The following is a 57,671-nucleotide window of genomic DNA, read 5'->3' as shown; positions in this document are numbered from 1 at the left end:
AGCTGGAAGACGGCACGCTGGTGTACGGCAAAGTGTCGCGCGGCTTCCGCTCGGGCGGCTTCCAGCCCGCCGGCGCCACCAGCGCCTTCGGCTATGCCCCGTTCGACAAGGAACAGGCGCTGTCGTACGAGGCGGGCGCGAAGATGGAACTGCTGGGACGCAGGCTGCGCCTGAACCTGGCGACGTACGTGACCAAGTACAAGGCTATCCAGCAGATCGCGCCGCAGTTCCCGCCCGGCAGCACGACCACCATCAGCTCGGTCGTGAACGCGGGCGACGCCACCATCAAGGGGCTGGAAGCGGACGCCCTGCTGCGCCTGGCCGACCTGACCCTCAGCGCCGGCATCGGCCTGACGGATCCCGAGTTCGACAATGGACCGTTCAAGGGCCTGTCCTTCGTGACGACCGCGAAGACCACGGTCGCGCTGGGCGCAGATTACCCGCTCGCCACGCCGCTCGGCCCGCTCGACCTGCATCTCGACTACGACTGGCGCTCGAAGGTGGCCTACTTCCAGCCTGTGAATACCAACACCCTGCCCTTCCAGCCCCTGACGGCCGGGCAAGTCGCGTCGAACACCCAGCCGGCCTTCGGCCTGCTGAACGCCATGGCCACGCTCAAACTGCGCGGCGACCGCACGCGACTCAGCCTGTGGAGCAAGAACCTGGCGGGCAAATACTACTGGGCGCGCTCGAACTCCTTCTACATCCAGGGCTACAACAACCAGACGCCGGGCGATCCGCGTACCTTCGGCATCAACCTCGAGCGCCGCTTCTAGCGCCATCCTGGAAACCCACTATGCAAATCCTTCCGCGCCAACGGCTGGCGGCCCCTTATCCCAGCCTGGGCTACGCCGCCTGGGTGATCGGCGTGCTGTTCCTCGTCACCCTGTTTTCCCAGCTCGACCGCCAGTTGCCGGCCTTGCTGGTGCGTCCGATCCGGGCCGAATTCCAGATCTCGGACACGGCGTTCAGCCTTCTGCAGGGGTACGCCTTCTCGATCTGCTACACCCTGATGGGCCTGCCGCTCGGCCGCCTGGTCGACCGCGCGGTGCGGCGCAACCTGATCGTCTGGGGCCTGCTGTTCTGGACCGTGATGACGGCGGTGTCCGGGTTCGCCGGCTCGTACGCCGTCCTGTTCCTCGCGCGCATGGGCGTGGGCGTCGGCGAGGCCGTTCTCGCGCCGGCCGCGTACTCGATCATCGCCGACTATGTCGCCCTGGAGCGGCGCGGGCGCGCACTGGCCTTTTACTATACGTCGCTGGCCGTCGGGTCCGGAGCATCGATGCTGCTGGGCGGCTGGCTGCTGGGCGCGATCCCCAAGGCGGGCATGGCGCTGCCGCTGCTGGGCACGCTGCCCGCCTGGCGCATCTGCTTCCTGGCCGCGGCCGCGCCGGGCATCGTGCTCGGCCTGCTCCTGCTCACCGTGCGTGAGCCGCTGCGGCGCGAACAGGGCGCGGAAGCGCGGCACAGCACGGTCGCCGAGTTCACCGCCTTCCTCAAGCAGCACCGCGCCACTTTCGCACGCCTGCTGACATACCCCGCGCTGCTCGCGATGATCGGCTACGGCATGCTGTCGTGGGCGCCGGCCCTCTTCGACCGGCGCTTCCACATGCCCGCCAGCCGCGCCGGCATCGTACTCGGCGCCATCATCGCCGCGGCCGGCCTGGGCGGCACCCTGCTCGGCGGCTACCTCAGCGACCGCTGGCTGCGCAAGCGGGTGCGCGCCGCGCGCTTCAAGGTCGCGCTGGTCGGCACGCTCGTGTGCGCCCCGCTGGCGGCACTGTGGCCGCTGGCGAACGAGGCCACGACCGCCTTCGCGCTGCTCGGCTGCTCGGTGCTGGGCCTGAGCATCGCACAGTCGGCGGCGCCGGCCTGCATCCAGGAAGTCTGCCCGAACAATCTGCGCGGGCAGGCGATCTCGGTCTACCTGTTGATCGCGGGTCTGCTCGGCATCGGACTGGGCCCGACGCTGGTCGCGCTGGTAACGGACCGGATCTTCCACGACGATGCGATGCTGCACTGGGCGATCAGCGCCACGGTCCTGCCCACCGCGCTCGCCGCGCTCTGGCTGTGCTGGACCGGCTTGCGTCCGTTCGAAGCGACGCGCGAACGGGTCCGCGGCGATGCGTAGGCGTGGACCACGACCGCCCGGCGGCGACGCAGAGCGGGATCCCCTGCTGGCGGAGCGATTCGCCATCGCCCTGCATGCTGCCGCACGCGCCTGGCGTGTCGCGCTCGACAACCGTTTGAAAGACCTGGCCGTGGGTTCGGGTGCCTGGATGGCCATTGCGGTCCTGGCCCGTTCGGATACGGTCCTGTCGCAGCGCGCGCTGGCGGACCGCCTCGGCATCGAAGCGCCGTCGATGGGCCTGATGATCGACCGTCTGGTGGATGCCGGTCTGGTGGCACGCACGGCGTGCCCGGGCGACCGTCGCATCAAGCATGTGCGCCTCACCGATGCCGGGCGCGAACGGTATGGGAGAGTGCATGCGGAAGCCCGCGCATTTCACGCGCACGTGCTGGCGGACGTCGATCAGGCGCTGGTCGAACGGGTGACCAGCCTCTTCGAAACGCTGCGGGACCGGGCCGCGGAAAGATGCCTCGACCACTGAATTGACATGCCTACCAATATGGAGACCACATCGTGAACAACCTGATAGCCCTGCCGGGCCTGACCTTTGACCACGGCGAAGACATCGCCGCCCTGCGCGAAGCTGTACAACAGTTCGCCGCGAGCGAAATCGCCCCTCGCGCGGCCGAGATCGACCGCACCGACCAGTTCCCGATGGACCTGTGGAAAAAGATGGGCGAGCTGGGCCTGCTCGGCATCACCGTCGGCGAGGAATACGGCGGCGCCAACATGGGCTACCTGGCGCACATCGTCGCCATGGAGGAAATCTCCCGCGCATCGGCCTCCGTCGGCCTGTCGTACGGCGCGCATTCGAACCTGTGCGTCAACCAGATCAAGCGCAACGGCAACGAAGAACAGAAGCGCAAATACCTGCCGAAACTGATCTCGGGCGAGCACGTCGGTGCCCTGGCCATGTCCGAGCCGAACGCCGGCTCCGACGTCGTCAGCATGAAGCTGCGGGCCGACCTGAAGGGCGACCGCTACGTGCTGAACGGCACCAAGATGTGGATCACGAACGGTCCGGACGCCGACACCCTCGTCGTCTACGCCAAGACCGATATCGAGGCCGGCCCGCGCGGCATGACCGCCTTCCTCATCGAGAAGGGTTTCAAAGGTTTCTCGATCGCACAAAAGCTGGACAAGCTGGGCATGCGCGGTTCGCACACGGGCGAACTCGTGTTCCAGGATTGCGAAGTACCTGTCGAAAACGTGCTGGGCGGCGTCGGCAAGGGCGTGAACGTGCTGATGTCGGGCCTGGATTTCGAACGCACCGTCCTCTCCGGCGGTCCGCTGGGCATCATGTCCGCCTGCATGGACGTCGTCGTCCCGTATATCCACGAGCGCAAGCAGTTCGGCCAGGCGATCGGTGAGTTCCAGCTGATGCAGGGGAAGATCGCGGATATGTATTCGACGATGATGGCATGCCGCGCGTACGTGTATGCCGTCGGCCAGGCGTGCGACCGCGCATCGAACCCGGAACAGGTGCGCGCCCTGCGAAAGGACGCGGCCGGGGCCATCCTGTACAGCGCAGAAAAGGCGACGTGGATGGCCGGCGAAGCGATCCAGACGCTGGGCGGCAACGGCTATATCAACGAATATCCGGTGGGCCGCCTGTGGCGCGACGCCAAGCTGTACGAGATCGGTGCCGGCACGAGCGAAATCCGCCGCATGCTGATCGGGCGCGAGCTGTTCGGCGAGACCGCTTGACGAGGACCCGCCATGACTGAACTCGACTCCAAACTGAATCCGCGCAGCGACGATTTCAAAGCCAACGCCGCCGCGATGCAAACCCTCGTCGACGACTTGCGCGCCAAGGTGGCGCAGGTCGCCAAGGGGGGCGGCGAGGCCGCGTGCGCCAAGCACGTCGCGCGCGGCAAGCTCCTGCCGCGCGAGCGCGTGCAGATGCTGCTCGACCCTGGCACCCCGTTCCTCGAATTTTCCCAGATGGCCGCCTACGCGATGTACGACGATGCGGCGCCGTCCGCCGGCATCATCACGGGCATCGGCCGCGTGGCGGGCCAGGAATGCGTCATCGTCTGTAACGACGCCACCGTCAAGGGCGGCACGTATTACCCGATGACGGTCAAGAAGCACTTGCGGGCGCAGGAGATCGCCGAGCAGAACAACCTGCCCTGCATCTACCTCGTCGACTCGGGCGGCGCCAACCTGCCGAACCAGGACGACGTGTTCCCCGACCGCGACCACTTCGGCCGCATCTTCTATAACCAGGCGAATCTGTCGTCGAAGGGCATCCCGCAGATCGCCGTCGTGATGGGTTCCTGCACGGCGGGCGGCGCGTACGTCCCGGCGATGAGCGACGAATCCATCATCGTCAAGGAACAGGGCACGATCTTCCTGGGCGGTCCGCCACTCGTGAAGGCGGCGACGGGCGAGGTCGTCACGGCCGAGGACCTGGGCGGCGGCGACGTGCACACGCGGCTCTCCGGCGTGGTGGACCACCTGGCACAAAACGACACACACGCGCTGGCACTGGCGCGCACGATCGTCTCGAACCTGAACCGCATCAAGCCGCAGCAGGGCTCGCTGCGCGAAGCGGCGGAGCCGAAGTACGCGCCCGAAGAACTGTACGGTGTCATCCCCGTCGACACGAGAAAACCGTTCGACGTGCGCGAAGTCATCGCGCGCATCGTGGACTCCAGCTGCTTCGACGAATTCAAGGCGAGATACGGCACGACGCTCGTCTGCGGCTTCGCCCACATCTTCGGCATGAAGGTCGGGATCATCGCCAACAACGGCATCCTGTTCTCGGAGGCGGCCTTGAAGGGCACGCACTTCATCGAACTGTGCTGCCAACGCAAGATTCCGCTCGTCTTCCTGCAGAACATCACCGGCTTCATGGTCGGCCGCAAGTACGAAAACGAAGGCATCGCCCGCAACGGCGCCAAGATGGTCACCGCGGTCGCGACGGCATCGGTCCCCAAGTTCACCGTGATCATCGGCGGGTCGTTCGGCGCCGGCAACTACGGCATGTGCGGCCGCGCATTCTCGCCGCGCTTCCTGTGGATGTGGCCCAACGCGCGCATCTCCGTGATGGGCGGCGACCAGGCGGCGTCGGTGCTGGCGACCGTCAAGCGCGACGGCATCGAGGCGCGCGGCGGCCAGTGGAGCGCGGACGAAGAGGCCGCGTTCAAGCAACCGATCAAGGAACAGTACGAACACCAGGGCCACCCGTATTACGCCACCGCGCGCCTGTGGGACGATGGCGTGATCGATCCGGCCGATACGCGCATGGTGCTGGGCCTGGGTCTCTCGGCCGCGCTGAATGCGCCGATCGAGGACACGAAGTTCGGCGTGTTCCGCATGTGAGGAGACAGACATGGACTATCAAACCCTCACCGTCACGATCCTTGATCGCATCGGCCACGTCACGCTGAACCGCCCGGAGCTGCGCAACGCGTTCAACGAACAAAGCATCGCCGAACTGGCCCTCGCCTTCGACGAGCTGGGACGCCATGAGCTCGTGCGCGCCATCGTGCTGGGCGCGAACGGCCCCGCGTTCTGCGCGGGCGCGGACCTGAACTGGATGAAGAAGATGGCCGGTTATTCGGACAGCGAAAACCGCGCCGACGCCATGCGCCTCGCCGACATGCTGCGCACCATTTATGTTTGCCCGAAGCCCGTCGTGGCGAAGGTGCAGGGCGACTGCTACGCCGGCGGCATGGGCCTCGTGGCCGCGTGCGACGTGGTCGTCTCTGTCGATACGGCCAACTTCTGCCTGTCCGAAGTGAAGCTCGGGCTGATCCCGGCGACGATCTCGCCGTACGTGATCAAGGCGATGGGCGAGCAGGCCGCGCGCCGGTACTTCCTCACGGCCGAGCGCTTCGACGCGAAGGAAGCCCATCGTATCGGCTTCGTGCACGAGATCGTGGCGGCCGCGGAACTCGACGCGAAGGTCGCGGGCATCGTGCAGGCGCTCGCGAACAACAGCCCGAACGCCGTGCGCGCAGCGAAGACACTCGTGCGCGAGATCGCGGGCGAACCCGTCACGGAGGCGCTGCTGGAAGACACGGCGGACCGCATCGCGCTGATCCGGGCCTCAAGCGAAGGACGCGACGGCGTGACCGCCTTCCTCGACAAACGCAAGCCGGCCTGGCTGCCATAAATACAAGGAGAACGACTTGTTCGACAAAATTCTGATCGCCAACCGGGGCGAGATCGCATGCCGGGTTGCCGCGACCGCGCGCCGTCTCGGCATCAAGACGGTCGCCGTGTATTCCGAAGCCGATGCGGATGCGAAGCACGTCGCGGCATGCGACGAAGCGTTCCTGCTCGGCCCCGCGGCGTCCAACGAAAGCTACCTGCGCGCCGAGAAAATCATCGATGCGGCGCTCGCGACCGGGGCCCAGGCCATCCATCCGGGCTACGGCTTCCTGTCGGAAAACGAAGCGTTCGCCGAAAGCTGCGCGCGCGCGGGCCTCGTCTTCATCGGACCGCCCGCCTCGGCCATCCGAGCGATGGGCTCCAAATCGGCCGCCAAGGCCCTGATGGAATCGGCCGACGTCCCCCTGGTACCCGGCTACCACGGCGAGAACCAGGACGCCGGCTTCCTGCGTGACCAGGCCGACCGGATCGGCTACCCGGTGCTGCTCAAGGCAAGCGCGGGCGGCGGCGGCAAGGGCATGCGCATCGTCGAACGCGGCGAGGATTTCGAGGCCGCGCTGAAATCCTGCAAGCGCGAGGCGATCAGCAGCTTCGGCGACGACCGCGTGCTGGTGGAGAAATACCTGATCCGGCCGCGCCACATCGAGATCCAGGTGTTCGCGGACACGCACGGCGATTGCGTCTTCCTGTTCGAGCGCGACTGCTCCGTGCAGCGGCGACACCAGAAAGTGCTGGAAGAAGCGCCGGCGCCCGGCATGTCGGAACAGCGGCGGCGCGCGATGGGACATGCCGCGGTCGCGGCGGCGAAGGCGGTCGGCTACGTCGGTGCCGGCACCGTCGAATTCATCGCCAACCAGGACGGCAGCTTCTACTTCATGGAGATGAACACGCGCCTGCAGGTGGAGCATCCGGTCACGGAAATGATCACCGGTACCGACCTGGTGGAATGGCAGCTGCGGGTCGCCGCCGGCGAGCCGCTGCCGAAGCGCCAGGACGAACTGCATATCCATGGCCATGCGCTCGAGGCCCGCGTCTACGCGGAAAACCCCGAAAAAGGGTTCCTGCCGTCGATCGGGACCCTGCGCCACCTGCGCACGCCGGCCGCGGTTCACTTCGAACTCGGCCAGGGCGCGAGCGCCGCGGACCCGGCCGCGGTCCGCATCGATTCCGGCGTGCGCGAGGGCGACGGCATCTCGCCGTTCTACGACCCGATGATCGCCAAGCTGATCGTCTGGGGACGGGACCGCAAGGAAGCCTTGGCGCGCATGGCGCAGGCGCTCGCCGGATACCAGGTGGTCGGACTGGCCACCAACGTCGCCTTCCTCCAGCGGCTCGTGACGAGCGCGCCGTTTTCCGGTGCCGACCTGGACACCGGCCTGATCGAACGCCATCGCGACAGCCTGTTCCCGTCGCCCCGTCCCGCGTCCCTCCCCGTGCTGGCACTGGCTGCGGCGCTGCTGCTCGACGACGGCCGGCAAGCGGGCGTCACGGACCCGTGGGCCGGCGCACACGGATGGCGGATGAACGGCACGCTGGCGCGCCGGCTCGAGCTCGGCGACAATGCCGGCACGCAGGTCCTGGAGATCGCGTACCGGCGTGAGGGATGGCAGGTCCAGGTGGGCGGCCAGGTGGCGTCGATGTCCCTGGCCGGGCGCGAGGACACGCAGTTCACGATCAAGCTCGACGGCGCCGTCGTGCGCGGCCACGTCGTGCGCGACGGCCAGGCCATCCACGTGTTCCACGCCGGCCAGCATGTGACGCTGCAGTACAGCGATCCGCTGGCCCATGCTGGCGACGCCGAAACCGAAGGCGGCCGCCTGACCGCGCCCATGCCCGGCAAGATCGTGGCGCTGTTGACGGCGCCGGGCGCGGTGGTCGAAAAAGGCACGCCGCTGCTGATCATGGAAGCGATGAAGATGGAACACACGATCATCTCGCCGGCCGGCGGCATCGTCGAAGAACTCCTGTACGCCGTGGGCGACCAGGTGTCCGACGGCGTGCAACTGCTGACCTTCAGGGCCGCTTGAAGGAAACATGATGAGTCTGCCAACGCATGTGAAACTCGTCGAAGTCGGCCCGCGCGACGGGCTGCAGAACGAGAAGGAAACGGTCCCGGCCCAGGCCAAGATCGAACTGGTCGAACGCCTCGTGGACGCCGGCCTGACCAACGTCGAAGCCGCTTCATTCGTCTCGCCCAAATGGGTGCCCCAGATGGCGACGTCGGGCGAGGTCATGGAAATGATCCGGCGTCGTCCCGGCGTCGTCTACTCGGCGCTCACACCAAACATGAAAGGCTTCGAAGCGGCACTGGCCGCCCGTGCGGACGAAGTCGTGATCTTCGGCTCCGCGTCCGAGGCCTTCTCTGAACGCAATATCAATTGTTCGATCGCCGAATCGATCGAGCGGTTTCGCGAAGTGGCCCGGGCCGCGAAGGCGCATTCGATCCGGCTGCGCGGCAGCATCAGCTGCTCGTTCGGCTGTCCCTACCAGGGAGCGGTGGCACCGGAGGACGTGGCCGACGTCGTCCGCCGCCTGCGCGACCTCGGCTGCGACGAGATCGATATCGCGGACACCATCGGCACCGGTACGCCGGCGCTGGTCAATGCGGTGTACGAAACGGTCGCGAAAGACTATCCGCTCGCGCGGCTGTCCGGCCATTTTCACGATACCTACGGCCAAGCCCTGGTCAATATCTATGCAGCCCTGCAACTCGGGGTATCGACCTTCCATTCCTCCGTCGCGGGCCTCGGCGGTTGCCCCTACGCGAAAGGGGCGACCGGCAATGTGGCGACCGAGGACGTCCTGTACATGCTCGACGGACTCGGCATTCACACCGGGGTCGACCTCGAGAAGGTGGTCGAAGCGGGACAGTTCATCTCCCGGCAGCTGGGGCGCGCGGGGTCGAGCCGGGCCGGCAATGCGATCGCGGCGAAGCGCCACTCATCGAATCAAAACGTATAGATCATCATGGTAGACACAAGCAATTTCCCCGAACAATACGGTCAGCGCGAGACGATGGAATACGATGTGGTCATCGTCGGCGGCGGCCCCGCCGGGTTGTCCGCCGCGATCCGGCTCAAGCAGCTTGCCGCCGCCAAGGGGACCGACGTCTCGGTCTGCGTGCTGGAAAAGGGCTCCGAGATCGGCGCGCACATCCTGTCGGGCGCGGTCATGGACCCGATCGCAATGAACGAGCTGTTCCCGGACTGGAAGGAGCTGGGCGCGCCGCTGAACACTCCGGTGACCGAGGACCGGTTCCTGTTCCTCACCGAACGAAAAGCCTACCGGACGCCCACCTGGGCCTTGCCCGGCTGCTTCCAGAACCACGGTAACTATGTCATCTCGCTCGGCAATGTGGTCCGCTGGCTGGGACAGCAAGCCGAAGCGCTTGGAGTGGAAATTTTCCCCGGCTTTCCAGCCGCCGAAGTCCTGTATGACAACGACGGGTCGGTGCGTGGCGTGGCCACGGCAAACATGGGTGTCGATCGCCATGGCAATCCTACCGACGCGTTCCAGCCCGGCATCGAACTGCACGCCAAGTACACGTTCTTCGCCGAAGGCGCCCGCGGCCACCTCGGCAAGCAGTTGATCGCCAGATTCAAACTGGACAAGGATCGCGACCCGCAGACCTACGCGCTGGGCATCAAGGAATTGTGGGAGATCGATCCGGCCAAACACCAGCCCGGCCTCGTCATTCACAGCGCGGGCTGGCCGCTGGATGCGGAGACCTATGGCGGATCGTTCCTCTACCACCTGGAAAACAACCAGGTCGCGGTCGGGTACGTGATCGGCCTGGGCTACGAGAATCCCCATCTGTCGCCGTACGAGGAATTCCAGCGTTACAAGACCCACCCGGAGATCCGCAAATTCTTCGAGGGCGGCAGGCGCATCTCCTATGGCGCGAGGGCGCTTGCGGCCGGCGGGCTGCAGTCGCTGCCGAAATTCGTCTTCCCGGGCGGCGCGCTGATCGGCTGCGACGCCGGCTTCCTGAATGCCGCGCGCATCAAGGGCAGCCACGCCGCCATGAAGACGGGCATGCTGGCGGCCGAGGCGGCATTCGACGCGCTGGCCGGCGGCAGGGCCGGGGACGAGCTGGCCGCCCTGCCCCAGGCGTTCCGCCATTCGTGGCTGTACGACGAGCTGCACAAGGGGCGGAACTTCAAGCCCAGCATGTCGTTGGGCTTACGTACGGGCACGCTGATGGTGGCCATCGACCAGATCGTCTTCCGCGGCAAGGCGCCCTGGACGCTGCGCCACCGGCATGCCGATCACGAACGGCTGCGCCCCGCGTCCGACTTCGCGCCCATTGCTTACCCGAAGCCGGACAATGTACTCAGTTTCGATCGCCTGTCCTCGGTGTTCATCTCGAATACCAACCATGGCGAAGACCAGCCTGTCCACCTGAAGCTGCGCTCGGACACGCTGCCCGTCCAGGTGAATCTTGCCAGGTACGATGGCCCGGAACAGCGTTACTGCCCGGCGGGCGTCTACGAGTTCGTGCGATCGGACGTCGACACGCCGCGGCTCCAGATCAACGCCCAGAACTGCCTGCACTGCAAGACCTGCGACATCAAGGATCCGCTGCAGAACATCGTGTGGGTGACGCCGGAAGGCGGCGGGCCGAATTATCCCAACATGTGAAGGCGGTTTATCGTGACTAACCTGTCGAATGCAGTATTGAAAGCGCACGATCCCACAGTGGCCGGCGAGAGCGCAGCCGTATACGTGGCCTCGTTCGAAAACCTGCGCATGCTAGATATCGAGTCGGTCGGCGGCAAGAACGCGTCGCTCGGCGAGATGATCAGCCAGCTGGCCGAGGCCGGCGTGCGCGTGCCGGGCGGTTTCGCCACCACGGCCCAGGCGTTCCGCGACTTCCTGAACCACTCGGTCGACGGCGGTCCTTCGCTGGGCGAGCGCATCGCCAAGCGCCTGGAAGGTCTCGACGTGGACGACGTCCGCACCCTGGCCGCCAGCGGCGCCGAGATCCGCCAGTGGATCATCGACACCCCGTTCCAGCCGCGCCTGCAGGCGGAAATCGAAGCCTTCTACGACCGCCTCGTGGCCGATTCGGACACGGAAGTGTCGTTCGCCGTCCGTTCGTCCGCCACCGCGGAAGACCTGCCGGACGCCTCGTTCGCGGGCCAGCAGGAGACGTTCCTGAACGTCGTCGGCATCGACAACGTGCTGGAAGCGATGAAGCACGTGTTCGCGTCGCTGTACAACGACCGCGCGATCTCGTACCGCGTGCACAAGGGCTTCACCCACGCCGAGGTCGCGCTGTCGGCCGGCGTGCAGCGCATGGTCCGTTCCGACACCGGCGCCGCCGGCGTCATGTTCACCATCGACACGGAATCGGGCTTCAAGGACGTCGTGTTCGTCACGTCGAGCTACGGCCTGGGCGAGACCGTCGTGCAGGGCGCCGTCAACCCGGACGAGTTCTACGTGCACAAGCCGATGCTGGAACAGGGCAAGAAGCCCGTCATCCGCAAGAACATCGGCTCCAAGCTGATCAAGATGGAATTCACGAAGGAAGCCAAGGCCGGCCGCTCCGTGCAGACCGTCGACGTGCCGATCGAGCAGCGCAACCGTTATTCGCTCACCGACGAGGAAGTCGTCGAGCTGGCCAAGTACGCCGTCATCATCGAGAAGCACTACGGCCGCCCGATGGACATCGAGTGGGGCAAGGATGGCCGCGACGGCAAGCTGTACATCCTGCAGGCGCGTCCGGAAACCGTGAAGTCGCAGCAGAAGGCGACGGATTCGCAGCAGCGCTTCAAGCTGAAGGGCACGGGCACCGTGCTGACGTCGGGCCGCGCGATCGGCCAGAAGATCGGCGCCGGTCCGGTCCGCGTCATCAACGACCCGTCCGAAATGGAAAGAGTGCAGCCGGGCGACGTCCTCGTTGCCGACATGACCGACCCGAACTGGGAACCGGTCATGAAGCGCGCGTCGGCCATCGTGACGAACCGCGGCGGCCGCACGTGCCACGCGGCGATCATCGCCCGTGAACTGGGCGTGCCGGCCGTCGTCGGCTGCGGCGACGCGACCGAGACGCTGAAGGACGGCACGTTCGTGACCGTGTCCTGCGCCGAAGGCGACGAAGGCCGCATCTACGAGGGCGAACTCGCGTTCGACATCACCCACGTGAAACAAGGTGAACTGCCGAAGATCCCGGCGAAGATCATGCTCAACGTCGGCAATCCGCAGCTCGCGTTCGACTTCCAGTCCGTGCCGAATGCGGGCGTCGGTCTCGCCCGCCTCGAGTTCATCATCAACAACAACATCGGCATCCATCCGAAGGCAATCCTCGCCTACCCGGACATCGACGCCGACCTGAAAAAGGCCGTGGAATCGGTGGCGCGCGGCCACGCGTCGCCGCGCGCGTTCTACGTCGACAAGCTGGCCGAAGGCGTGGCGACGATCGCCGCCGCGTTCTGGCCGAAGCCCGTCATCGTGCGCCTGTCCGACTTCAAGTCGAACGAGTACAAGAAGCTGATCGGCGGTTCGCGCTACGAGCCGGACGAGGAAAACCCGATGCTGGGCTTCCGCGGCGCCGCGCGCTACTTGGCCGAGGACTTCGCCGAATCGTTCGAGATGGAATGCATGGCGCTGAAACGCGTGCGCGACGAGATGGGTCTGACGAACGTCGAGATCATGATCCCGTTCGTGCGCACCTTGGGCCAGGCCGAGAAGGTCATCGCGCTGCTGGCGAAATATGGCCTGAAGCGCGGCGAGAACGGCCTGCGCGTCATCATGATGTGCGAAGTGCCGTCGAACGCCATCCTGGCCGAGCAGTTCCTGCAGTACTTCGACGGCTTCTCGATCGGTTCGAACGACCTGACGCAGCTCACGCTGGGTCTCGACCGCGACTCCGGCATGGAGCTGCTCGCGAACGACTTCGACGAATCCGATCCCGCTCTGCAGGCGCTGCTCACGCTCGTCATATGGGCCTGCCGGTCGAAAGGCAAGTACGTCGGCATCTGCGGTCAGGGGCCGTCGGACAACCCGGACTTCGCCGTGTGGCTCATGGAGCAGGGCATCGAGTCGATGTCGCTTAACCCGGACTCGGTGATCGATACGTGGCAAAAGCTGGCCGGGGCCGCACGTATCGGATAGGGGCCCAAAAGAATACCTGGAATCGTCCTGCGCGATCCGTCCATCACTATCAACTGGAGATGTCATGAAACGTGAAGTTGTAATCGTCAGCGGTGTCCGTACCGCGATTGGCTCTTTCGGCGGCAGCCTGAAAGATGTCCCGCCGACCGAGCTGGCCACCCGGGTCACCGGCGAGGCATTGCGCCGTGCCGGCGTCGACGGCGAAGAAGTCGGCCATGTCGTATTCGGCAATGTCATTCACACCGAGCCCCGCGACATGTACCTGTCGCGCGTGGCCGCCATCGAGGCAGGTATCGGCGAGCATGTGCCCGCCCTCACCCTCAATCGCCTGTGCGGTTCCGGCCTGCAGGCCGTGATCTCGGCCGCGCAATCCGTGCTGCTGGGCGACTGCGATGTCGCGGTGGCGGGCGGCGCCGAGAGCATGAGCCGCGCGCCGCACACGAGCAGCGCGCTGCGCTGGGGCACCCGCATGGGCGAGGTCGGCTTCACCGACATGATGACCGGCGCCCTCACCGATCCATTCAACACGATCCACATGGGCGTCACGGCGGAGAACGTGGCCGAGCGCCATGCCGTGTCGCGCGAAGAACAGGACGCCCTGGCACTGCAATCGCACCGCCGCGCCGCCCATGCCACCGAGGCCGGCTACTTCCGCGAACAGATCCTGCCGATCAAGCTGCAGTCGCGCAAGGGCGAGATCGTGTTCGACAAGGACGAGCACACCCGCGGCAACACCACGCTGGAAGACCTGGCCGCCATGCGGGCCGTGTTCAAGAAAGGCGGCACCGTTACGGCCGGCAACGCCTCCGGCATCAACGATGGCGCCGCGGCCCTGGTACTGATGGAACGCGGCGAGGCCGAGCGCCGCGGCATCAGGCCGCTGGCGCGCCTGGTGTCATATGCTCACACCGGGGTCGATCCGCAACACATGGGCATCGGCCCGGTGTCGGCAAGCCGCAAGGCGCTGGAGAAAGCCGGGTTGACCGTTGCCGACATGGATGTAGTCGAGGCCAACGAAGCCTTTGCCGCACAAGCCTGTGCCGTTGCCAAGGAACTGGAGCTGGACCCCGCCAGGGTCAATCCCAACGGTTCTGGCATCGGCCTCGGCCATCCGATCGGCGCCACGGGCGCCATCATCACCGTCAAGGCGATGTACGAACTGCAGCGCAACGGTGGCCGCTACGCGCTGGTGACCATGTGCATCGGCGGTGGCCAGGGCATCGCCGCCGTCTTTGAACGCATGTAGTGATCCCGCCGTGTCCAGCCTGTCTGCCATTGCCGCGTTGCGCCGAGCGTGCGCGGACGAGGTGATGGGCTGGACGCATTCATGGTCGATGCTGGTCCAGCAAGTTCGCTAACTTGGCAACGTCGACCGGTTTCACAAGATGATGGCTGAATCCAGCTGCCATGGTTTTGAGCCTGTCATGTTCCTGACCGTATCCTGTCACCGCAATGAAGAGCGCATGCGCGGTCTCCGGCTCCGCCTTTAATCGACGGACCAGCTCGTTACCGTCCATTTCCGGAAGTCCGATATCGAGTATGCACACGTCGGGTTTTTCCTGGGTGGCGCGGACGATCGCGAGGGTCGACGAATGCGAGATCAGAACTTGATGACCCAACGTTTCAAGATATAAAGCCAGCATTTGTGCCGCGTCGACGTTGTCGTCCACGACCAGAATACGCAGAGGCTGCTTCGGACGTGACGCCGGGTGCAGATTGCCGCTCTCGTTCACCGCCGCATCCGGCGCGACATGGTGGCGCGGGAGTCGCACGGTAAACTGACTTCCTTGACCTCGGCCCTCACTGAAGCAACTGATCGTTCCGCCATGGAGTTCGGTCAGACTCTTGACCAGGGCGAGGCCGATCCCCAGTCCTCCCTGGGTACGGTCCGATGTTCTCTCCGCCTGGGTAAACAGTTCGAAGACTTGCGACTGCAGCTCCACCGGTATACCGATGCCATCGTCTTCGATCGTCAGCGCCAGTGCATTTGCCTCGACCACAAGTCTCAAGCGCAGGTTACCGCCTTGCGGCGTATATTTGGCTGCGTTATTGAGGAGATTGGTGATGATTTGCACCAGGCGCTTCTGGTCCCCCATCACATAAGCTTTTTCCGCCGCCAGATCGAAGAGCAAATGATGACGTTGCGCTTCGATAAATGGCCGGACCTGCTCGACAGCGCTATAAATGATCGATTTCAGATCGAGCGAGCTTTTTTCAATCCTGACCAGGCCCCGGGTCACCCTCGACACGTCTAACAGGTCGTTGACAAGGGCCGTCATGTGCCTGACCTGGCGGGCAATGATCCGGGAAGTCCTTTTGGTCAGCTTGTCGTCCAGGGCAGGCGCCTGCAGAACCTCGGCGGCTGCGGCGATGGGCGCCAGCGGATTTCTCAACTCGTGGGCAAGCATCGCCAGGAACTCATCCTTGCGGCGGTCTGCAGCGAGCAACCTCTCTTCGGTTTGCTTACGCTCCGTCACATCGCGCGTCGTGCCCGCGACGGCTTCCACCTGGCCGTCAAGGCCGAGTACCGGTGTGAAAATGTACTCATAGATACGTCGGCCGTTCGTGCCTTCAAACGGTACTTCTCCACGAATGGATCGCTTGCTGGCGATGACTTGATCGATCTCGCGGTCATGCATGTCCGCGTGCCATGACTCATAACCGAGCTCCAGGCAAGTCTTTCCAATCGCTTCGTCCCAGGTGCGGCCCCACATCCGCAGCAATACCTTGTTAGCGTAGATAAACCGATGGTCCAGTCCGAAAACGTAGGCCAGATCCGGGGTATTTTCCAGGCAAGCCTCGTAGAGCCGGCGGCGGCGCTCCGATTCAGCGATGACGTGGTCCAGCTCTGCTGCGTTCCTGGCTCGCTCGCTGGCAATCCGCGTTCGTTCAGCGACTTCCTTGATAAACACCAGTTCTTCAGCTGACCAGTTTTTCACCTGTGCGTCATTGACAAAAATGACCGCAACCAGGTTACCTTTTTCGACCACCGGCACATTGACGAATGAAGCCGCGCTGCGTTCCTTCAGAGCGGTTGCAAAACCTGCAGTACGGCTGTCCTTATCGACGTCATTGATGACAACGAGCTTCGCTGCCTTCAAGTCATCAATGAACGATCCATAATGCCGCAGGTTCAGTGTGCCAGCCAGGCTCTCCACATCCGGGGCATTCCAGTCGCGGACGACATGCAGTGTTTCGGCAACAGGGTCGATGGTTCCATATCCCACCCGGCTTACGCCCAATGTCTGCCCCAGGGTTTCAGCGGCTTTGAACATGATCTCTTCCGGCCTGCTCAGGTCGCGAAAGATCTCGGTCAGGGTGACCAATGCGGCGCGGCGCGCCTCCTCGCGCATACGGGCAGAGACGTCACGAAAATAAACGGACAACCCGTCTGGAGCAGGATACACATTGACGTCATACCACCGGTCGTGATCGGGATAGTAGGAGCAGAATGTCAGGGAGGTCCGCTCTTCGGCCGCTCTTCGATACATTCGTTCGAAATCGCTTCCCACGGTACCGGGGTACACATCCCATATGCTTTTTCCGAGCAGGTCCCTGGCCTCGCAATTGAGCGTCGTTACCGTCTGACGGTTGACATAGGAAAACTCCCAGCTACCGTTGAGGCTGAAAAAAGCGTCGGTGATGCTGTCCAGAATAGTCTCTGCATCACTTAGCCGGACGCGTCTGTCACTTGTTTGATCTTGCATTCAACGAATTCTCAAGGGGATACGACCCAGAGTGTAAAGCTTTTCAACCTGGAGGGGCGGTCATGCAGTGGCATCCCCTCACCAAGGCAAAAAAACTCGCTCATGGACGTTTATGCCCGAACTCGGAAGGTCACCGAGCTCGGTGCCCTTCATGCAAGACATGACGCTCAGCGGTCTCGACCCTGGGAAGCACAGCATCCATGTGCCGCAAGGTCCGCCGTACCCGACGATTATCCCGCTGAAAGTACCGCCAGTGCTTCGGTGCTGCGCGCCACGGGACGGCCTACCTGCTGCGCCAACGCAATCACGGCCTCGACCATTTCGACATTACTCATCGTCGCGCGTCCCAGTGGATCTTCGATGCCGACGCGCAAATGACCGCCGCGTTCCAGGACGTACCGCGCCAGGTCGGTATCGAGGATACTGCCGCCCAGGATCGAAACGATCCATGGCGTGTTCGCCCCCTCCAGGAGCGACAGATAAATATCCAGCGCTTCTTTCGACGGCGGAATACCGTAGGTCGCGGTCGACCCCGACGCACCCCAGGCGTTATTTCCGGGAAAATAAAGCTTCACCAGGGTCCCCGGCACCAGCTTGCCGGCGGCGCCAAAGGAGCGCACCCAGCGCAGGCCGCCCGGCTCGAAGATACCCAGGGAAGCCGGCGCGCGGTAGCGGTAGCCGCGCTCGATCATGGCGCTGGCCTGTTCGAAGGTCGCGCCATTGCTGACCGACTTCGTCATCAAGCCATGCTCATCCAGCCGGCCATGGATCGAGAGCCCAGGATCGAAGGCATACATCGTCAGCACGCCCGCTTCGAACATCGGTTCCAGATGTTCCATGCGTTCCTCGAAGTGGCTCCCCGGAAGAAAGCCTGGATACATCAGCGTGCCGGGGTGCGACTCCTGAACGCTGCGATTGATCTCGATATATTGCGCGATCGCGTCGGCACGGCTCAGCGAGAAATTATGGTGGCAGTGGATGATGCCGGCACCGGCGTCAATGCAGGCGCGCGCCTCATCGATGATCTGCTTCGTGCTTGGCTCGCAGCCGCCGGCGTTGGCGACGACAGACGAAATCGCGGCTTCGATGACGAGCGGGCGGTCGCTGGCCCTGAAGGTGTTAACGGACATGTTGATTCCCTGTTTTCTGAGTGATGTGGTTGAAATGACCGGTGTCGGCCGCCTCTGCCGGCGTCGCCAGCAGGGCGCTGAAAAAATGAAAATTCCGTATCAGCGTCGCCAGGGGATCCAGGGTGGGATCGAGGCTGAATGACTGCCATGCCATGCGAAACGCAGTGACGATGGCGGCACCGGCAACCAGCGCCTGCGGCGACGACGGCGCCAGGCCCAGGCGCGTCGCGATCGCTTCCGCCCACAGCGCCTCGCTGTCGATGATGGCCTGCAAGCGAGCCGCCCGATAGCTGTCGTGCTGCTCCAGGATGCGGAAAAATACGGCGCTGGCGCCCGGTTCCTTCAATGGCCAAGCGTCCGCCCAGGCCGCCGCAAGCGAATCCATGATCGGTTCGCTGGCGCTGCGGGCGGCGAAACCGTCGACGATCCGTTGCAAGCCGTTCTCCAGGAATGGGCGCACCACATCCTCCTTGCGCGGGAAATAGCGGTAGAAAGTACGTTCCGAGATGCCGACGTGCGCGGCGAGTTCCCTGATCGACACATCACTCGAACCACGTGCGATGAACAATTGCACGCTGGCGCGCGACGCCACAAGCATGGCCGAGGGTGGTCCAGATGAGCTCGATTTCATGAGGTCTTTTGGCAGTTTCTGCCAGATTAGGATCAATGGCAGAAACTGTCAAGCACTTCGGAGTGGCGTTCGCCATCGTGACGACGGCCGCGAGGGCCGGGACAGTCGATTCCCAAATGTCGGTTAGAATTTTGCGCACCCATGATCCTATTTTCATCCTCCGATATGCCTGCCTCCAACCCCACCGTTAAAATCACCCTATCGACCACCCGCCTCGCTGCAGCAGAACGCGAGAAAGAGCTGAAGGCCATTCAGTTCGGCCGCGTGTTCACCGATCACATGGCAGTGGTCGACTATCGCAACGGCACCTGGCAGGATGGCGAGGTGAAGGCATACGCTGCGATTCCGCTGTCCCCGGCCGCGTCGGTCCTGCATTATGGACAGGCGATTTTCGAAGGCTTCAAGGCCTATCGCCAGCCGGACGGATCGGTCAGCATGTTCCGCCCCGAGGAAAACTGGCACCGTTTCAATCGCAGCGCGCAGCGCCTGGCCATGCCGGCGATCCCGAAAGACCTGTTCATCGGCGCAAGCGAAGCGCTGGTGGCGATTGACGAAGCCTGGGTACCCTCCGGCCCGGGAGAGAGCCTGTACCTGCGGCCGTTTATGATTGCCACGGACCCTTACCTCGGCGTGCGCCCATCCGAAACGTATATGTTCCTCGTGATCGCCTCGCCGGCCGGCGAGTATTTCCCGCAAGGGCTCAAACCCGTCAGTGTCTGGGTCAGCAAGGATTACGTGCGCGCCGCGCCGGGCGGCACGGGCGAAGCGAAGTGTGCGGGTAACTATGCGGCCAGTCTGCTGGCGCAGGCGGAAGCCAAGGACCAGGGTTGCGACCAGGTGATTTGGCTGGACGCGATCGAGCGCGAAATCATCGAGGAAATGGGCGGCATGAACCTGTTTTTCGTGTACCGACAACAAGGCGAACCGGTCGTCGTGACGCCCGCGCTGACCGGTACGCTGCTCGCCGGGATCACGCGGTCGACCCTGCTGGACCTTGCCGCCGACCTCGGATTGAAAGCCGAAGAACGCAGGCTCCGCCTGACCGATGTACTGCAGGATATCGCGTCCGGTGCAATCTCCGAAGTGTTCGCCTGCGGTACGGCGGCCGTGATCACGCCGGTGGGTGAAATCAAGGGCCGCGGCTTCGCACAGGTCGTCAATGATGGTGGCAACGGCCCGGTTGCCATGGCCCTGCGCGACGCCCTGCTCGGCATCCAGCGTGGCACGGCGCCCGACAAGCATGGCTGGATGCATGCGGTGCTGCTCGGCTCCACTCCACGGTAAGCTGGTCGTCGGTTCGGCCTGCGCACGTGGGAGCGTGCGCAGGAACGTTCGCATCCTTATCATTCAAAAGCTAACGAACTTTCAGCTTGACAGGCCGGCCCGATGCGCTACGCTATAAATACTATATAACCACACAGTGGAGACAAGATGGATCCGGTCATTTCAAGCGTCACCCTCCCAATGCCGCCCGTGCCGACTGTGACCATGCCGCATGCACAACCATCCTCGGAGATCGCCTTGCCCCCTGGCGCAATGGACCCGGACGAGCAAAAGGAACGCCATCTGCCGGGCTCCTGGACGGGGCCATATGACTTTGCATTGATCAACCTGTTACCTTAGCGCGCCGATAGCCCCTCCACCACGCCGTCGGACGCGCGCGGCGTGGACTCAATTAGTATCACAGTTGTAAATCCATGCGCCGTGCGCGTGCCCGCCCAAGACTATTACGCTGGACGGTTATGCTGCTTCCCATCGGGCCGTTCGTGAACTTCAACAGCAACGCAGGCTCACCGCCCTGACAAACCTGCGCTCGTCAAAATACCTGGACAACCTAATCGCGCAGGACCATCGCAACATAAAGTCGAGGCTCGGCGCCATGCTGGGCCTGAATAGCTTCGCTTGCGCTAACGTCACAATCCCTGGCGTCGAGCTCATGCATCGTATTCGGACGGGGCAGTTCGACTTACGCTCTCTGGGCACTCAGGAGCAAACTCCGTCCGAAATCTGGGCCGCTGTCCTGGCAACCCCACCTGCAGGGCCTTCACCCCAATCGATTCGCCCCTGTTCGACGATTTGCACCAGAGCCCTTTTCGCGGAAAGTCCCTGCGCCCCCGCACGTATCCCACTGCGGTTGTACTTGACCGCTGTGGCATCGGCAGCGAACGGTTTCTGTAAATCCATATTTTCGGCTTGCCCTGGCAACGACACCCTCATAAACTGTTAATGTGTCAGTTTTATTAGAGGCATGGTCAGTAGGTACCTGATCGACGCGTAGCGAACGACTGCATCGCGTATGCGATTCCAAGCATGATAAAAATATGGAGACAGAGACAATGAAACCAAGCAGTTTGAAGATCGGGCATCGGCTCGGCGCGGGGTTCGGCACCTTGATCGTACTGATGATCGTCATTACCGGCATCAGCGCGCTCCAGCTGTGGCAGAGCAATGGCCGCCTCGGCGTGATCGTGAAGGAGCGATACCCCGCCACGGTGCTGGTCAACACCATCAAGGCCGACCTGACCGACATGGTCGGCAACATGCGCAACATCCTGGTGGTCAACGATGTCGCCGCCAGCCAGACGCAATTGTCGCTGATGCAGCAGAGCGGCGAGTTCGTCGAAGAGAACAGCGTCAAGCTCGCCGCGATGATGAACGGGTCCGATGAAGAGCGCCAGCATATAGCCAACCTCAACCGGAAGCGGGCTGACTTCAACGAGCTGCGCGGCCGCTTTGTTATGATGGTCAAGGAAGGCCAGCTGGCGCCGGCGAAGGACCTGATGCTGTCGCAGATCCAGCCGTTCGCCGAATCATATGTCGCCGCGGTCGACAGCCTGATCCAGTACCAGGGCAAGCAGGCCGAAGCGGCCGGGGAGCATGCCGCCGCCGCGACCGCCGTGTCGCTCAAGATCATGGCCGCCATTGCGCTCGCCGCCAGTGTGATCGGGGTGGCCCTTTCGATACTGGTCACGCGCGGCATCACGCGCCCGCTCAACGATGCTGTCGCGCTGGCCGGCAAGGTAGCCAACGGTGACCTCAGCGTCGACATCACGGTGCGTTCGACGGACGAAATAGGTGCCCTGATGCTGTCGCTGAAAAACATGAACGGCAGCCTGGCAAGCATCGTCGGCGATGTACGCGCCGGTACCGACAGCATCGCCACAGCGTCGGTCGAGATCGCCTTGGGCACTGCGCAGCTTTCCGAACGCACGGAGCAGCAAGCAGATTCGCTGCACGCGACGTCGACGGCAGTCGACGAATTGAATGCCACCGTTCGCCAGAACGCCGGCAATGCGGAACTGGCCAACCAGCTCGGCACAAACGCCGTTGCGACCGCGCTCAAAGGCGGGGCGGTGGTCAGTCAGGTGGTATCGACCATGAACCTGATCAAGGAATCGTCGCGGCGCATCGGCGACATCACCGGTGTGATCGACAGCATTGCGTTCCAGACCAATATCCTGGCGCTGAATGCCGCGGTCGAAGCGGCGCGCGCAGGAGAACAGGGGCGCGGGTTTGCCGTCGTCGCCGCCGAGGTCAGGAACCTGGCACACAGGTCCGCCGATGCGGCGCGCGAGATTAAGGGGCTGATCGTCGATTCCGTGGGCCGGGTCGATACCGGTCATGAACTGGTCGAGCAGGCTGGCACGACCATGACCGAAATCCAGGACGCAGTGCAGAAGGTGACGGCGATCGTGGCCCAGATCAGCGCGGCGACCCTGGCGCAGAGCACGGGGATCAATGCGGTGACGGAGGCAGTCGCGCAGATGGATGATATGACGCAGCAGAATTCGGCGCTGGTGGAGGAAGCGATGGCGTCGACGGAAGCGCTGCGCGACCAGGCGGCGGCACTGGCTAGTGCGGTGAGCGTGTTCAAGCTGGAAGGCCCTGTGGAAGAAGGCGAGGTAACGGCGATACAGCCGGTGCGACGCCCACGCTGGAAGCAAGTGCTCAGGCTTGGAGCGCCAGCGCGAGCGAGCGTCTTGTGACGGCTGCATTCCGTGAGGGTTCCGTCGCATCGGCCTTCGAATCCACGACCGGCTACCGCGCCGCAGATATCGTTGGCCGCTCCGCGCTGCTGTTGCGGGAGATCGAGGCTGAGCAGTCCGGTGTGGCTGAACTCATGGCGGCAACAGAACCCCGGCGAGAGGGCTGAATCTCCACTGCTTTACTGGAGACAGTCGTTCATTGAAGCTGTGGCGCCGCTTTGGATTGGAGAACATCTCGATGTAGTCGACGATGCCCTGCCTGGCTTCGTCCCGCGTTGCATAGAGTCAGAAACAAGGCGCGGGCCGAAGTTTAAAAAAAATTACAACTGTAGTATCAGGTATGCCAGTCTCGAAAACAAACCGGGTAGCGCTCAACGCTACCCGGTTATCGACGCCTGGCCAACCAGATTCAGATGCGTTCAAAAATCGCCGCGATGCCCTGGCCGCCGCCAATGCACATCGTCACGAGCGCATAGCGCCCGCCGGTGCGCTGCAATTCGTACAATGCTTTCACGGTGATGATGGCGCCGGTGGCGCCGATAGGATGTCCCAGTCCGATGCCGGAACCATTCGGATTCACCTTTGCCGGATCCAGTTCCAGCCCCGCCGTGACGGCGCAAGCCTGAGCGGCGAATGCTTCATTGGCCTCCGCGACGTCGATATCGGCGACCGTCAAGCCGGCGCGCTGCAGCGCCAGACGGCTGGCGGGAATGGGGCCGATGCCCATGTATTTCGGATCCACACCGGCATGCGCATAAGCGACCAGGCGTGCCAGCGGCTTGACGCCACGCTGCTCCGCCACGCCCCGTTCCATCAGCACCAGCGCCGCGGCACCGTCGTTCAGACCGGAAGCATTGCCGGCCGTGACCGTGCCGTTCTTCTTGAACGCGGTCCGCATGGAGGCCAATCCTTCCAGGGTCGTCTCCGGGCGGATGTGCTCGTCCGTGTCGAACAGCACCTCACCCTTGCGCGACTTGACGGCGATCGGCAGGATTTGCTCCTTGAAGTGACCGGCGGAGGTGGCATGCGCCGCGCGCCTGTGTGATTCCAGCGCCAGCGCATCCTGCGCCTCCCGGGCGATGCCATAGCGCTGCGCGACATTCTCGGCAGTGATACCCATGTGGACCTGATCGAACGGATCGGTCAGCGCACCTGTCATCATGTCGACGAAGCTGACATCCCCCATGCGGGTGCCCCAGCGCAGGGCGTTCGTCGCATGCGGAGCACGGCTCATGTTTTCCGCGCCGCCTGCGACAGCGATAGCCGCATCGCCGAGCAGAATCGACTGCGCCGCCGATACCAGGGCCTGCAGGCCGGAGCCGCACAGGCGATTCACGGTCAACGCCGGTGCCGCGTGGGAGATCCCGGCACGTACTGCCGCCACGCGCGCGAGGTACATGTCCGCAGGTTCGGTGTGAATCACATTGCCGAACACGACGTTCCCGACGTCGTCGCCGTGAACACCCGCGCGTTCCAGCGCTTCGCGCGTGACGCGCGACGCCAGTTCGGTGGGAGGAAAGTCTTTCAAACTACCGCCAAAGGCGCCAATGGCGGTTCGAACTCCACTGACGATCACGACTTCTCTTTGCATACATGCTCCATTCCAGTTGATTGCGTTCCGTGCCTACATTTTCTTGCCTACATATTTGTATAATTCGGCCCGCCGCCACCTTCCGGCGTGACCCACACGATGTTCTGCGTCGGGTCCTTGATGTCGCAGGTCTTGCAGTGCAAGCAGTTCTGCGCATTGATCTGCAGGCGGTCCTTGCCCTCGTCCGTCTTCACGAACTCATACACGCCGGCGGGGCAGTATCTCTGTTCCGGACCCGCGAACTTGGCCAGGTTGATCTCGACCGGCACGTTCGGATTCTTCAGCGTGAGGTGGATGGGCTGGTCTTCCGCATGGTTCGTGTTCGAGATGAACACGGACGACAGGCGGTCGAACGTCAGCTTGCCGTCCGGCTTCGGATAGACGATGGGCTTGAAGTCGGACGCCGGGCGCAGGCATTCGTGGTCCGCGTGGGTGTGGTGCAGCGTCCACGGCGCCTTGCCCTTGAACAGGATCTGGTCGATGCCGACCATGATCGTGCCCGTGATCAGGCCCTTGCTCATCCACGGCTTGAAGTTGCGCGCGACGTGCAGTTCCTCGTGCAGCCACGACTGTTCGAAGGCGACCGGATAGCTCAGCAGCTCGTCGTGCTGGCGGCCCGCGCCCAGTGCGGCGTACGCGGCGTCAGCGGCCAGCATGCCCGTCTTGATGGCGGCGTGGCTGCCCTTGATGCGGCTCGTGTTCAGGAAGCCGGCGTCGCAGCCGATCAGCGCGCCGCCCGGGAACACGGTCTTCGGCAGCGACTGCAGGCCGCCTGCCGTGATCGCGCGCGCGCCGTACGAGATGCGTTTGCCGCCTTCGAAGAAGTGGCGGATCGCCGGGTGCGTTTTATAACGCTGGAACTCTTCGTACGGCGACAGGTACGGGTTCTGGTAGGCCAGTCCTACGACGAAGCCGACCGCGACCTGGTTGTTTTCCAGGTGGTACAGGAACGAGCCGCCGTAGGTGTCGTTATCCAGCGGCCAGCCGGCCGTGTGGATCACGAGGCCCGGCTTGTGCTTGGCCGGATCGATTTCCCACAGTTCCTTGATGCCGATGCCGTAGGTCTGCGGATCCTTGCCCTTGTTCAGGTCGTACTTCGCCATCAGCTGCTTGCCGAGGTGGCCGCGCGAGCCTTCCGCGAACAGCGTGTATTTCGCGTGCAACTCCATGCCCAGCTGGAACGCATCGGTCGGCTGGCCGTGGCGGTTGACGCCCATGTTGCCGGTGGCAACGCCCTTCACGGAGCCGTCGTCGTTGTACAGGATCTCGGCGGCCGGGAAGCCGGGGAAGATCTCGACACCGAGCGCTTCCGCCTGCTGGCCCAGCCAGCGCACGACGTTGGCCAGCGAGATCACGTAGTTGCCATGGTTCGTCAGCATCTTCGGCACGAACATCGACGGCGTCTGGTACGACTTGGTCTCGGTGAGGAACAGCACGCGGTCTTCCGTCACGGGCGTGTTCAGCGGTGCGCCCAGTTCCTTCCAGTTCGGGAACAGTTCGTCCAGCGCGCGCGGGTCCATCACGGCGCCCGACAGGATGTGCGCGCCCAGCTCGCCGCCTTTTTCCAGCACGCAGACCGACACGTCCTGGCCTTTCTCGGCCGCCAGCTGTTTCAGGCGGATGCTTGCTGCCAGGCCGGCCGGGCCGCCGCCGACGATGACCACGTCGTATTCCATGGCTTCACGGGGGGCGTATTCTTCAAATTGCGGACTCATTTATTGCCTTGTCGTTTGCCCATCAAGGGCACTGTTGTCATTTTCCGGTCCACCGCGGCGGGCGCTTTTCCGTGAATGCCCGCGCACCTTCGAGCGCGTCGTCGCTCTGGAAGACTTCGTCGATACTCGCCTGGAGCGATCGGCGCGCGGCCTCGGTGCCCTCGCGTGAGCAACGCCACATCGCACGCCGGGTTGCGGCGACCCCGAGAGGCGCGTTGGACGCGACGCGCTGGGCCAGCGCCAGTGCCGCTCCAACGACCTCGGTGCTGTCCACCACCCGGTTCAGCAGGCCAAGCTGGAGGAGCCGGGATGCGTCGACCAGCTCTCCTGTCAGCCCGAATTCGAGCGCCAGCGCAAGGGGGATCCGCGACGGCAGCAGGGTGCCGCCACCGGCCGGGAACAGTCCCCGCTTCACTTCCGGCAAACCGAACATCGCATGCCGGGCAGCCACCGCCAGGTCGCAGTGGAGCAGCAGTTCAAAACCGCCGGCGACAGCGCTGCCATTGATCGCCGCGATCACGGGCTTGGGGTAGCAGCCTGTCGCAAACCGGTCGTAATGGAGATTGGTACGGGCACCATGGTCGTTTCGATCCAGCGCGAAGGCGCCCAGGTCCATGCCCGCGCAGAATGCCTTGTCGCCCACCGCGGTCAACACGACGGCGCGCACCTCCTCCGATGCCGCCGCTTCTCCGAGTGCGGCGGACAAGGCGGCAATCAATCCGGGCGTCAGGGCGTTGCGCTGCGCCGGCCGGTTCAGCGTCAGCACCTCGACGGGGCCGTGCCGTGCCGTCAGCAGTTCCATGCTCAGCTCAGGCCCACCACGGGAATCACCGCGCCGTGCACGGCCCGGGCCCGCGCCGACGCCAGGAACACCACCACGGCCGCCAGGTCGCTGACACCGACCCAGCGCCCGGGATCGGCGTCAGGCATGCCCATGCGGTTGGCCGGCGTGTCGAGGATGCTGGGCGCGACCGCGTTCACGTTGATGCCCTGCCCGCGCAACTCCTGGGACATGCTTTCGGTCAATCGGGCGACCGCGTCCTTGGAAGCGATGTAGGCGCCCATGGCGGCCTTGCCGCTGGCGGCAGAAGCCGCTGCGACGTTGACGATCTTCCCGCCGCCGCCGGCCAGCATGCCCGGCACGATCGCCGCGCAGGCATTGATCAGGGTCGCCACGTTCAGGTCCATCATGCGGCGCCATAACCCGCCTGTATCTTCATGGACGGCCGGGCCCATGTCGAAGCCGCCTGCGATATTGCACAGGACCGCCGCGGGGCCGTCGGCAGCGAGCGCTTCGGCCAATGCGCGACCGGCGAGACTGGCGTCCACCAGGTTGGCGGCCACTGTCCGCACCCTGTCCTGCCCCTCGTATGCCCCGCGCAATGCGCCCGCGTCGATATCGACGGCCAGCACCCGGTCGCCGTTTTCCAGGAACGCCGCAACCACCGCCCTGCCGAGCGCCCCCGCCGCGCCGGTCACTACCACAAGATTGGTCATCATTTTCCTCCTCTCAAAGCATGCAGAGAAAAATAACATATCGTCAGTTTTTGCGCAATTCCGACCTCGCCGCAATTGACCTACACCACATAGCTGACATATATTTAGTTTTCGGAGACTCCCTATCGATTCCAACACCGAGGCTTACATGAACACTTCCAGCTACCCTATCTACGACGCCGATCGCCACTTCTACGAGCCGCCCGAGGCGTTCCTGCGCCATCTGCCCAAGAAATTCCACAAGGAGTTCCAGTATGTCCAGGTCAACGGGCGCACCAAGCTGGCCGTCGGCGGGCAGTTGTCCGACTACATTCCGAACCCGACCTTCGAAGTCGTCGCGGCGCCCGGTGTGCACGAAAAATGGTACCGGGGCGACAACCCGGACGGCCTGTCGCTGCGCGAGGCGACCGGCGAACCGATCGCTTCGCAGGCGTCGTTCCACAATGGCGACGCCCACATCGCCGTGATGGACGAACAGCACATCCACGCAGGGCTGTTCCTGCCGACCCTCGCATCGATCATCGAGGAGCGCCTGTCCGCGCAGCCGGAAGTCATCCACGCGCTGCTGCATAGCCTGAACATGTGGACCGCTGAGGAATGCGGCTTCGCGTGCCAGGGCCGGCTGTTCCCGGTGCCGATGATCAACCTGTCCGACGTCGACGCCGCGTGCGCGGAACTGGACTTCCTGCTGAAGGCGGGCGCTCGCGTGGTCGGCATTCGCCCGGCGCCGGTGGCCGGCCTGAAGGGCGGCCGTTCCATGGGTTTCAAGGAATTCGACCCGTTCTGGGCACGTATCGAGGAATCGCGGATTTTCGTCGTGATGCACGTGTCCGACTCCGGCTACGACAAGATCTTCCAGTGGTGGACCGCCGGCGGCAAGGGCGAATTCCGGCCGTTCGAAAAGGACCCCTTCGGCGAAGTCCTGGACTGGATGGGCCGGCCGATCGCCGACTCGCTCGCGGCGATGATCTGTCACGGCATGTTCGACCGCTTCCCGAACGTGCGGGTCGCTTCGCTGGAGAACGGCGCCACCTGGCTCGAACCGCTGCTCAAGCGCCTTGGCAGCACGTTCCACAAGATGCCGAAAGCATTCAAGCGCGACCCGCGCGAAACGTTCCGCGAGCATGTGTACGTGGCGCCCTTTTATGAGGACAGCATCAGCAACGTGGTGGAACTGATCGGCGTGGAGCGCGTGCTGTTCGGCAGCGACTGGCCCCATCCCGAAGGCCTGGGCAATCCGATGGACTACCTGAAAGACATTGCCAGCCTGGACGCGGGACAGACGCAGCGGGTCATGAGTACGAACCTGAAGGATCTGCTGGAAGGGAAGCGCTGATCCGGGAACGCACGACGATGCATGAAAAAAGGGGCCGCGCGGCCCCTTCGTTCCAACTGGAACATCGTGGATCAGTCACGCACGAGCAGCATGGCGCCGGCAATCGGACCGCCGCCGTTCGATACGACCGCCACGCGCGGATCGTTGCGCACTTGGCGCGCGCCACACTGCCCGCGCAGCTGCGCCACCGCTTCCACCACGTGGATCAGTCCATGCAGCCGTCCGCCGGACAGTTGCCCGCCTCCCGTATGCAGCGGCAGATCGCCGTCGAGCGCGATGCGCCTGCCGTCGGCCACGAAAGCGGCAGCTTCGCCGCGTCCGCAAAAGCCGAGCGCTTCCAGCCACAGCAGGCTGAGAAAACTGAATCCGTCGTATAACTGGGCGACATCGACGTCCGCGGGCGTAAGATCGGTACGACTCCACAAGCGCTCCCCGCACGCTTCCGCCGAGTAGCGGGTGTAGTCCTCCAGCTGGTCCCATGTGTCCTTCGTGTGCAGCGCACCCGACATGGCCTCGACGCGGACCGGCGGCGACTTCAGATCGCGGGCCGTGTCGGCATGCGAGACGATCAGGGCGATCGAACCGTCGATCGGCACGTCGCAATCGTACAGGCACAGCGGCGTGGAAATCATGCGGGCCGCCATGTATTGTTCCAGCGTGAGCGGATCGCGGTACACCGCGGCGGGATTCAGGCCGGCGTTGCGGCGCGCATTGATGGCCACCTGCGCCAGCTGCTCGCGCGTCGCGCCGAACTCATGGAAGTAGCGTGTGGCCACCATCCCGATCCAGTTCGCCGCCGACGGCGCGAGGAACGGCGCGAGATGTTCGGCGAAACCGGTCACGCGCTGGCTGCCGTTGCCGATCAGGCTGGGGCGGGCGCCGGCCGCCGCCGACGTCTCGGTCACGGTGCGGAACACGAGCACGTGGCGCGCCTGGCCGGACGCGACCGCCATGCAGGCGTTCAGGACACCTCCCAGCTGCGTGGCTTCGATGCCGGCCGTGTACCAGTTCAGTTTGAGGCCGAGCGCATCTTTCACCTGCCCGATCTGTACCGGGGAGAAGCCTGGCTCGTCCGCCCGATATCCCGGCCAGCTGGACATGCCGTCGATGTCGCGCCGGTCGATACCGGCGTCCTCGATCGCCGCCAGCGCGGCTTCCAGTGTCAGATCCAGTCCACCCCGGCCCAGCCGGCGGCCCGAGGCCGACTGACCGATGCCGGAGATGAGCGCCTGACGTTCGGGAACCTGGATTCTCATCCTGGTCCCGGTTACGCGAACAGCTTCATGACTTCGGCGCTGGTGACGGGCTTGCCTTCCGAATTGGAAGGATTATGGCCGCCCTGGTTGGCCACCGGACGCGTGTCGACGTGGGTGGCCTTGGCGCGCAACGCGCCGACCGTCGATTCCTCGCGCGGCATGATGGCGAACGGGTCGAAGTTAAATTCGCGCATGGCGTTCAGGTGGGTGATCTTGTCGATCGACTCTTTGGGCAAATGCTTGATCGACTCCCACAATGCCTCCGGGCAGTGCGGCCAGACCGTGTCGGAGTGCGGATAGTCGCATTCCCAGGTGATCTTATCGATATTCATGAACTGCGTGTTATGCAGGCCGAACTTGTCGTCGATGAAGCACGTGATGAAGTTCTTCTTGAACAGCTCGCTAGGCAGCATGCCGCCGAAATTGCTGTGAGTCCACGCCTTGTGATGCATGTACGTGAAATCGGCGCGCTCCAGCAGGTACGGCACCCAACCAATGCCGCCTTCCGACAGCGCGATCTTCAGGTTCGGGAATTTCTTGAACACGTGCGAGAACAGCCAGTCGGTCGTGGCGTTCGCGATATACATCGGCATCGTGGTAATCCACGTATCGATCGGCGCATCGTTCGACTGGTAGGGGACGAAGGCGCCCGAGCCGATGTGGATGCTGATGACCAGGCCCTCTTCCTGCATGACGGCGAACAGGGGATCCCAGTGGCCGCTGTGGATGCTCGGCAGGCCCTTTGCGACCGGGCTGTCGAGGAAGCTGATGGTGCGGCAGCCCTTGCGGGCCACCCGGCGCGCTTCGGCGACGCAGGCGTCGATGTCCCACAGCGGCAGGATCGCCAGCGGAATGAAACGGCCGGGCGCGCCGCCGCACCACTCGTCGATATGCCAGTCGTTGTAGGCGCTGATGACCGCGCGGGTGAACTCCTTGTCGTTCGCCTGGAGGAAGAAGGCGCCGCCGAAGGTCGGGAAGGTCGGAAAGCAGATGGAAGCCAGCACGCCGTTGACGTCCATGTCCTCGACCCGCTCTTTCAGGGAATAGGTACCCTTGCGGATCTGGCTGTACGAGGCCGGCTCCATGCCGTATTCCTCCAGCGGGCGTCCGACGACGGCATTCAGGCCGAAATTGGGGTTGGAGCGGCCTTCGTAGACCCACGAGTCGGAACCGGAGCGCAGCGTCGCCATCTTCGGTGCGCGATCCAGCATCGATGCGGGAAGGTGGTTCTTGAACAGGTCAGGCGGCTCGATCACGTGGTCGTCCACACTGATCAGTATCATGTCATTCATTTCCATCGCTATCTCCAGTTATTTGGATTTTCCAAGGGTACCGCGTCGTGCCGCCGCCTGGGCGGCCTGTCGGCGCGGATTGTCGTGCCGGATGCTCATTCCGCATCGAACTCGATAAAACAGTTGTCCAGGACGGGCGCCGAGCGTTCCGGCGCCGACATGCGGAACAGCGCCTCTCCCGATGTGCCATGCCACAGTTCCACCAGCAGGGCCTCGCCGCAATACATGGGCCCGACGTAGCGCACGCCCATGCGCCGCAGGCGTTCCGGCTGGCCGCCGCATGCCGCCTGGAGCGCAGCCCGTCCCGCCAGCCCGAAACATCCGAGCCCGCGCATCATGGCCTTCCCGTCCGCCGCGACCGCCAGTTCCCGGCCAAGCCTGAACATGGCGTCCTCGTTGTCGCCGGGGGCGCGCAGTTCCACGACGAGGTCGGGTGCGCGATCCGCCGGCAGGGCACGACGTCGTGGCGACCATGGGGGTCCTCCGAAGCCGCCGTTGCCGCGCAATAGGGTGGTGACGTCGATGGTGGCGAGCGCCGTGCCGTCCTCCGCGTGCAGGAATTGCTGCTGCTCCATCACGGCGCCCTTGTCCGGGCCACGGTCGGAGATGGCCGCCACGCGCTGCGTCACGACCACCGCACCGGCGGCCGGCAGCGGCGCATGCACCGTCAGCACCTCCTCGGCGTGCACGATGCGACGCCAGTCGATGCCCGTGTCCGGGTCCTTCTGCCAGAACTCGCCGTCGGCCAGCGCCAGCGCCAGCATCGGCAAGACCTTGGCGCCCGCGAGGCAATCGCGGTCGAACGCCTCAAGCGCCGGGCCGAGGCCCGCGCCGTAGCCACGCGTGATCCGTTCGACATCGCGGGCGTCATAGGCCCGGCGGACGGCCGGAAAGCGTCGTGCCAGCAGGCGGGCGCTATCGAATGCCACAGTCGGGTTCTCGGCCTTCATGGCACCTCATGCTCCGCGCACTTCCTTGGCCTTCGCCAGGGATTTGTCCATGCCCGCATTGCGCAGGCGGTGGTGTTCGGCCGTTTCGGTGCTGAGCGTGTGCGTGTCGAAATGCGCCATGATCGAATTGCGAAAGCCCATGATGTCCGCCGCGCGGTTCAACGAACGTTTCATCATGCGGATGCCGATCGGCGGGGCAAGGGCGATGTGCTGCGCAAGCTTGAGCGTAAACGCCTCCAGGTCGGCGCGCGGCACCACGTGGTTGACCATCCCCCACTCCTTGGCCTCTGCGGCCGACAGGCGCTGGCCGGTGAACAGGAATTCCTTGGCCTTGCGCATGCCCATGACCCACGGGTGCACCAGGGTCTCGACCGACGCGGCAGCTAGGCTGTGGACGACCGGGTCGCTGAAAAACGCATCGTCCGACGCCACCATCAGGTCGCACATGTTGGCGACCATGAAGCCGCCGGCGACACAGGCGCCCTGCACCTGCGCGACGGTCGGTTTGGGAAAATCGTGGATGCGCATCGCATTGCCGAGGTAGTACTCGCTTTCCCACAGCCAGCTCTGCTCTGGCGTGAATTTGCCGCGTTTTTCCATGCCCTCGACGAGGTCGTGTCCGGCCGAGAAATGCTTGCCGACGCCGCCGAGGATCAGCACGCGGACATCGTCGTCCCGCTTGGCACGGTCCAGCGCATGGTCGATCTCGGCCAGCAGGTTCTCCGATTCGGCATTGGCTTGCTGCGGCCGGTTGTGGCAGATCCGTACGACCGGGCCCAGCACTTCGTAGGTGATATCGGTATATTCCATGTCTTTCTTCCTCAGGTCGAAAAGCGGTTAAAGAGTGAGTTCGGCATAACCATTGTTCAGTGCGACGACGCCGCGTTCCAGCGCCGTCACGCGGAACGCCACCTTGCCGGGGCCGTCGTCCCATATCTCGGTACGCAGCGTTTCGCCCGGGTATACCGGCGCTGCGAAGCGCACATTCAGTTTGCGCAAGCGGCCGGCGTCGCTACCGCAGCGGAGCTTGAGCACCGCGCGCGCCGCGATGCCGTAGCTGCACATGCCATGCAGGATCGGACGCTCGAACCCGGCTGCCCTGGCCAGCTCGGGATCGACGTGCAGCGGGTTCCAGTCTCCCGACAGCCGGTACAGGGTGGCCTGCTCCGGGCGGGTCGGCAGATCGATGGCGGCATCCGCCGCACGTCCTTCGGGCATCGCGTACGGCATCGGCTGCCCCTCGGCAGTGCCGCCGAAACCGCCATTGCCGCGCATGAAAATAGAATACCCCGCGGTGGCGAGGTGGGCGCCGCTGGCCGCATCGTGCACCTCGCGCCGCATGTACAGCACGGCGCCCTTCGCCTCTCCCTTGTCGTAGATTTCCTGTACCGATTCGGTGCCGTACACCTCACCCTCGGGAGGGAGTGGCTGATGGATCGTAAGGAATTGTTCACCATGTAAAACCCGGCTCAGGTCGATCCCGGCGCGCGGATCGGCTATCCAGTCGCTGTTGCCCGCCAGTACCGCGGCGAAAGTCGGCAGCGCGCTCAGTTTGCGTTCGTAGACGAACTGCAGTTCTCCCGGTGGCAGCGGGTTATCCATCGCGGCGCCGATACCGAGCGCATACAGGATCGTGTCCCGGCGGGTATAGCGCTGCCGGGCCTTGGCGAAGGGCCAGTTCTTGATGCGGTCATAGTCGAGCGGCATGTCTTGTCTCCTCAGCGTCGTCATCACACATTTATTATTTTTGCGGCCAACAAAAACTGTTGATTCGTCAGTTTGTTGGATTATCATAGCAGACATAAGAGCTGACGCTCAATCAGTTTTTTGGGAATTTTCATGTGATAAAGGAGCAGGCAAAATGGCACTACTCGAAGGAAAAGTTGCGGTCATCACCGGCGCCGGGCGTGGACTGGGCGAGGCGTATGCACGCCTGTTCGCGGCCGAGGGCGCGGCAGTCGTCATCAACGATATCGGTCGCAGTGCCGACGGCATGTGGCTGGCGGACGAGGTCGCGGAATCGATCCGGGCCGGCGGCGGCAAGGCGGCGGCGCATACCGGCGACATCTCGGACGTCGCGATCGGGGCCGGCCTGATCGACTTCGCGCGGGCGCAGTTCTGCGGCGTGGACATCCTGGTCAACAATGCAGGCATCCTGCGCGACAAGAGTCTCCTTAAAATGGAGGAAGCCGACTGGGACCTGGTGCAGAAGGTCAACCTGAAGAGCATGTATGCCGTGACCCGCCCGGCGCTGGCGGCGATGAAGGAAGCCGGCAAGGGCGGCGTCATCGTGAATACCAGCTCGGTATCGGGCATCGTCGGGAATTTCGGCCAGGCCAACTATGCAGCCTCCAAGGCCGGCGTGTGGGGCTTTTCCCATGTTCTGGCGCTGGAAGGGGCCAAGTTTGGCGTGCGCGTATGGACGCTGGCGCCGGCGGCCGTCTCGGCCCTGACCGCAGGCCTGATGAGCGAAGACATGTGCGCCCAGCTGGCGCCCGAGCACGTGGCGCAGGTCGCCCTGTACATGGTCAGCGGACTGTCGGGGCAACGCACGGGCCACACCATCTTCGCCTCCGGCCAGGGTATCCGCGAACTGAAACTGCTGCCTTCGCCAGGCATCCGCGGCGGCGGCAGCGGAACCCCGGTGACGGCGCGCGCTCTGGCGGAGGCGGAAGAGCAGCTGTACTACCCTGCGCCCGCACTGACGATCATGGACTTTTCCAAGTGATCGCCGATTCACCTCAACCTGAAGGAAACAACATGAGTAAAGCAATGGTCGCGGGCGTCGGCATGGTCAAGTTCGTCAAGCCCGGCAAGAATGAACAATACGACGTGATGGGTGCAAAGGCGGCTCGCACCGCCCTGGACGACGCCGGCATTTCCTATGACGCGGTGCAGCAGGCCTATGTCGGCTATGTGTATGGCGACACCTGTTCCGGCCAGACCGCGCTGTATGGTGTCGGCCAGACCCAGATCCCCGTCGTCAACGTCAACAATGCCTGCGCCTCGGGTTCCACCGCGCTGTTCCTGGCGCGCCAGGCGATCACCAGCGGTGCCATCGACGTCGCCCTGGTGCTGGGCTTTGAACAGATGAGCCCGGGTGCCCTGGAATTGCCGTCGCAAGACCGCACCCCCATCACCGTCCGCATCGACAAGGCCATGGACGAAATCCGCGGCTTCGACGACAAGGTGCCTACCGGCCTGCAGTACTTCGGCGGCGCCGGCGCGGAATACCTCGAGACCTACAACGTGGGCGCGGAGCTGTTCGGCCGCGTGTCGGTCAAGGCGCGCAGCCATGCCGTCCGCAATCCGTACGCACTGTTTTCGGAACCGCTGACCCTGGAACAGGTCATGCAGTCTCCGCACATCTTCGGCCCGCTGACACGCCTGATGTGCTGCCCGCCCACCTGCGGCGCCGCCGCCGTGGTACTGGTGTCCGAGCGCTACGCGCGCGAACACGGCATCAAGGCCGAGGTGGAACTGGCGGGCATGAGCCTCGTGACCGACGGGCCGGCGAGCTTCGAATCGGGCAGCATGATCAACCTGGTGGGCGCCGGCATGACCCGCCGCGCATCCGCGCACGCGTACGCGCAGGCGGGGATCGACGTCGCCGATATCGATGTGGTCGAGCTGCACGACTGCTTCGCACCCAACGAGGTGATCTCCTACGAGGCGCTGGGGTTATGCCCGGAAGGCGGCGCGGAGAAGTTCGTGCTCGATGGCGACAATACCTTCGGCGGCAGGGTCGTGACCAATCCGTCCGGCGGCCTGCTGTCGAAAGGCCACCCGCTGGGCGCCACCGGCCTCGCCCAGATCACCGAGCTCACCTGGCACCTGAGGGGCCAGGCGGGCGACCGCCAGGTGCCGGACGCGCGGGTCGGTGTGCAGCACAACGTCGGACTCGGCGGCGCCTGCGTGGTGTCGGTCCTGAAACGCTGAGTGCGGGGCTCCGCGCGCAGCCTGCGCGCGGAGCGTGGCCGTCAGGTCGAGCGGGCCAACGCCAGGAACTCGGTGCGCAGCGCCAGGTTCGGCTGCAGCTCGCCCAGCATCGCCGACGTGATCGTCTCCTCGCCGATGGCGCGGATGCCGCGGCTCTCCATGCACAAATGGCGGCAGCTGACGACGACGCCGACCGCCTTGGGCGCCAGGTGCTCCATCAGCGCTTCCGCGATCTGGGTCGTCATCCGCTCCTGCACCTGCAGCCGGCGCGCGAAGCAGTCCACCAGCCGTGTCAGTTTCGACAGTCCCACGATCTTGCCCGCCGGGAGGTAGCCGACCGTCGCCTTGCCGAAGAACGGCGCCAGGTGGTGTTCGCAGTGGCTATAGACGGGAATATTCTTCACGACGATCAGCTCGTTGTACTGCTCCGCGCCATCCTCGAACACCTTGAGCACCTCGGCCGGATCCTGCGCGTAGCCCGCGCTCCACGCCCCCCACGCCTTGGCGACGCGTGCCGGGGTTTCCTGCAGACCCGGACGGTCCGGATTCTCCCCGATCGATTCAAGGAAGCGGCGCCAGTCCGCCCTGCCGAAACCTTTATCCCGCATGATACCTCCTCCAGTGAACAGCGGATTTCCGCGATAACTGACATGCTATCAGCTTTGTGCTATGCTGGCCATCACCGCAACTCACTGGGACTGCAATGCACATGCCCGATCCCGCCGATGTCTCCGATGTCTCCGGCGCATCCGTTCCGGACTGGTTTCGTCGACTCCAGGCGCAGCCGCCGCTGTCGCGCCGGGTCGATATCGCCGGCGCCTCCATCCACTGCGTGGCCTGGAACATGGAGCACAGCGCCAGGCCGCTGCTGCTGCTGGTGCATGGCTTCCTCGCGCACGCCCGCTGGTGGGATCCGCTGCTTGACCACCTGATGGACGACTACAGGATCGTCGCGATGGAGTTTTCCGGCATGGGCGACAGTGGCCGGCGCGAACGCTATACCGTCGACCTGTTCGCGGCCGAAGTCATCGGCGTGGCCGAGGCGCTCGCCGAGGGGCCGCTCCGCGTGATCGGCCACAGCTATGGCGGCGCGCGGGTACTGCGGGCTTGCGCCGAACGTCCGGACTTGTTCAGCCATGCCATCGTCATCGACAGCTTCCTGTACTTCGCCGACGATACCCGGCCCGCCCCGCCGCCGCCGCGCCCGCCGCGTGTCCAGGCAGGCCTGGATGAAGCGATCGCGCGCTATCGCCTGCTGCCGCCGGAACCCGGCGTACCTGCCTTCACACTGGCGCACGTGGCGCGGCACGCGCTGCGCGCGGTCGCAGGCGGCTGGCAGCTGAAATTCGATCCTCGCCTGGAAGCCAACGGGCGGCAGGAAATCGACGCCGACGTACTGCTGCGGCGCGTGCGCATCCCGGTCGATGTCGTGTACGGCGAACACAGCCTGGTGGTCGACCAGGACGCCGCCGCGCGTGCGGTCGCATGCCTGCCGGCCGGGCGTGGACCGTTCGTCGTACGGGGAGGACATCACCACCTGACATTGAGCCATCCCCGGCAGCTGGCGCAGATGCTGCGCGACCTGCTGCCGACCAGCCTGGAACCCGAATCGTGAAACAGGAACCGAATCCCGGCGCCCTTCTCCAGCCGCCGGACACCTTGTGGGCGCTGCTGCAACAACGGGCGCGGCGCACGCCGGATGCCGTCATGCTGATCGAGCACCACGGGAAAACCTGGACCTTTGCCGACGTGGCGCGTGCTGCGGAACGCACGGCGGCGAGTCTCTGCGCCCTCGGTATCCGCGGCGGCATGAGCGTGACGTGGCAACTGGCCACCGGCGTCGATGCCGTGCTGGTGTCGCTGGCGCTGGCGCGGCTCGGCGCCGTACAAAATCCCGTCATCCACCTGTACGGCAGGAAGGAGCTGGGAGCGATCCTGGCGCAGAACCGCTCGCCCTTCCTGCTCGCGGCGCCGGAGCGCGCTGCGCTGGCCCTGGCGGAACAGGCAAGCGCCGCGCTGTCGCCGCGTCCCGCAGTGGTCGCCGTCGGGCCGCACCTGTGGCGCGACGGCGCGGCGGCGGCGCCCGGCCTGCCGCCGGCCGACGGGACGCCGCGTTGGGTGTACTACACGTCCGGCACCACGGCGGAACCGAAGGGCGCCATGCATGGCGACGCGTCGCTGATCGCCGCCGGCCTCGCCTTCGGCCGCGCCCTGGGCGTCACGGCCGCCGACGTGGGCACCCTTGCCTTTCCCTACGCGCATGTCGGCGGCGCCATGAACATCGCGATGCTGCTGATCTTCGGCATGTCGGCCGTCCTGATACCGAAGTTCGCCGCGGACCACGCGGCGGCAACCTTCGCCCGCCACGGCGTGACGCTCGGCACCGGCAGCACCGCGCATTACCTTGCCTACCTGGCCGAGCAGCGCAAGCGGCCCGCGTCGCCGCTGATGCCGGCGCTGCGCATCCTGGCGGGCGGCGGCGCTCCGAAGCCACCCGAGCTGTTTGCCGAGGTGCGGCGCGAAATGGGGTGCACCATCGCGCACAGCTACGGCATGACCGAAGCGCCACTGGTGACGTTCGCCTCGCCACGGCACACCGACGAGCAGCTCGCAAGCAGCGACGGCCTCCCGATCCCGGGCATGACCGTACGCATCGTGCGTCCCGACGGCACCCTGGCCGGGGCCGGAGAGCCGGGCGAGATCCGCATCAAGGGGCCCACGGTCTGCCTCGGCTATACCCGCCCGGCCTTCACCGCCGCGGCGTTCGATGAAGACGGCTTTTTCCGTACCGGCGACATCGGCTACCTGCGTCCCGACGGCCATCTCGTCCTGTCCGGGCGCCTGAAGGATGTCATCATCCGCAAGGGCGAGAACGTCTCCGCGCGCGAGATCGAAGACATCCTGTACGCGCATCCGAAGGTCGGCGCCGTGGCCGTGATCGGCCTGCCGGACCGGGAGCGCGGCGAGCGGGTCTGCGCCGTGGTCGAACCGAAGGACCCGGCGAATCCCCTGACGTTCGCCGACATGGTCGCCTGCTTCGAGGCCGCCGGCGCGATGCGGCAGAAGATACCCGAGCAGCTGGAAATCGTCGACCGGCTGCCGCGCAACGACACCTTCAACAAGGTCCTGAAGTTCAAGCTGCGCGAGATGTTCGGTACGACGACGTGATCGAGGACGGGGACAATGAACGACAACACCATACGCCTGGACGGCAAGGTTGCATTCATCACGGCGGGCGCCAACGGGCTGGGAGCCGGAACGGCGCTGCACATCGCGCGCTGCGGGGGCGACGTCGCGTTCGTCGATATCGACGCTGACGGCGGGGAGCGGACGGCGGCGCAGGTGCGCGCGCTGGGCCGGCGCGCCCTGTTCATCGAGGCCGACGTGCTGCACGTGAGCCGGATCGAGGCTGCCGTCCGCCAAGCCGCCGATCGGTTCGGACGGCTGGATATCCTCGTCAACAACGCCGGCGGCACGCGCCAGGGCACGTTCATGGGCCAGCCGGAGCGCAGCTGGCGCAAGCTGATCGACCTAAATTTCGTCAGCATGCTGGCCGCCACGCAGGCTGCCGCGGCGGTGATGATCGAGGGAGGCCGGGGCGGCACGATCGTCAACATCGCCAGCAGCGAAGGCCTGCGCGCGGCGCCGGGCTACGCCGTGTATGCCGCCTGCAAGGCCGCGATGGTGAGTTTTACGCGCACGATGGCGCTGGAGCTGTCCGAACATCGCATCCACGTGCACGCGCTGGCGCCCGACATGATCGCCACCGCCGGCCTGAAGCGCTTCACCGAATCGTTGCACCCCGAGGTCAACGCCGCCCGCGACCGTTATATTCCGCTGGGACGCATGGGCGACGTCGAGGAGCTGACCAGCGTGGTCGTGTTCCTGGCCTCCGGCATGGCCTCGTACCTGACCGGGGTGACCCTGCCGGTGGATGGCGGCACCCTCGCGTCCTCGGGCTGGTCGCGTGCCAAGGATGGCCAGCCGTGGGCGCTGTACCATCCCTGACGGGCGATCATCCGGGTGGCGGCATCACGTAGTTGAGCGCCAGGCGACCGCCGTCGGCGAAAACGGTCTGGCCGGTGACAAAGCCCGCGTCGGGCCCGGCCAGCCAGAACACGGTGCCGGCGATTTCCTCCACGCTGCCGAAGCGGCCCAGGGGCGTGCGACTCAGGACCTGGTCCATCAGCGCAGGCTGTTGCTGCAGCACCGCCGTCATCTCGGTGTCGATCGGGCCGGGCGCGACGCCGTTGACGCGGATGCCATGAGGCGCCAGCGCGGTGGCCATCACCTTGGTGAGCATATCCAGCCCGGCCTTGCTGACACAATACGCACTCTGCCGGTCGACGCCGAGCGTACCGCCGACCGACGAGATGTGGACAATGGCGCCGCTGCGGCCGGTCTCGCGCATATGCCTGCCCACGGCTTTCCCGAGCACGAACGGCCCGCGCAGATTGATCGCGAGCACGCGATCGAATTCCTCGTCGGGCAACTCCCAATAAGGCAGCGCGGCGCCGCCGATGCCGGCCGCGCATATGCACACGTCGATGCCGCCGAAACGTTCGATCACATGCGCGGCGAGACTTCGCATCTGCTGCGCGTCGCCGGCGTCCGCCTGGACATATGCCGCCGCGAAGCCGAGCGGGTTGCGCGCGCGCGCATCGACTTCGGCTTGCAGATCGGCGATCACTACCACCGCGCCGGCCTCGGCGAAGCGGAGCGCGCACGCCAGCCCGATACCGCGTGCGCCGCCGGTCACCAGCACGACCCGACCCTGATAGCTCGTGGCCATGGTCACTCCGCCAGTTGACGCGCCTTGGCCATCAGCCATAGCGCGTAGTTGTGCAGGAAGTTGCCCATGTCGACCGATGCCTTGCCGGCACAGGCGCGCGCGTAGCTTCCCTCGAGCAGGCAGGCCAGCTTGAAGCATGCGAGCACGAAGAACCAGGGCATGGCCGACATGTCGCGCCCGCTGATGTCGCCATACAGGCGCACCAGCTCGTCACGCGACATGAAGCCGTCCCATGGTGTCACTGCCGGACCGCGGCCCGCCACCGCCGGGTCGCCCGCTTCGGTCCAGCTGGTCAGCAGCCAGCCCAGGTCGAGCAGCGGATCGCCCAGCGTGGACAGCTCCCAGTCCACCAGGCCTACCAGTCGCGGACGCTCGCGGTCGAACATCACGTTGGCGAACTGGAAGTCGCCATGAATGATGCCCATCCGACACGTCGACGGCCGGTGCCGCTCCAGCCAGTCTCCCACGGTATCGACATGCGGCAATGCGTCGCCGGGATAGCCGGGCGTATCCCGATAGCCTTCCAGCTGCGAGCGCCAGCGCGACACCTGCCGCTCCAGCCATTGTTCGGGCTTGCCAAAATCGGCCAGGCCAGCGGCCACATGGTCCACGGCGCCCAGCGTCGCGGCGGCGTGCACGAACTCCGCGCCCATCCGGCGCCGGAATGTCGCGTCGGTGGCATACGGCGCGGGCAGCGCGCCCATCGGCGTGAAACCGTCCAACGGCTCCATCAGGTAGAAAGCCGCGCCGGTGACAGCCGGGTCGCCGCACACGGCCAAAAAGCCCGGATGCGGCACGGCGCTGCCGCGGAGGGCCGCCAGCACGCGTGCCTCGCGCAGCATCGTGTCGTTGCTGTTGGCGCGCAGGTGCTTGGGCGGGCGGCGCAGCACCATGCGGGTGTCGCCGCGGTGCAGCATGAACAGGCTGTTCTGCGAACCGCCGGTCAGCCGCTCCACGCCCGTGACCGGGCCGCTGCCCGGCAGGTCCTGCGCGGCGACCCAGGCCTGCAGCGCATCCCAGTGCAGCAGGCCGTCGAAATCGGAAAGCGTCGTCGTCATGTCATCGCCTCCTCAGAAACGGCCTTCGTATTTGCGCCGGGCCGCCGCCAGCCGGGTCGGCAGGTGCATGGAGGGGAACTGGCCGGGCGCCGCTTTTGCCTTCTTCAGCAGATTCTTCGCGACCGTCATCTTGTGCACCTCGGTGGGGCCGTCCATCACCCCCATCATCATCGCATACACCCACATGTGGCCGAGCGGCATCTCGTCCGATACTCCGAGTGCCCCATGCATCTGCACCGCGCGCTGCACGATGTCGTGGAAGACCTTGGCGGCCGCCACCTTGATGCCGGCGATCGACAGCTGGTTGGCCTTGTAGTCGTGGCCCTGGTCGATCAGCCAGGCCGTCTGCAGCACCTGCAGGCGGAACTGCTGCAGCTCGATCCACGAATCGGCGATGTACGCCTGGATAATCTGCTTGTCGCCCAGCAGCGAGCCCTTGGTGGTGCGGCTGACCGCGCGTTCGAGCATCATCTCCAGGGCCATCTGGCACTGGCCGACGGTACGCATCGCGTGGTGCACGCGGCCACCGCCGAGGCGGGCCTGCGCCACCGCGAATCCCTGCCCTTCGCCGCCCAGCAGCGCGTCGGCCGGCACGCGCACGTTCTCGTAGCGGATATAGGCATGGGCTTCGCCATCCGGCGTTTCCCCGTGCACGCCCGAGTTGCGCAGGATATTGACGCCCGGCGTGTCCCGCGGCACCAGGAACATCGAGCAGCCCTGGTAGACCGGCACGTCGGGATTGGTCACGACCATCACGATCAGGAATTCGGCATAACGTGCATTCGACGAGAACCACTTCTCGCCGTTGATCACCCAGCCGTCGCCCTGCTTCTCCGCGCGGCAGGTAAACACCCCCGGATCGGCACCGCCCTGGGGCTCGGTCATCGAATAGCAGGACACGATTTCGTTGTCCAGCAGCGGCTGCAGGTAACGCGCCTTCTGCTCCTCCGTACCGAACATCGCCAGGATTTCCGCGTTGCCGGTGTCCGGCGCGGCGGTGCCGAAGATCGTCGGCGCCCACTGCGAGCGGCCGAGGATCTCGTTCATCAGGCCCAGCTTGACCTGGCCGAAGCCCTGGCCGCCCAGTTCCGGCCCCAGGTGGCAAGCCCATAATCCCTGGCGCTTGACCTCGTCCATCAACGGGCGGGCAATGGCGCGCGCCTTCCTGTTCTCCATATCGTAGGGCGCCCCCATGCCGGGAAAGAGGCGGTCCAGCGGCTCACACTCCTCGGCGACGAATTTGGCCATCCAGTCCAGCCTGGCCTGGAATTCCGGATCGGTAGAAAAGTCCCACATTGCGTTATCTCCTGGTTGTCATGACCGGCGCACGATCGCCGCGCATTGACAGCAATATGACATCTTGACAGTTTGCTGTCAACTTATGAAAATGCGTCTGCACGAGGGTTACTCTCGACATCGACATCAAGGAGACAGCGATGGAAACGACGGAATGGAAGGGCACGGCACTGGTGACGGGGGCCAGCCGTGGGCTGGGCCAGGCGATCGCACTGGAACTGGCCGCACGCGGCATGCACGTGGTCGCGGGCGTGCGCAACCTGGCGGATGGCGACTGTCTGCTGGAACGGGCCCGCGGCCTGCCGGGATCGCTCACCGTGCAGCGGCTGGACTTGTCGGCGCTGGGCGATTACGCGCCGCCCGGCGACCTGCGCGTGCTGGTCAACAACGCCGGCTATCGGGGCCCCTATCTTCCCATCGAGGAGACGCCCATGGAGGAGTGGCGCCGCACGTTCGAGACCAACTTCTTCGGCCTGGTGGAACTGACGCGGCGCGCGATACCGTCCCTGCGTGCCAACGGCGCCGGCGTGATCTGCAATATCGGCTCGCTGGGCGCGGACATGCCGATGCCGTTCTATTCGACTTACCGCATCAGCAAAGTGGCACTGTCCGCGTTGTCCGAAGGCTTGCGGGTGGAACTGGCGCAGTTCGGCATCAGGGTCATCGAGATTCCGATCGGCGGCGTGGACACCGACATGCTCAAGACCAGCATCGCGCACCGTCCCCCCGACGCCGAGGCCTACCCCCTGTACCACGCCATGGCCACCTATCCCGGCTCCAGGCCGACGCAAGGCGCGACACTGGCCATCGCGCCGCTCGAGGCAGCGCGCAATGTGGCGGACCAGCTGTTCGTGCCGGGCCCGCTGCGCCGTCCCTGCGATCCCAACGCCGTCGCCGGACGCGCCTATGTCGACGGCAGCACCGCCGAGGAACGTGCCGTCGCCCTGATGGCGAAGTACGGCACCGCCAGCCTGTAGCCTGCCCGGCCGGCGGGTTATCCGACGGGCCGGCCTGGCCGACAGGCTATGGTTGGGGGTCCGCGTCCGGGTGCTCCAGGAAGCGGCGCATCCGGCGCAGCGTGGCGACCGCATGTTCGAGGTCGCCCTGCCCAATGGCGGCGCCGACGCGGTCGGTCCACTTGTCCTTCGCATCGGCATTGCGCGCGTGCGCCGCGAGTCCCGCGGGGGTCGCCACCAGCTGCTTGGCGCGCTTGTGATGCGGATTGTCCTCGAACGCAATCATGCCGTCCTCGGCCAGCTCGTTGGCGGTACGCTGCACCGACTGGCGCGTCAGCCCCAGGCTGCGGGCGATGCGCGCCACCGTGGGGGGTTCCAGCGCGCGCACGACCGCCGACAGGATCAGCCCCTGCGAATGGCTGCGCAGGCCGCGCTGTTCGCTGATGTCCCGTGTCGCCGACATGACACGACCACGCAGGCGCCAGATCTCGTCCACCAGGGCTTCCACCAGCGCCCCCGCTTCGGTATTCGATTTTTTTGTCATAGGCGGCAAGACTGCCATCATGACAGCTTGTTGTCAAATTGCGGCCCGCCTCCTCTCACCCGGCCATCCGGCGCCGCACGTCATCCAGCAGAAGCCGGGCGGTGCGGGTCATCAACTCGAGATCGCGGCACAGCAGATACACCGTCCGTTCCGGCAGCGTATCGTCCAGCGCGAGCGGTGTCATCAGGTCGATGAACCGGGGGTGATGGAAGGCGGTCTCCGACCAGACGCCGATGGCGTCGCCGCGCCGCGCCAGCGTCGTGTAGAGAATGATCGAGGAGCACTGCACCACGCGTTGCGGCAAGGGCAGGCCAGCCCGCCTGAAGCACTGGACGAACGGCGACCACTCGTCGTCCAGCGGATCGAGGGTCAGCCATTCGTAGTGAAGCAGGTCCGCGAGGCGGCGCTCGCGCAGCGCGGGATGACCCGGACGTACGCCGATGACCGTCCTGAACGTGGCCAAGGCGACAAGCGCGCACGATTCGACCTCGCCCCCGATGTCGGTGGAAATTGCAAAATCCAGGGTGCCGTCGCGCACCATGCCGAGCAAACGTCCGGGGCGTTCCTCGACGACCGTGAGGATCACCTCGGGGTGGCGCTTCTGAAACGCCATGATGGCATCCGCGACCTCGCTGGTGGATGTCACCGGAGTGACGCCGATGGCAAGGCGTCCACTCAGCTCGCCCTTCAGCGTCGCGATTTCCTGACGCGTACGGGCCACCTCGGCGTTGATGAGGCGCGCACGCGCCGCCACCATGCGGCCCGCACTGGTCAACACGGCACCCTGCGAATTCCGTACCAGCAGCGGCACCTCCAGTTCGGCTTCGAGTTCCCGGATCGACTTGCTGACCGCCGATTGCGTCAGGTGCAGTGCATCCGCCGCGCGATTGATGTTGCCCGAATCCGCCACCGCCAGCAAGGCGCGCAACTGGTTGATCTTCATACCTCTCCGCTCGTGGTCCGGCCCGTCCCGAACAATGGTCATGTACCTGAGAATAAGTCGCGCTGGGACACACGTGGAACTGTCATGCTTTCCACAGCCCCTCAGGATGACGGAGATGATACAGCCAGGCTCCGGGAAGCAATAGTAAAAAGCCGACCGGTCGCTACGCGACCGGAACACGAGGGGCAGCCATTTCTGGATATATCGGAGGAGCACACATGCATCACTACATCCACTTGCTGGTCGTGACGGCCGGCGCTGCGCTGGCAGCACAAGCCGTGGCCGCACCCAGCGCCGACGAGATCAGGCAGCTCGGCACCACCCTCACGCCATTGGGCGGCGAAAAGGCCGGCAGCAAGGACGGCACGATCCCGCAATGGGAAGGCGGCATCTGCACGCCGCCCGCGGGCTACACCCCACGGCGTGGACGCGTCGGCGGCGGCCCCTATGTGGACCCGTATGCGAACGACAAGCCGGTGCTGCGCATCACCGCCGCGAATCTGGGCCAGTACCAGGACAGGATCGACGCCGGCACCCGGGAGCTGTTCAAGCGCTATCCAAAGACCTACGCCATGGAGGTGTATCCGACACGGCGCAGCGCGTGCTTTCCCAACTGGGTCTATGAGAACACCCGCGACCGGGCCGGTAAGCCCAGGCTGGTCGGCACCGCGCCCGGCATTACCGGGGCACACGCGCAGATTCCCTTTCCAATACCGAAAAACGGTTACGAGGTGATGTGGAACATGGTGCTCAGGTACGAGCTCCCCAGCTTCCAGTTCGCTTTCGAGGCCGGCTTGATGGATACCTCCGGCACCCTGACGCGCGCCTCGTTCCAGGTCGCCGATGCGCAGAATCTGTACTGGAACAACGCCGTGGCCTCTCTCCCTGAGGACAAGCCATACAAGGCGGTCATTTCCCGGAGCCTGGAGCCGGCGTCCCAGGCCGGACTGGCATCCCTGCGCAGCAGCTTCCTGCGCCAGGACCTGCACGACGATCTGGCGTGGTCCTATGTCCCTGGCCAGCGCCGGGTACGGCGCGCGCCCGAGTTCGCATACGACACCGTATCCACCACATCGGGAGGGCTGCTGATATTCGACGAGATCGCCGGCTGGGACGGCAAGATGGACAAGTATGACTTCAAGTTGATCGGGAAAAAGGAGATGTACATTCCCTACAACGCCTACAGGACGCTCGCCGCACCGCTGGACCAGGTGATGGTCAAGGACCACGAGAACCCCGCGTACATGCGCTGGGAGCTGCATCGGGTGTGGGTGGTGGAAGGCACGCTCAAGCCCGGCGAACGCCACATCCAGCAAAAGAAGGTGTTCCTGGTGGACGAAGACAGCTGGAACGCACCGGTCTACTACGGGGTCGATCACCAGGGGCAGGTCAATCACCTGATGCACCTGCCGGCGATACAGGCCTACGACGTGCCCGGCGTCCAGACCAAGGCGTTCATTCTGTATGACCTGAGCCGCGGGATCTACGGCTACCAGACCAAACCCCTGGGCCGCCCCGACCAATATGGGGAGATCGCAGTCGATCGCTTCCCGCCGAACCATTTTACGCCGGACGCACTGGCCGGCAGCGGCATACGCTGACCAATCGAAGGGGAACAAATATGCATCGATACATGCAACAAGCGGCGCGGACGGTGCGTGCGCGCGCGTTGGCCCGGGGGCTGCTGCTCGCCGCCATGTGGCCACTGCTGCCGGCGGCGGCCGCGCTGGACGACACTGATAGGGACCGGATCAACCGCTACGTCGACGCACAGGTTTCCGCCATCGACAGCAATGCGATGGCGATATGGAACCTGGCCGAAGTGGGATTCCAGGAAAAAGAGAGCTCGAAGCTGCTGCAAAAGACGCTGCACGCCCATGGGTTTGCCATCGACACGGACGTCGCGGGCATGCCCACCGCGTTTGTCGCGCGCTACCGCACGGGTCCGGGACCGGTGATCGCGATCCTGGCCGAATTCGACGCCCTGCCCGGCCTGTCCCAGGCCGCCGGCCAGACCAGGCCGGTGCCGGCGCCGGGGCACGACGCCGCGCATGGCTGTGGCCACAACCTGCTCGGCTCGGCGTCCGTGGGGGCCGCGATCGCCCTGCGCCACTGGCTCGCGGACACCGGGTTGAAGGGCGAAGTGCGCTTGTACGGCGCGCCGGCCGAAGAAGGCGGCGACGGCAAGGTCTACATGGTGCGCGCGGGGCTGTTCAAGGACGTGGACGCCGTCCTGCACTGGCATCCCGGCGCACGCAACGGCTTGTTCAGCGACGCATCGACCGCCATGATACAAACCGACTTCACCTTCCATGGCGTGTCGACCCACGCGGCGGCGGCCCCGGAGCGCGGTCGTTCGGCGCTGGCCGGCATGGAATTGATGGATGTCGCCGTCAACTACATGCGTCAATTCACGCCGGACGGCACGCGTATCCACGGGGTGGTGGTGAACGGCGGACTCGCACCGAACGTCATTCCGGACGTGGCGAAGAGCAGCTACTATGTGCGCAATGCCGACGTGCGAACGCTGCAGGACCTGCAGGCGCGCCTGCTGAAGACCGCGCAAGGCGCCGCCATGGCGACCGGCACGACCGTGACCTGGGAGCTCGAGGGCGGCAGCTATCCGATACTGCCCAACCAGGTGCTGAGCGACGTGGCCTATGCCAACCTCGCCGCCGTCGCGGGCACACTGCGCTGGAACAAGGCGGACGCGGACTTCGCGCATGCCATCCAGAGCAGCCTGAATGTTCCCGGTACGGACGACGACGTCGGCGCCATCGATCCGCCGCAACCGTCCTCCGCCCGTCCCAACAGCGCCTTCTCGACCGATGTCGGCGACATCAGCTATGTCGTGCCCACGGTCGGTTTCGTGGCGGCGACCTGGCCGCAAGGCGCGCCCGCGCACAGCTGGGCTGCCGCGGCAGCCAGCGGCAGCAGCATCGGCGTGAAGGGCGCAGTCGTCGCGGCGCGCGCGATCGCGCTGACCGGCGCCGACCTGATCCTGAATCCGGATGTCCTGGCCAAGGCAAAGGCGGAAATGGACAAACGGCGCGGCCCCGGGTTCGAATACGCGGCCATGTTCGGCGATCGCGCGCCTCCGCTGAACTACAGGCGCAGGTGAGCACCGGGCGCCGGGCGGGCCGCGTGCCGCCCGGCGCAGCGGCGCGATCCCGGGACGCCCGGGTCATCCGGGCACGCACGACGTAACTGACACATTAACAGTTTTCGGTTATCATGCCGGTATCTGCAGTGTTCTGAGCTGAACCACACCATGAGTGCACCCGTACGACTGAACAAACAGGGCCAGATCCTCGGTCGCAAGGGTCTGGAGACGCGCTCGCGGCTGATGGATGCCGCGCGGCGCCTGCTGCGCACCCAGTCGCCGTTCGAACTGACCGCCGTCGGCATCGCCGGCGAGGCGTGCATCTCGCCGGCCACCTTCTACATGTATTTCGATGACACCAGGGACATCCTGTATGCCCTCAGCGAGGTCGCGGGCGAGGACATGGCGCGGGTACATGCGATCTTCGACGAACCCTGGTCGCGCGACAGCGTCGAACAGCACGCGGCCACCGTCATCGATGCCCTGAACGAGGTCTGGGACCGGCACCGCCCTGTACTGCGCTACCGGAACCTCGAAGCGACCCGGGGCGATCCCCGCTTCGTCAGCTTGAGGATGAACACGTTCCTCCCCTTCATCGACCGGTTTGCCAAGCGCATCCTGTCGATCAATCCGGCCGTCCCGGGCGTCCGCAAGCGCGCCGATGCCTATGCCGAAGCATCGATCCTGCACGGCGCCATGGAACACATGGCCGCGACCGACCGCGAGGTGATGGCGGCCGGCCTGGGCGTGAAACGCGTCAACGCCAACATCGCGCGCATCGTCGCGCTGACGGTATGCCGCGCCGCGATCCCGGCCGAACCAGCCGTGCCGGCGACGGAGAACTCGCCGCTGGCCGCTGCCGGCCCGGAGGCACCGGAGAGACCGCCCCGCAAGAGAACGGCGCGCGGCGCAAAGGCCCGCAAGGCGGCAGGCGGCCGCGCGGCCAAGCCCCCGGTCGAGTCGTCCGCCACCCTGCCGAAGACAGCCTGAACTGCGCTGCCCGCAGCGCGGGAGCCGGACGCTCCCACGCGCGGTGCGGGGTAGGCGCCGACGCCCTCAATCCCTCGTCAGCGGCATGGATGGGGCCAAGGGGCCCATGCGCACCGGCACGTCGTGGAAATCCAGTTGGGCGGCATTCGCGCGCCGCACGCTCACCTGGTCGCCGAACTCGAGGTACTGCTCCGCGTCGCCGCGCCACGCCGGCCATGGCAAGGCCGGCGTGGCCGGGTCGCCGGTCCGGGCGAACGCCAGCATGCCGTCCATCATGCGTGCCGAGAGTTCCCGAGCCTGCCGCGTCCACAAGCGCGTGGGGCGAAACATGTTCAACGCGTCCTGCGTCCCGAGCCAGTAAGGCACGTCGGACGTGTGATACGCGCCGTAAGGACGATCGTAGAGCACGACGGCGGGGTTGAGGGGATGCGCCCGCGCGAACAGGTACATGTAGACGGGCGCCTTGCCGCTGGCGGCTTGCGCCTGTGCGAACTTGCGCGTGGACTTCTCGATGTAGGCGTGGCGCGCCGCGAGCCTGCCCATCGCCGCGGCCTCGCCATCGTCGGCCGCGGGATACAGCGCAAGGAAGCGTTCGGCGTTGGCGCCGTACAGATGGCTTGCCTTGTCGCGGTAGTCGGCCAGCGAGGCGACCTGGCGCAGCGGGCTTGGCGTGATGTCGTCGGCCGTGAAGCCGACCAGCATCGGCACGTCGTTCTGGCGGCCGGCCGCGAACGTCGCGGCCACGCTGTCGGGCAGGAAGTAGCCATCGACATTGGGGCGTATCGTGACCGAGCCGGTTGCGCCGAACTGGAAATCGCGCTGGACAGCGACCAGGCGATCGGCAGGTAACTGGCGCATGCTGTCCAGCGATCCGGCGCCGACTGCCTTTTGCATCTCGAGGCCGCTGCGTTCGGCCTCGTGCAGCGTCAGGGGCGGCGTCGCGCCGAACACGGGAGCGCTCTGCACGATCGCGCGCTGGAACAGGCCGCGCGCGAGCGGGCTTGCCGGCAGCGATACCACCGACACGCCACCGGCGGACTGGCCGGCGATGGTGACGTTATCGGGATCGCCGCCGAATGCGGCGATATTGCGCCGCACCCAGCGCAGCGCCGCCACCTGGTCGAGGAAGCCATAATTCCCGGATGCGCCGCGGCCGGATTCCGCCGTCAGTTCAGGGTGCGCCATGAAACCCAGTATGCCCAGGCGGTAGTTGAAGTTGACGAAGACGGCGCCCTTGGCCGCGACGGCGGCACCGTCGTTCTACAATGTCTCGAACCGACACACCTTCAGTTTCATCTTCGGGCGCGACCTGGCTTCGCCGGACATCCGCGCGGCGCGCCGCAGCGCGGTGATCGACATGGTCCTGCGCTATGTGCGCGCCGCCTGAGCGGCCCATATAAAAAAAGCCGCAAGCGCTGGGCGCTTGCGGCAAGGAGACCGATTAAAGAGTCGTCCAGCCGGATCAGGCTGCCAACGCGAACGGGGGCCTGGCCAGTGCTGCAAGGGCAGCCTCGCCGGTCGCCACGGGACGGCCGACCTGCCGTGCCAGCGCCACGGCCGCTTCCACCGTCTCGCGATTGCTCATCGGCGTCCCCCCGGCGGTGTCTTCCACCCCCACACGCAGATGGCCACCCAGCTCCAGGGCGTGGCGGGCCACCTCGGTATCGAGCAGCACGCCGCCCTGCACGCTCACCTGCCACGGCAGGTCGATCCCCTGCATCATCCCGAGATAGACGTCCAGGTTCGCCCTGGTGGGAGCGAGGCCGAAATTCACGCCGGGCACGCGATCCTGGCCCATCGTGTACTCGCCGCCGAAGTAGATCTTGATCAGGGACCCGGAAGGGAACATGCCAGCCTTGGCATAGGCCACCACCCAGCGCAGATTGCCGGGCTCGTAGATGCCGATCGAGATCGGACAATCGACTTCGCGGGCATATTCGACCATCGCGTGCGCCTCGGCATAGGTCTGCCCGCCCGTGACGGAATTCGACGGCAACCCCTTGTCGTCGAGCTGCCCGAACAGCGTGAAGCCCGGATCGAGAGCGAACATGCGCAGCGCGCCGGCGTCGTGCATGGGTCGCAGCAGCGCATCGGGCTGGTAGCGGCGCCCCAGGGCGCGGTCTTCGTCGCGTCCCGCGATGTAGTCGGGGTAGTAAAGCGCATGGGGGAAGTCGGCCAGAATCGCCTTGCCGATATCGATGATCTGGCCGGTCGCGGCGCTACGTTCGAGCCTGAAATCGTGGTGGTAGTGGATGATCGCGGCGCCGGCGGCGAGGCACTCCGTCGCCTCGCTGACGGTCGCTTGCGCGGGTTGCAGCGGCGCACCCTTGCGCAGCGGTGTCACCGCTGCCTCGATCACCACGGGCGCCTCACTGTCCTGTCGAATGCTGCTCATCGTCGGTCCTTTCATGTTCCCGGGTTCGATATCACGAAGTTAAAACCAAATCATCGTTAGTTCTCCGTTCACTGTAGCCCGCGAGTGCGCGACCGGCAAGTCGTCCAGCGGGTGGCGGCCATCCACGTTTCGGATAACTGATACTCTATTATTTCCAGAATTTGTATGGCATTATTTATTCGTCCGGTCGAATAACACCACTCGCGCCCGGCGGTGCAGGCCCTACAGGAGACGCAGCACATGAAACTCAATGACACGCCGGACGTCACCGGCACACAGGCGGCACACATCGAGGCCGCGGTGCCGCCAAAGCACTGGTACGCGCTTGCGGTCATGACCCTGATTTATGCCTGCCATTTCCTCGACCGCATGATGGTTTCCATCATCATCGAGCCGGTCCGCAAGGAGTTCGCACTGAACGACAGCCAGATCGGCCTGCTGACCGGGCTGGCCTATGGCGCGTCGTTCGCCGCGGCCGGCATCCCGATCGGACTCATGATCGACCGGGTCAACCGCGTTCGCCTGCTGGCCATGCTGGTCGCCATCTGGAGCGCCATGACGACGCTGTCGGGCATGGCGCAGAGTTATGTCCAGTTGCTGCTCGCACGCATGGGCGTGGGCGCATCGGAGGCGGGCGGGTCGCCCACCAGCCTGTCGCTGATCTCCGACATGTTTCCCGCCTCGCGGCGCTCCACCGCAGTGGGCTGCTTCTTTCTCAGTAACGCAGTCGGCGCCATCATGAGTATCCTGATCGGCGGGTACGTGGCGGCCCACCATGGATGGCGCGCGGCGATGCTGATCGCCGGCGCACCCGGGCTGCTGCTGGCGGTCGTATTGTTCGTGACCGTGCGCGAACCGCGCCGCGGCGCGATGGAGCCCGGCGCAGGCAGCGCGACAGCGCGGCCGGCCGCCGGCATCGGCCAGATGCTGCGCCATATCGGAACCAACGCGACCATGTATCACATCCTGGCCGGCGTGACGCTGACGACCGCCGGCGTCGCCACGATAGGCGCATGGCTGCCGTCGTTCGTCATGCGCTTTCACGGCTTTACCATCAAGGACGCGGGATTCGCGGTGGCCCTGGCCAGCGGCTTTTGCGGCGCCCTCGGCTCGGCGGTGGGCGGGTACCTGACCGACAAGGCGGCCGACGGCAGGCCGCGCCGGCGCATGGATGTCAGTGCCGGCGTGTGCCTCGCGGCGACCGCCACGGCCGCCGCCGGCATGCTGGCGGGGACCGGTTCGCTGGCGGTCGGCCTGCTGTCGCTGACCCAGATGCTGGCCTTTATCGTATTCCCGGCCGCCTTCGGCGCCATGCTCGGCATCACCGCGCCGAACATGCGCGGCGCCACGTCGGCCAGCCTGCAGGTCTGTACCAACTTGGCCGGATACGGCCTCGGTCCTTTCATGGTGGGGGTATTCAGCGACTGGTACGGCGGCGACCAGTCGCTGCGCTACGCGATGATCACGGTCATGAGCATTTGCTTCCCCTGGGCGGCGCTGCACTTCATCCTCGGCGCACGCACGGCATCGGACAATTAATCAACGCAAGACAGGAGACAAACTAATGAGCAGCACAACGGAAATCACGCAAGCCTGGACCAGCACCAAACAGGGCACCGTCAACGGCGTATTGCGCCAGGCCGTGCAGGATTTTGGCAACCGCATGTTCCTGGAATTCCTGGGAACGGAATACTCGTTCGCCGACGTAGACAACCATGCCTGCCGCCTGGCCAACGGTCTCGCCGCGCTGGGCGTGCGGCAAGGCGATACCGTGGTCACGCTGCTCGACACCTGTCCGGATGCGATCTTCATCTGGCTGGCGATTAACAAGCTGGGCGCGATCAGCGTACCCGTCAACACGGCACTGAAGGGCGAGTTCCTGCGCCACCAGGTGGGCGACGCCGGCGCCGCACTGGTCATCGCCGACCCGGATTACGCCGAGCGCGTGGCCGCCGTCGCCGCGCGCCTGCCGGACGTGCGCACGCTGGTAGTGCGCGGCGCCATCCCCGCCCTGCCCCGCTTCGGGGGCGCGGTCGTGCCGTGGTCCGGGATCTTCAGCGACGACGCCAGCGACCCCGACGTCAACGTCAAGCCGGGCGACCTGGCGATGCTGGTCTACACCGGCGGCACGACCGGTCCGTCCAAGGGCTGCATGATCAGCCATAACTATTGCTACGTATTCTGCCAGCAGATGCTGCGCATGACCAACCGCGACGCCTCCACGCATACGTGGACACCGCTCCCGTTGTTCCATATGAACGCGGTCTGCTCGACGGTCATGGCGAACATGATGGTCGGCGCACGCGTCTCGCTGTATCCACGTTTTTCGGTCTCGAATTTCTGGCCCGAGATCGAGCGCACCAAGGCCACCGAAGTCTCGATTCTCGGTGCGATGTTCCCCATGCTGGCCAATGCCCCGGACAACGACGCGATGAAGCGCTGCTACGGCCAGTTGAACGCAGCGTGGGGCGCGCCCTTCCCGCCGGCGATCCAGGCACAGTGGAAGGAACGATTCGGATTGCGCTACACCGCATCCGGCTGTTTCGGCCTGACCGAGTGCTCGCTGATGACGGTGCTGCCGTACGGGACGCCCGCCAAGCCGGGGAGTTCGGGCATGCGCAACGAATGGTTCGACATCCGCATCGTCGACGACAACGACAACGAGCTTCCGCCCGGCACGCCGGGGGAACTGATCGTCCGCCCGCGCATGCCCGGCATCATGTTCGACGGCTACTGGAAACGCCCAGAAGAGACGCTGAAGGTGATGAAGAACCTGTGGTTCCATACGGGCGACATCGGCAAGATCGATGCCGACGGCTACTTCTTCTTCGTCGACCGCAAGAAGGATTACCTGCGCCGCCGCGGCGAGAACATTTCCAGCTTCGAGGTGGAAAATGCCTTCCGCGCCCACGACGCGGTCGAAGATGTCGCCGCCCACGCGGTACTCGACAAGCTGGGCGAGGATGAGCTGAAGGTCACCGTCATCCTCAAGGACGGCGCCGTGCTTGCGGAAGAAGAACTGTGCCGCTGGGCGATCGACCAGCTGCCGTACTACGCGGTGCCGCGCTATATCGAGTTTCGCAAGGAATTCCCGCGCAGCCCGGTCGGCAAGGTGCAGAAGTTCGAACTCCGCGACGAAGGCGTGACGCCGTCCACCTGGGACCGCGAAAAATCCACAATCGTCCTGAAGAAGCGTTGACCATGGCCGCCATCCCCCGCCTGGACACCATCGTGCCGTGCAGCTTCACCGGAGCCGGCGGCAACCGCCTGGCGGCGGACGCCGGGGGCGATCCGGGCGCGCCGGGCGTGCTCCTGCTTCACGGCGGCGGCCAGACCCGCCACTCATGGGGTCAGGCCCAGCGCGACCTGATCGCCGCCGGCTACCACGTCGTGTCCGTCGATGCACGCGGCCACGGCGAATCCGACTGGGTGGACGCGGGAGAATACACGCTGGCGTGGCAAGTCGCGGACCTGCGTGCGATCGTCCGCCAGATGGGCGGCCGCCCCGCCCTCGTGGGAGCATCGATGGGCGGCGTCGCGGCGCTCGTCGCCTGCGGCCGCCTGCCGGACCTGGCCAGCGCGCTGGTGCTGGTGGATGTCGCCCCGCGCCTCGAACCGGAAGGCGTGGACCAGATCCACCGTTTCATGCACGCCAATCCGGACGGCTTCGCCAGCATCGACGAGGCGGCCCGGGCCGTCGCGGCCTATACGCCGCACCGGCCGCGCCAGCCCAATCCGGACGGCTTGCGCAAGAACCTGCGCCTGCGGGCGAACGGACGCTGGTACTGGCACTGGGACCCGGCCCATTTCGCCGCCGATCGCCACGCGGCGCTGGCTCATATGACCGAATGCATGCTCGAGGCCGCCGATCGCATCGCCATCCCGGTCCTGCTGGTGCGCGGCCGCCAAAGCGACGTCGTCAGTGAAGCAGGCGTCGCGGAACTGCGTGCCCACATTCCGCACCTGGAATATGCGGACATCGACGGCGCGGGACACATGATCGCCGGCGACAAGAACGACGCTTTCAACGGCGCCATGCTGCAGTTCCTCGAACGCCGGTTCGGCGCGCCCGCGCCGGCGGCCGGACACCCATAACAATCGACGCGGCGCCGCCACGGCGCGCGCAGGAGACGATCATGCAACTCAACGAACCCCTCGCCAACACCGACCGCCCCGCGCAGGAGGATCGCGTCCCCGCGCGCAACTGGTATGCGCTGCTGATCCTGACACTGATCAGTGCCTGTCACTTCCTCGACCGCACGATGATCTCCATCATCGTCGAACCCGTCCGCAGGGAATTCCACTTGTCCGACAGCCAGATCGGCCTGATGACCGGCCTCGCGTACGGCGCCACGTTCGCCATCGCCGGCATCCCCATCGGGCTGTTGATCGACCGTATGAACCGGGTCCGCCTGCTTGCCGCGCTAGTGGCGATCTGGAGCGGCATGACGGCACTCGCCGGATTCGCCACCAATTACCTGCACCTGCTGATCACGCGCATGGGTGTCGGCGCCTCGGAAGCGGGCGGACCGCCAACGAGCCTGTCGCTGATCTCGGACCTGTTTCCGCCATCGCGCCGCTCCACCGCGGTCGGCTACTTCTTCCTCGCGACCGGCATGGGCGCCGTCACCAGCGTTTTCATCGGCGGCTACATGACGGCGCACTTCGGATGGCGTACGTCGATGATGGTCGCCGGGATACCAGGCATCGTGCTGGCGGTGTTGTGCGTGCTGACCGTGCGCGAGCCGCGCCGCGGCGCGACCGAGGCGCATCGCGGACGCGACAATGTCAAGGCGGCGAGCGTTTCCACCGTGCTGCGCTACGTGACCGGGAATGCCGCCATGCGCAACCTGGTGCTGGGTGTCTGCTTTGCCGCCGGCGGCGTGTCCACGATCGCCGCCTGGCTCCCCGCCCTGATGATGCGCGTGCACGGCTTCAATATCAAGGAAGCGGGTTTCTCGGTCGCGCTCGCGGCAGGCATCTTTTCCTCGGTCGGCTCCTTCATCGGCGGCTTCCTGAGCGACCGCCTGGCCAGGGCCAACGCGCGCCGCCGGATGGACCTGGCGATGGGCAGTTGCCTTTGCGCCGCCGCGTTCGCCGTCCTGGCGCTGAACGTCAAGGCCGGCACGCCGTTCCTGACGCTCGCGCTGCTGTGTGCGACGATGATGTGCATCTTCGTCGCCTTTCCCGCCGCG

At 65.3% G+C, this 57,671-nt stretch carries 48 protein-coding genes and 2 pseudogenes (2 of these 50 cut by a window edge); 29 read left to right on the top strand and 21 right to left on the bottom strand.

The window, feature by feature from the left end:
• The 11 genes from BVG12_RS00910 to bktB (BVG12_RS00860) form a co-directional block, all read left to right on the top strand.
• Nucleotides 1-776: the 3' portion of a TonB-dependent receptor gene (locus BVG12_RS00910; RefSeq protein ID WP_075790744.1), read on the top strand. 1,501 nt of this gene lie to the left of the window's left edge; only the last 776 of its 2,277 coding nucleotides appear in the window; its start codon lies beyond the left edge, outside the window; its stop codon occupies nucleotides 774-776.
• A gap of 20 nt (nucleotides 777-796) precedes the next feature.
• On the top strand, nucleotides 797-2,131 hold the full coding sequence (locus tag BVG12_RS00905) for a spinster family MFS transporter (protein WP_075790743.1): 1,335 nt from the start codon (nucleotides 797-799) through the stop codon (nucleotides 2,129-2,131).
• Entirely contained in the window at nucleotides 2,124-2,612 is a 489-nt protein-coding gene (locus BVG12_RS00900) for a MarR family winged helix-turn-helix transcriptional regulator (protein WP_075790742.1), read from the top strand. The genes BVG12_RS00905 and BVG12_RS00900 overlap by 8 nt, the downstream gene beginning before the upstream one ends.
• Before the next feature lie 41 nt (nucleotides 2,613-2,653).
• Nucleotides 2,654-3,838 carry an isovaleryl-CoA dehydrogenase gene (locus BVG12_RS00895; protein WP_075790992.1) on the top strand — a complete coding sequence of 395 codons (1,185 nt, stop codon included), beginning with the start codon at nucleotides 2,654-2,656 and terminating at the stop codon, nucleotides 3,836-3,838.
• 12 nt (nucleotides 3,839-3,850) lie between these two features.
• Nucleotides 3,851-5,458 (top strand): carboxyl transferase domain-containing protein, encoded by a 1,608-nt coding sequence (locus tag BVG12_RS00890; RefSeq protein ID WP_075790741.1) that lies wholly within the window; start codon nucleotides 3,851-3,853, stop codon nucleotides 5,456-5,458.
• A gap of 10 nt (nucleotides 5,459-5,468) precedes the next feature.
• Nucleotides 5,469-6,254 (top strand): enoyl-CoA hydratase/isomerase family protein, encoded by a 786-nt coding sequence (locus tag BVG12_RS00885; RefSeq protein WP_075790740.1) that lies wholly within the window; start codon nucleotides 5,469-5,471, stop codon nucleotides 6,252-6,254.
• Between the two features lie 16 nt (nucleotides 6,255-6,270).
• Entirely contained in the window at nucleotides 6,271-8,280 is a 2,010-nt protein-coding gene (locus BVG12_RS00880; protein ID WP_075790739.1) for an acetyl-CoA carboxylase biotin carboxylase subunit, read from the top strand.
• Nucleotides 8,281-8,290: 10 nt separating this feature from the next.
• Entirely contained in the window at nucleotides 8,291-9,214 is a 924-nt protein-coding gene (locus BVG12_RS00875) for a hydroxymethylglutaryl-CoA lyase (RefSeq protein ID WP_075790738.1), read from the top strand.
• A 6-nt stretch (nucleotides 9,215-9,220) separates the two neighbouring features.
• Nucleotides 9,221-10,894 (top strand): electron transfer flavoprotein-ubiquinone oxidoreductase, encoded by a 1,674-nt coding sequence (locus BVG12_RS00870; RefSeq protein ID WP_075790737.1) that lies wholly within the window; start codon nucleotides 9,221-9,223, stop codon nucleotides 10,892-10,894.
• 108 nt (nucleotides 10,895-11,002) lie between these two features.
• A complete protein-coding gene (ppsA, locus tag BVG12_RS00865; protein ID WP_229503643.1) occupies nucleotides 11,003-13,369 on the top strand; it encodes a phosphoenolpyruvate synthase in 2,367 nt (788 codons plus the stop codon).
• A 64-nt stretch (nucleotides 13,370-13,433) separates the two neighbouring features.
• Nucleotides 13,434-14,615, top strand: coding sequence for a beta-ketothiolase BktB (gene bktB, locus BVG12_RS00860; protein ID WP_075790735.1), 1,182 nt, complete (start codon nucleotides 13,434-13,436; stop codon nucleotides 14,613-14,615).
• Between the two features lie 79 nt (nucleotides 14,616-14,694).
• Here bktB (BVG12_RS00860) and BVG12_RS00855 read toward each other — a convergent pair whose 3' ends face one another.
• The 3 genes from BVG12_RS00855 to BVG12_RS00845 all read right to left on the bottom strand — a co-directional run bounded on the left by BVG12_RS00855 (nucleotide 14,695) and on the right by BVG12_RS00845 (nucleotide 18,837).
• Nucleotides 14,695-17,076: a hybrid sensor histidine kinase/response regulator gene (locus BVG12_RS00855; protein WP_075790734.1), complete on the bottom strand. Its 2,382-nt coding sequence runs from the start codon at nucleotides 17,074-17,076 to the stop codon at nucleotides 14,695-14,697.
• Nucleotides 17,077-17,306: 230 nt separating this feature from the next.
• Nucleotides 17,307-18,206: a 3-keto-5-aminohexanoate cleavage protein gene (locus tag BVG12_RS00850; protein ID WP_075790733.1), complete on the bottom strand. Its 900-nt coding sequence runs from the start codon at nucleotides 18,204-18,206 to the stop codon at nucleotides 17,307-17,309.
• Nucleotides 18,196-18,837: a TetR/AcrR family transcriptional regulator gene (locus BVG12_RS00845; protein WP_083684320.1), complete on the bottom strand. Its 642-nt coding sequence runs from the start codon at nucleotides 18,835-18,837 to the stop codon at nucleotides 18,196-18,198. Before BVG12_RS00845 ends, BVG12_RS00850 begins: the two co-directional genes overlap by 11 nt.
• Nucleotides 18,838-18,978: 141 nt before the next feature.
• On the opposite strand from BVG12_RS00845, the gene BVG12_RS00840 reads away from it, so the two are divergent.
• The 3 genes and pseudogenes from BVG12_RS00840 (at nucleotide 18,979) to BVG12_RS35585 (ending at nucleotide 22,823) form a co-directional block, all read left to right on the top strand.
• Entirely contained in the window at nucleotides 18,979-20,121 is a 1,143-nt protein-coding gene (locus BVG12_RS00840) for a branched-chain amino acid aminotransferase (protein WP_083684318.1), read from the top strand.
• Between the two features lie 433 nt (nucleotides 20,122-20,554).
• Nucleotides 20,555-20,860, top strand: a pseudogene (locus BVG12_RS35955) (DDE-type integrase/transposase/recombinase); the annotation flags it as partial.
• Nucleotides 20,861-21,173: 313 nt separating this feature from the next.
• Nucleotides 21,174-22,823 carry a methyl-accepting chemotaxis protein gene (locus BVG12_RS35585; RefSeq protein WP_075790730.1) on the top strand — a complete coding sequence of 550 codons (1,650 nt, stop codon included), beginning with the start codon at nucleotides 21,174-21,176 and terminating at the stop codon, nucleotides 22,821-22,823.
• Nucleotides 22,824-22,955: 132 nt separating this feature from the next.
• Here the strand turns inward: BVG12_RS35585 and BVG12_RS00825 are convergent.
• The 5 genes and pseudogenes from BVG12_RS00825 to BVG12_RS00805 form a co-directional block, all read right to left on the bottom strand.
• Nucleotides 22,956-23,108: pseudogene (locus tag BVG12_RS00825) on the bottom strand (IS3 family transposase); the annotation flags it as partial.
• A gap of 124 nt (nucleotides 23,109-23,232) precedes the next feature.
• Nucleotides 23,233-24,414: a beta-ketothiolase BktB gene (gene bktB, locus BVG12_RS00820; protein ID WP_075790728.1), complete on the bottom strand. Its 1,182-nt coding sequence runs from the start codon at nucleotides 24,412-24,414 to the stop codon at nucleotides 23,233-23,235.
• Nucleotides 24,415-24,461: 47 nt separating this feature from the next.
• Nucleotides 24,462-26,090, bottom strand: coding sequence for an electron transfer flavoprotein-ubiquinone oxidoreductase (locus tag BVG12_RS00815; protein WP_075790727.1), 1,629 nt, complete (start codon nucleotides 26,088-26,090; stop codon nucleotides 24,462-24,464).
• Nucleotides 26,091-26,166: 76 nt separating this feature from the next.
• Nucleotides 26,167-26,931 (bottom strand): enoyl-CoA hydratase/isomerase family protein, encoded by a 765-nt coding sequence (locus BVG12_RS00810; protein WP_075790726.1) that lies wholly within the window; start codon nucleotides 26,929-26,931, stop codon nucleotides 26,167-26,169.
• Nucleotides 26,932-26,933: 2 nt separating this feature from the next.
• Nucleotides 26,934-27,626, bottom strand: a complete 693-nt coding sequence (locus BVG12_RS00805) for an SDR family NAD(P)-dependent oxidoreductase (RefSeq protein WP_083684418.1) — start codon at nucleotides 27,624-27,626, stop codon at nucleotides 26,934-26,936.
• Between the two features lie 148 nt (nucleotides 27,627-27,774).
• Here BVG12_RS00805 and BVG12_RS00800 point away from each other — a divergent pair, with 148 nt between their 5' ends.
• Nucleotides 27,775-28,962 (top strand): amidohydrolase family protein, encoded by a 1,188-nt coding sequence (locus tag BVG12_RS00800; protein WP_075790724.1) that lies wholly within the window; start codon nucleotides 27,775-27,777, stop codon nucleotides 28,960-28,962.
• A gap of 71 nt (nucleotides 28,963-29,033) precedes the next feature.
• Here BVG12_RS00800 and BVG12_RS00795 read toward each other — a convergent pair whose 3' ends face one another.
• The 5 genes from BVG12_RS00795 to BVG12_RS00775 form a co-directional block, all read right to left on the bottom strand.
• Nucleotides 29,034-30,218, bottom strand: a complete 1,185-nt coding sequence (locus BVG12_RS00795) for a thiolase family protein (RefSeq protein ID WP_075790723.1) — start codon at nucleotides 30,216-30,218, stop codon at nucleotides 29,034-29,036.
• 11 nt (nucleotides 30,219-30,229) lie between these two features.
• Complete coding sequence (locus BVG12_RS00790; protein ID WP_075790722.1) at nucleotides 30,230-31,516, bottom strand: amidohydrolase family protein; 1,287 nt, start codon at nucleotides 31,514-31,516, stop codon at nucleotides 30,230-30,232.
• A gap of 89 nt (nucleotides 31,517-31,605) precedes the next feature.
• Complete coding sequence (locus tag BVG12_RS00785) at nucleotides 31,606-32,439, bottom strand: MaoC family protein (protein WP_169926771.1); 834 nt, start codon at nucleotides 32,437-32,439, stop codon at nucleotides 31,606-31,608.
• Nucleotides 32,440-32,466: 27 nt separating this feature from the next.
• The gene (locus tag BVG12_RS00780) at nucleotides 32,467-33,270 is read right to left on the bottom strand and encodes an enoyl-CoA hydratase (protein ID WP_075790720.1); all 804 of its coding nucleotides are present in this window, start codon (nucleotides 33,268-33,270) and stop codon (nucleotides 32,467-32,469) included.
• A 27-nt stretch (nucleotides 33,271-33,297) separates the two neighbouring features.
• Nucleotides 33,298-34,167 (bottom strand): MaoC/PaaZ C-terminal domain-containing protein, encoded by an 870-nt coding sequence (locus BVG12_RS00775; protein ID WP_075790719.1) that lies wholly within the window; start codon nucleotides 34,165-34,167, stop codon nucleotides 33,298-33,300.
• Between the two features lie 154 nt (nucleotides 34,168-34,321).
• Between BVG12_RS00775 and BVG12_RS00770 the strand changes: the two genes are divergently transcribed.
• Nucleotides 34,322-35,188, top strand: coding sequence for an SDR family NAD(P)-dependent oxidoreductase (locus tag BVG12_RS00770; protein WP_075790718.1), 867 nt, complete (start codon nucleotides 34,322-34,324; stop codon nucleotides 35,186-35,188).
• Between the two features lie 32 nt (nucleotides 35,189-35,220).
• Nucleotides 35,221-36,399 carry a lipid-transfer protein gene (locus tag BVG12_RS00765; RefSeq protein WP_075790717.1) on the top strand — a complete coding sequence of 393 codons (1,179 nt, stop codon included), beginning with the start codon at nucleotides 35,221-35,223 and terminating at the stop codon, nucleotides 36,397-36,399.
• A 41-nt stretch (nucleotides 36,400-36,440) separates the two neighbouring features.
• Here BVG12_RS00765 and folE read toward each other — a convergent pair whose 3' ends face one another.
• Entirely contained in the window at nucleotides 36,441-37,007 is a 567-nt protein-coding gene (folE, locus tag BVG12_RS00760) for a GTP cyclohydrolase I FolE (RefSeq protein ID WP_075790716.1), read from the bottom strand.
• 101 nt (nucleotides 37,008-37,108) lie between these two features.
• Here folE and BVG12_RS34890 point away from each other — a divergent pair, with 101 nt between their 5' ends.
• The 3 genes from BVG12_RS34890 to BVG12_RS00745 are packed head-to-tail and all read left to right on the top strand — an operon-like array spanning nucleotide 37,109 to nucleotide 40,407.
• A complete protein-coding gene (locus BVG12_RS34890; protein WP_075790715.1) occupies nucleotides 37,109-38,014 on the top strand; it encodes an alpha/beta fold hydrolase in 906 nt (301 codons plus the stop codon).
• The gene (locus BVG12_RS00750) at nucleotides 38,011-39,567 is read left to right on the top strand and encodes a class I adenylate-forming enzyme family protein (RefSeq protein ID WP_075790714.1); all 1,557 of its coding nucleotides are present in this window, start codon (nucleotides 38,011-38,013) and stop codon (nucleotides 39,565-39,567) included. Before BVG12_RS34890 ends, BVG12_RS00750 begins: the two co-directional genes overlap by 4 nt.
• Nucleotides 39,568-39,582: 15 nt before the next feature.
• The gene (locus BVG12_RS00745) at nucleotides 39,583-40,407 is read left to right on the top strand and encodes an SDR family NAD(P)-dependent oxidoreductase (RefSeq protein ID WP_075790713.1); all 825 of its coding nucleotides are present in this window, start codon (nucleotides 39,583-39,585) and stop codon (nucleotides 40,405-40,407) included.
• Nucleotides 40,408-40,414: 7 nt separating this feature from the next.
• Here the strand turns inward: BVG12_RS00745 and BVG12_RS00740 are convergent, their stop codons facing one another.
• The 3 genes from BVG12_RS00740 to BVG12_RS00730 are packed head-to-tail and all read right to left on the bottom strand — an operon-like array spanning nucleotide 40,415 to nucleotide 43,545.
• A complete protein-coding gene (locus BVG12_RS00740) occupies nucleotides 40,415-41,191 on the bottom strand; it encodes an SDR family NAD(P)-dependent oxidoreductase (RefSeq protein ID WP_075790712.1) in 777 nt (258 codons plus the stop codon).
• Between the two features lie 2 nt (nucleotides 41,192-41,193).
• Nucleotides 41,194-42,249, bottom strand: coding sequence for a phosphotransferase family protein (locus BVG12_RS00735; protein ID WP_075790711.1), 1,056 nt, complete (start codon nucleotides 42,247-42,249; stop codon nucleotides 41,194-41,196).
• A 12-nt stretch (nucleotides 42,250-42,261) separates the two neighbouring features.
• A complete protein-coding gene (locus BVG12_RS00730) occupies nucleotides 42,262-43,545 on the bottom strand; it encodes an acyl-CoA dehydrogenase family protein (RefSeq protein WP_075790710.1) in 1,284 nt (427 codons plus the stop codon).
• A 140-nt stretch (nucleotides 43,546-43,685) separates the two neighbouring features.
• On the opposite strand from BVG12_RS00730, the gene BVG12_RS00725 reads away from it, so the two are divergent.
• A complete protein-coding gene (locus BVG12_RS00725) occupies nucleotides 43,686-44,522 on the top strand; it encodes an SDR family NAD(P)-dependent oxidoreductase (RefSeq protein WP_075790709.1) in 837 nt (278 codons plus the stop codon).
• 46 nt (nucleotides 44,523-44,568) lie between these two features.
• On the opposite strand, the gene BVG12_RS00720 is transcribed toward BVG12_RS00725, so the two are convergent.
• Together BVG12_RS00720 and BVG12_RS00715 are read right to left on the bottom strand one after the other, a co-directional pair.
• Entirely contained in the window at nucleotides 44,569-45,045 is a 477-nt protein-coding gene (locus tag BVG12_RS00720; RefSeq protein ID WP_169926770.1) for a MarR family winged helix-turn-helix transcriptional regulator, read from the bottom strand.
• A 55-nt stretch (nucleotides 45,046-45,100) separates the two neighbouring features.
• Nucleotides 45,101-45,988, bottom strand: a complete 888-nt coding sequence (locus BVG12_RS00715) for a LysR family transcriptional regulator (RefSeq protein ID WP_075790708.1) — start codon at nucleotides 45,986-45,988, stop codon at nucleotides 45,101-45,103.
• Between the two features lie 218 nt (nucleotides 45,989-46,206).
• On the opposite strand from BVG12_RS00715, the gene BVG12_RS00710 reads away from it, so the two are divergent.
• The 3 genes from BVG12_RS00710 (at nucleotide 46,207) to BVG12_RS00700 (ending at nucleotide 50,081) form a co-directional block, all read left to right on the top strand.
• Nucleotides 46,207-47,589, top strand: a complete 1,383-nt coding sequence (locus tag BVG12_RS00710) for a DUF1329 domain-containing protein (RefSeq protein ID WP_075790707.1) — start codon at nucleotides 46,207-46,209, stop codon at nucleotides 47,587-47,589.
• A 20-nt stretch (nucleotides 47,590-47,609) separates the two neighbouring features.
• Entirely contained in the window at nucleotides 47,610-49,109 is a 1,500-nt protein-coding gene (locus BVG12_RS00705; RefSeq protein WP_229503631.1) for an amidohydrolase, read from the top strand.
• 150 nt (nucleotides 49,110-49,259) lie between these two features.
• Complete coding sequence (locus BVG12_RS00700; protein ID WP_075790705.1) at nucleotides 49,260-50,081, top strand: TetR/AcrR family transcriptional regulator; 822 nt, start codon at nucleotides 49,260-49,262, stop codon at nucleotides 50,079-50,081.
• 66 nt (nucleotides 50,082-50,147) lie between these two features.
• Here the strand turns inward: BVG12_RS00700 and BVG12_RS00695 are convergent, their stop codons facing one another.
• Nucleotides 50,148-51,275 (bottom strand): carboxylesterase family protein, encoded by a 1,128-nt coding sequence (locus BVG12_RS00695; RefSeq protein WP_229503642.1) that lies wholly within the window; start codon nucleotides 51,273-51,275, stop codon nucleotides 50,148-50,150.
• 16 nt (nucleotides 51,276-51,291) lie between these two features.
• Between BVG12_RS00695 and BVG12_RS33730 the strand changes: the two genes are divergently transcribed.
• Nucleotides 51,292-51,468 (top strand): hypothetical protein, encoded by a 177-nt coding sequence (locus BVG12_RS33730; RefSeq protein WP_156895483.1) that lies wholly within the window; start codon nucleotides 51,292-51,294, stop codon nucleotides 51,466-51,468.
• Nucleotides 51,469-51,543: 75 nt separating this feature from the next.
• Here BVG12_RS33730 and BVG12_RS00690 read toward each other — a convergent pair whose 3' ends face one another.
• On the bottom strand, nucleotides 51,544-52,476 hold the full coding sequence (locus tag BVG12_RS00690) for a 3-keto-5-aminohexanoate cleavage protein (RefSeq protein ID WP_075790703.1): 933 nt from the start codon (nucleotides 52,474-52,476) through the stop codon (nucleotides 51,544-51,546).
• Between the two features lie 240 nt (nucleotides 52,477-52,716).
• On the opposite strand from BVG12_RS00690, the gene BVG12_RS00685 reads away from it, so the two are divergent.
• The 4 genes in view from BVG12_RS00685 to BVG12_RS00670 are tightly spaced (at most 41 nt apart) and all read left to right on the top strand, a layout consistent with a single transcriptional unit that may run on beyond the window.
• Complete coding sequence (locus BVG12_RS00685) at nucleotides 52,717-54,015, top strand: spinster family MFS transporter (RefSeq protein ID WP_075790702.1); 1,299 nt, start codon at nucleotides 52,717-52,719, stop codon at nucleotides 54,013-54,015.
• A gap of 25 nt (nucleotides 54,016-54,040) precedes the next feature.
• Nucleotides 54,041-55,675, top strand: coding sequence for an AMP-binding protein (locus BVG12_RS00680; protein ID WP_075790701.1), 1,635 nt, complete (start codon nucleotides 54,041-54,043; stop codon nucleotides 55,673-55,675).
• A 2-nt stretch (nucleotides 55,676-55,677) separates the two neighbouring features.
• Entirely contained in the window at nucleotides 55,678-56,571 is an 894-nt protein-coding gene (locus tag BVG12_RS00675) for an alpha/beta fold hydrolase (RefSeq protein ID WP_075790700.1), read from the top strand.
• Between the two features lie 41 nt (nucleotides 56,572-56,612).
• Nucleotides 56,613-57,671, top strand: the 5' portion of a protein-coding gene (locus BVG12_RS00670; protein WP_075790699.1) for a spinster family MFS transporter. 255 nt of this gene lie beyond the right edge of the window; 1,059 of the gene's 1,314 nt are visible here — the first part of the coding sequence; it begins with the start codon at nucleotides 56,613-56,615; its stop codon lies beyond the right edge, outside the window.

Source organism: Massilia putida (assembly GCF_001941825.1).
Lineage (GTDB): Bacteria > Pseudomonadota > Gammaproteobacteria > Burkholderiales > Burkholderiaceae_D > Telluria > Telluria putida.
This window is presented reverse-complemented; position numbering and strand designations above follow the sequence as displayed.

Coding starts and splice junctions, on each gene's coding strand:
- BVG12_RS00770 (WP_075790718.1), top strand. CDS start 34,322: ATGGCACTACTCGAAGGAAAAGTTGCGGTCATCACCGGCGCCGGGCGT.
- BVG12_RS00890 (WP_075790741.1), top strand. CDS start 3,851: ATGACTGAACTCGACTCCAAACTGAATCCGCGCAGCGACGATTTCAAA.
- ppsA (WP_229503643.1), top strand. CDS start 11,003: ATGCTAGATATCGAGTCGGTCGGCGGCAAGAACGCGTCGCTCGGCGAG.
- BVG12_RS00775 (WP_075790719.1), bottom strand. CDS start 34,167: ATGCCGCTCGACTATGACCGCATCAAGAACTGGCCCTTCGCCAAGGCC.
- BVG12_RS00800 (WP_075790724.1), top strand. CDS start 27,775: ATGAACACTTCCAGCTACCCTATCTACGACGCCGATCGCCACTTCTAC.
- BVG12_RS00870 (WP_075790737.1), top strand. CDS start 9,221: ATGGTAGACACAAGCAATTTCCCCGAACAATACGGTCAGCGCGAGACG.
- BVG12_RS00690 (WP_075790703.1), bottom strand. CDS start 52,476: ATGAGCAGCATTCGACAGGACAGTGAGGCGCCCGTGGTGATCGAGGCA.
- bktB (WP_075790735.1), top strand. CDS start 13,434: ATGAAACGTGAAGTTGTAATCGTCAGCGGTGTCCGTACCGCGATTGGC.
- folE (WP_075790716.1), bottom strand. CDS start 37,007: ATGCGGGATAAAGGTTTCGGCAGGGCGGACTGGCGCCGCTTCCTTGAA.
- BVG12_RS00810 (WP_075790726.1), bottom strand. CDS start 26,931: ATGGAACTGCTGACGGCACGGCACGGCCCCGTCGAGGTGCTGACGCTG.
- BVG12_RS00720 (WP_169926770.1), bottom strand. CDS start 45,045: ATGACAAAAAAATCGAATACCGAAGCGGGGGCGCTGGTGGAAGCCCTG.
- BVG12_RS00740 (WP_075790712.1), bottom strand. CDS start 41,191: ATGGCCACGAGCTATCAGGGTCGGGTCGTGCTGGTGACCGGCGGCGCA.
- BVG12_RS00675 (WP_075790700.1), top strand. CDS start 55,678: ATGGCCGCCATCCCCCGCCTGGACACCATCGTGCCGTGCAGCTTCACC.
- bktB (WP_075790728.1), bottom strand. CDS start 24,414: ATGCAAAGAGAAGTCGTGATCGTCAGTGGAGTTCGAACCGCCATTGGC.
- BVG12_RS00805 (WP_083684418.1), bottom strand. CDS start 27,626: ATGACCAATCTTGTGGTAGTGACCGGCGCGGCGGGGGCGCTCGGCAGG.
- BVG12_RS00780 (WP_075790720.1), bottom strand. CDS start 33,270: ATGGAATATACCGATATCACCTACGAAGTGCTGGGCCCGGTCGTACGG.
- BVG12_RS00700 (WP_075790705.1), top strand. CDS start 49,260: ATGAGTGCACCCGTACGACTGAACAAACAGGGCCAGATCCTCGGTCGC.
- BVG12_RS00900 (WP_075790742.1), top strand. CDS start 2,124: ATGCGTAGGCGTGGACCACGACCGCCCGGCGGCGACGCAGAGCGGGAT.
- BVG12_RS00795 (WP_075790723.1), bottom strand. CDS start 30,218: ATGAGAATCCAGGTTCCCGAACGTCAGGCGCTCATCTCCGGCATCGGT.
- BVG12_RS00680 (WP_075790701.1), top strand. CDS start 54,041: ATGAGCAGCACAACGGAAATCACGCAAGCCTGGACCAGCACCAAACAG.
- BVG12_RS34890 (WP_075790715.1), top strand. CDS start 37,109: ATGCCCGATCCCGCCGATGTCTCCGATGTCTCCGGCGCATCCGTTCCG.
- BVG12_RS00875 (WP_075790738.1), top strand. CDS start 8,291: ATGAGTCTGCCAACGCATGTGAAACTCGTCGAAGTCGGCCCGCGCGAC.
- BVG12_RS00725 (WP_075790709.1), top strand. CDS start 43,686: ATGGAAACGACGGAATGGAAGGGCACGGCACTGGTGACGGGGGCCAGC.
- BVG12_RS00815 (WP_075790727.1), bottom strand. CDS start 26,090: ATGGAATACGACGTGGTCATCGTCGGCGGCGGCCCGGCCGGCCTGGCA.
- BVG12_RS00730 (WP_075790710.1), bottom strand. CDS start 43,545: ATGTGGGACTTTTCTACCGATCCGGAATTCCAGGCCAGGCTGGACTGG.
- BVG12_RS00685 (WP_075790702.1), top strand. CDS start 52,717: ATGAAACTCAATGACACGCCGGACGTCACCGGCACACAGGCGGCACAC.
- BVG12_RS00710 (WP_075790707.1), top strand. CDS start 46,207: ATGCATCACTACATCCACTTGCTGGTCGTGACGGCCGGCGCTGCGCTG.
- BVG12_RS00840 (WP_083684318.1), top strand. CDS start 18,979: ATGATCCTATTTTCATCCTCCGATATGCCTGCCTCCAACCCCACCGTT.
- BVG12_RS00850 (WP_075790733.1), bottom strand. CDS start 18,206: ATGTCCGTTAACACCTTCAGGGCCAGCGACCGCCCGCTCGTCATCGAA.
- BVG12_RS00885 (WP_075790740.1), top strand. CDS start 5,469: ATGGACTATCAAACCCTCACCGTCACGATCCTTGATCGCATCGGCCAC.
- BVG12_RS00705 (WP_229503631.1), top strand. CDS start 47,610: ATGCATCGATACATGCAACAAGCGGCGCGGACGGTGCGTGCGCGCGCG.
- BVG12_RS00745 (WP_075790713.1), top strand. CDS start 39,583: ATGAACGACAACACCATACGCCTGGACGGCAAGGTTGCATTCATCACG.
- BVG12_RS35585 (WP_075790730.1), top strand. CDS start 21,174: ATGAAACCAAGCAGTTTGAAGATCGGGCATCGGCTCGGCGCGGGGTTC.
- BVG12_RS00845 (WP_083684320.1), bottom strand. CDS start 18,837: ATGAAATCGAGCTCATCTGGACCACCCTCGGCCATGCTTGTGGCGTCG.
- BVG12_RS00905 (WP_075790743.1), top strand. CDS start 797: ATGCAAATCCTTCCGCGCCAACGGCTGGCGGCCCCTTATCCCAGCCTG.
- BVG12_RS00855 (WP_075790734.1), bottom strand. CDS start 17,076: ATGCAAGATCAAACAAGTGACAGACGCGTCCGGCTAAGTGATGCAGAG.
- BVG12_RS00790 (WP_075790722.1), bottom strand. CDS start 31,516: ATGGAAATGAATGACATGATACTGATCAGTGTGGACGACCACGTGATC.
- BVG12_RS00765 (WP_075790717.1), top strand. CDS start 35,221: ATGAGTAAAGCAATGGTCGCGGGCGTCGGCATGGTCAAGTTCGTCAAG.
- BVG12_RS00735 (WP_075790711.1), bottom strand. CDS start 42,249: ATGACGACGACGCTTTCCGATTTCGACGGCCTGCTGCACTGGGATGCG.
- BVG12_RS00715 (WP_075790708.1), bottom strand. CDS start 45,988: ATGAAGATCAACCAGTTGCGCGCCTTGCTGGCGGTGGCGGATTCGGGC.